Annotated in this window: 53 protein-coding genes (1 of these 53 only partly in view); 26 read left to right on the top strand and 27 right to left on the bottom strand. The window is 42.7% G+C overall.

The annotated features are described in order from the left end of the window. A protein-coding gene (locus PCAR9_RS09880; protein ID WP_179983452.1) for a fumarate hydratase crosses the window boundary here: on the bottom strand, positions 1–1,093 show its 5' portion. The gene continues 437 nt to the left of window position 1, outside the view; 1,093 of the gene's 1,530 nt are visible here — the first part of the coding sequence; the start codon lies at positions 1,091–1,093; its stop codon lies off the left edge, out of view. Between the two features lie 267 nt (positions 1,094–1,360). Between PCAR9_RS09880 and pabB the strand changes: the two genes are divergently transcribed. The 3 genes from pabB to PCAR9_RS09865 all read left to right on the top strand — a co-directional run bounded on the left by pabB (position 1,361) and on the right by PCAR9_RS09865 (position 5,000). Beyond that, on the top strand, positions 1,361–2,797 hold the full coding sequence (gene pabB / locus PCAR9_RS09875) for an aminodeoxychorismate synthase component I (protein ID WP_179985201.1): 1,437 nt from the start codon (positions 1,361–1,363) through the stop codon (positions 2,795–2,797). Between the two features lie 103 nt (positions 2,798–2,900). Then, entirely contained in the window at positions 2,901–3,473 is a 573-nt protein-coding gene (locus PCAR9_RS09870; protein WP_179983451.1) for a CoA pyrophosphatase, read from the top strand. A gap of 153 nt (positions 3,474–3,626) precedes the next feature. After that, positions 3,627–5,000: an L-serine ammonia-lyase gene (locus PCAR9_RS09865; RefSeq protein WP_179983450.1), complete on the top strand. Its 1,374-nt coding sequence runs from the start codon at positions 3,627–3,629 to the stop codon at positions 4,998–5,000. A gap of 55 nt (positions 5,001–5,055) precedes the next feature. On the opposite strand, the gene PCAR9_RS09860 is transcribed toward PCAR9_RS09865, so the two are convergent. Together PCAR9_RS09860 and cysB are read right to left on the bottom strand one after the other, a co-directional pair. Then, positions 5,056–6,260, bottom strand: a protein-coding gene (locus tag PCAR9_RS09860; RefSeq protein WP_179982363.1) for an IS3 family transposase whose coding sequence is annotated in 2 segments (ribosomal slippage) — positions 5,056–5,888 and positions 5,888–6,260 — 1,206 coding nt in all. Because the reading frame shifts where the segments join, the coding sequence is not laid out codon by codon here. 110 nt (positions 6,261–6,370) lie between these two features. Beyond that, on the bottom strand, positions 6,371–7,345 hold the full coding sequence (cysB, locus tag PCAR9_RS09855) for an HTH-type transcriptional regulator CysB (protein ID WP_118494818.1): 975 nt from the start codon (positions 7,343–7,345) through the stop codon (positions 6,371–6,373). 210 nt (positions 7,346–7,555) lie between these two features. Here cysB and PCAR9_RS09850 point away from each other — a divergent pair, with 210 nt between their 5' ends. Both PCAR9_RS09850 and PCAR9_RS09845 read left to right on the top strand, forming a co-directional pair. Next, positions 7,556–8,260, top strand: a complete 705-nt coding sequence (locus tag PCAR9_RS09850; protein ID WP_179983449.1) for a sensor histidine kinase — start codon at positions 7,556–7,558, stop codon at positions 8,258–8,260. 94 nt (positions 8,261–8,354) lie between these two features. Continuing rightward, a complete protein-coding gene (locus tag PCAR9_RS09845) occupies positions 8,355–9,113 on the top strand; it encodes a hypothetical protein (protein ID WP_179983448.1) in 759 nt (252 codons plus the stop codon). 28 nt (positions 9,114–9,141) lie between these two features. Here PCAR9_RS09845 and PCAR9_RS09840 read toward each other — a convergent pair whose 3' ends face one another. Continuing rightward, on the bottom strand, positions 9,142–10,035 hold the full coding sequence (locus PCAR9_RS09840) for a LysR family transcriptional regulator (protein ID WP_179983447.1): 894 nt from the start codon (positions 10,033–10,035) through the stop codon (positions 9,142–9,144). Between the two features lie 120 nt (positions 10,036–10,155). Here PCAR9_RS09840 and PCAR9_RS09835 point away from each other — a divergent pair, with 120 nt between their 5' ends. The 9 genes from PCAR9_RS09835 to PCAR9_RS09795 all read left to right on the top strand — a co-directional run bounded on the left by PCAR9_RS09835 (position 10,156) and on the right by PCAR9_RS09795 (position 17,537). After that, positions 10,156–10,863 (top strand): CoA transferase subunit A, encoded by a 708-nt coding sequence (locus tag PCAR9_RS09835; protein WP_179983446.1) that lies wholly within the window; start codon positions 10,156–10,158, stop codon positions 10,861–10,863. Continuing rightward, complete coding sequence (locus tag PCAR9_RS09830; protein WP_179983445.1) at positions 10,863–11,516, top strand: CoA transferase subunit B; 654 nt, start codon at positions 10,863–10,865, stop codon at positions 11,514–11,516. Before PCAR9_RS09835 ends, PCAR9_RS09830 begins: the two co-directional genes overlap by 1 nt. A gap of 284 nt (positions 11,517–11,800) precedes the next feature. Further along, the gene (locus PCAR9_RS09825; protein ID WP_179983444.1) at positions 11,801–13,126 is read left to right on the top strand and encodes a DEAD/DEAH box helicase; all 1,326 of its coding nucleotides are present in this window, start codon (positions 11,801–11,803) and stop codon (positions 13,124–13,126) included. A 348-nt stretch (positions 13,127–13,474) separates the two neighbouring features. Further along, on the top strand, positions 13,475–13,657 hold the full coding sequence (locus PCAR9_RS09820) for a hypothetical protein (protein ID WP_197964236.1): 183 nt from the start codon (positions 13,475–13,477) through the stop codon (positions 13,655–13,657). Positions 13,658–13,747: 90 nt separating this feature from the next. Beyond that, positions 13,748–14,734, top strand: coding sequence for a coiled-coil domain-containing protein (locus PCAR9_RS09815; protein WP_179983443.1), 987 nt, complete (start codon positions 13,748–13,750; stop codon positions 14,732–14,734). A gap of 512 nt (positions 14,735–15,246) precedes the next feature. Further along, positions 15,247–15,594: a DUF6864 domain-containing function gene (locus tag PCAR9_RS09810; RefSeq protein ID WP_179983442.1), complete on the top strand. Its 348-nt coding sequence runs from the start codon at positions 15,247–15,249 to the stop codon at positions 15,592–15,594. 2 nt (positions 15,595–15,596) lie between these two features. Then, positions 15,597–15,917, top strand: a complete 321-nt coding sequence (locus tag PCAR9_RS09805; RefSeq protein WP_179983441.1) for a hypothetical protein — start codon at positions 15,597–15,599, stop codon at positions 15,915–15,917. Positions 15,918–16,053: 136 nt separating this feature from the next. Further along, complete coding sequence (locus tag PCAR9_RS09800) at positions 16,054–17,001, top strand: adenylate/guanylate cyclase domain-containing protein (RefSeq protein WP_179983440.1); 948 nt, start codon at positions 16,054–16,056, stop codon at positions 16,999–17,001. A gap of 2 nt (positions 17,002–17,003) precedes the next feature. After that, positions 17,004–17,537, top strand: coding sequence for a Pycsar system effector family protein (locus PCAR9_RS09795; RefSeq protein ID WP_179983439.1), 534 nt, complete (start codon positions 17,004–17,006; stop codon positions 17,535–17,537). Between the two features lie 328 nt (positions 17,538–17,865). On the opposite strand, the gene PCAR9_RS09790 is transcribed toward PCAR9_RS09795, so the two are convergent. The 3 genes from PCAR9_RS09790 to PCAR9_RS09780 all read right to left on the bottom strand — a co-directional run bounded on the left by PCAR9_RS09790 (position 17,866) and on the right by PCAR9_RS09780 (position 19,813). Continuing rightward, complete coding sequence (locus tag PCAR9_RS09790) at positions 17,866–18,114, bottom strand: EF-hand domain-containing protein (RefSeq protein WP_039220280.1); 249 nt, start codon at positions 18,112–18,114, stop codon at positions 17,866–17,868. Between the two features lie 52 nt (positions 18,115–18,166). Continuing rightward, a complete protein-coding gene (gene trhO, locus PCAR9_RS09785) occupies positions 18,167–19,162 on the bottom strand; it encodes an oxygen-dependent tRNA uridine(34) hydroxylase TrhO (RefSeq protein WP_179983438.1) in 996 nt (331 codons plus the stop codon). Between the two features lie 78 nt (positions 19,163–19,240). Beyond that, positions 19,241–19,813 carry a VC2046/SO_2500 family protein gene (locus PCAR9_RS09780; RefSeq protein WP_179983437.1) on the bottom strand — a complete coding sequence of 191 codons (573 nt, stop codon included), beginning with the start codon at positions 19,811–19,813 and terminating at the stop codon, positions 19,241–19,243. Between the two features lie 121 nt (positions 19,814–19,934). Here PCAR9_RS09780 and PCAR9_RS09775 point away from each other — a divergent pair, with 121 nt between their 5' ends. The 3 genes from PCAR9_RS09775 to PCAR9_RS09765 all read left to right on the top strand — a co-directional run bounded on the left by PCAR9_RS09775 (position 19,935) and on the right by PCAR9_RS09765 (position 23,933). After that, positions 19,935–21,575 (top strand): response regulator, encoded by a 1,641-nt coding sequence (locus PCAR9_RS09775; RefSeq protein ID WP_179983436.1) that lies wholly within the window; start codon positions 19,935–19,937, stop codon positions 21,573–21,575. A 270-nt stretch (positions 21,576–21,845) separates the two neighbouring features. Then, positions 21,846–23,087 carry a putative DNA modification/repair radical SAM protein gene (locus PCAR9_RS09770; RefSeq protein WP_179983435.1) on the top strand — a complete coding sequence of 414 codons (1,242 nt, stop codon included), beginning with the start codon at positions 21,846–21,848 and terminating at the stop codon, positions 23,085–23,087. A 51-nt stretch (positions 23,088–23,138) separates the two neighbouring features. Beyond that, complete coding sequence (locus PCAR9_RS09765) at positions 23,139–23,933, top strand: TIGR03915 family putative DNA repair protein (RefSeq protein ID WP_179983434.1); 795 nt, start codon at positions 23,139–23,141, stop codon at positions 23,931–23,933. Between the two features lie 157 nt (positions 23,934–24,090). Here the strand turns inward: PCAR9_RS09765 and PCAR9_RS09760 are convergent, their stop codons facing one another. Continuing rightward, positions 24,091–24,933, bottom strand: coding sequence for a DUF6279 family lipoprotein (locus PCAR9_RS09760; RefSeq protein WP_179983433.1), 843 nt, complete (start codon positions 24,931–24,933; stop codon positions 24,091–24,093). Positions 24,934–25,144: 211 nt separating this feature from the next. Here PCAR9_RS09760 and PCAR9_RS09755 point away from each other — a divergent pair, with 211 nt between their 5' ends. Continuing rightward, entirely contained in the window at positions 25,145–26,149 is a 1,005-nt protein-coding gene (locus PCAR9_RS09755; RefSeq protein ID WP_179983432.1) for an ATP-dependent 6-phosphofructokinase, read from the top strand. Between the two features lie 135 nt (positions 26,150–26,284). Here the strand turns inward: PCAR9_RS09755 and PCAR9_RS09750 are convergent, their stop codons facing one another. The 4 genes from PCAR9_RS09750 to PCAR9_RS09735 all read right to left on the bottom strand — a co-directional run bounded on the left by PCAR9_RS09750 (position 26,285) and on the right by PCAR9_RS09735 (position 29,537). Then, positions 26,285–27,112 (bottom strand): LytR/AlgR family response regulator transcription factor, encoded by an 828-nt coding sequence (locus PCAR9_RS09750; RefSeq protein WP_179983431.1) that lies wholly within the window; start codon positions 27,110–27,112, stop codon positions 26,285–26,287. A gap of 1 nt (position 27,113) precedes the next feature. After that, positions 27,114–28,187 (bottom strand): sensor histidine kinase, encoded by a 1,074-nt coding sequence (locus tag PCAR9_RS09745; RefSeq protein WP_179983430.1) that lies wholly within the window; start codon positions 28,185–28,187, stop codon positions 27,114–27,116. Positions 28,188–28,327: 140 nt separating this feature from the next. Then, on the bottom strand, positions 28,328–28,789 hold the full coding sequence (locus PCAR9_RS09740) for an Mpo1 family 2-hydroxy fatty acid dioxygenase (RefSeq protein WP_179983429.1): 462 nt from the start codon (positions 28,787–28,789) through the stop codon (positions 28,328–28,330). A 64-nt stretch (positions 28,790–28,853) separates the two neighbouring features. After that, positions 28,854–29,537 carry a PilZ domain-containing protein gene (locus PCAR9_RS09735; protein WP_179983428.1) on the bottom strand — a complete coding sequence of 228 codons (684 nt, stop codon included), beginning with the start codon at positions 29,535–29,537 and terminating at the stop codon, positions 28,854–28,856. A 189-nt stretch (positions 29,538–29,726) separates the two neighbouring features. On the opposite strand from PCAR9_RS09735, the gene PCAR9_RS09730 reads away from it, so the two are divergent. Next, positions 29,727–31,550 carry a M61 family metallopeptidase gene (locus PCAR9_RS09730; RefSeq protein ID WP_179983427.1) on the top strand — a complete coding sequence of 608 codons (1,824 nt, stop codon included), beginning with the start codon at positions 29,727–29,729 and terminating at the stop codon, positions 31,548–31,550. Positions 31,551–31,677: 127 nt separating this feature from the next. On the opposite strand, the gene PCAR9_RS09725 is transcribed toward PCAR9_RS09730, so the two are convergent. The 3 genes from PCAR9_RS09725 to yejK all read right to left on the bottom strand — a co-directional run bounded on the left by PCAR9_RS09725 (position 31,678) and on the right by yejK (position 34,717). Next, positions 31,678–32,529, bottom strand: coding sequence for a M23 family metallopeptidase (locus PCAR9_RS09725; protein ID WP_420000791.1), 852 nt, complete (start codon positions 32,527–32,529; stop codon positions 31,678–31,680). A gap of 139 nt (positions 32,530–32,668) precedes the next feature. Then, on the bottom strand, positions 32,669–33,544 hold the full coding sequence (locus PCAR9_RS09720) for a 6-carboxytetrahydropterin synthase (protein ID WP_179983425.1): 876 nt from the start codon (positions 33,542–33,544) through the stop codon (positions 32,669–32,671). Positions 33,545–33,610: 66 nt separating this feature from the next. After that, complete coding sequence (gene yejK / locus PCAR9_RS09715) at positions 33,611–34,717, bottom strand: nucleoid-associated protein YejK (RefSeq protein ID WP_179983424.1); 1,107 nt, start codon at positions 34,715–34,717, stop codon at positions 33,611–33,613. Positions 34,718–34,877: 160 nt separating this feature from the next. On the opposite strand from yejK, the gene PCAR9_RS09710 reads away from it, so the two are divergent. Both PCAR9_RS09710 and PCAR9_RS09705 read left to right on the top strand, forming a co-directional pair. Beyond that, on the top strand, positions 34,878–35,096 hold the full coding sequence (locus PCAR9_RS09710) for a YejL family protein (RefSeq protein WP_179983423.1): 219 nt from the start codon (positions 34,878–34,880) through the stop codon (positions 35,094–35,096). A gap of 8 nt (positions 35,097–35,104) precedes the next feature. After that, positions 35,105–36,631, top strand: coding sequence for a DUF3413 domain-containing protein (locus PCAR9_RS09705; protein WP_179983422.1), 1,527 nt, complete (start codon positions 35,105–35,107; stop codon positions 36,629–36,631). A gap of 73 nt (positions 36,632–36,704) precedes the next feature. Here PCAR9_RS09705 and gmhB read toward each other — a convergent pair whose 3' ends face one another. From gmhB to PCAR9_RS09685, 4 genes are all read right to left on the bottom strand, one after another. Beyond that, entirely contained in the window at positions 36,705–37,283 is a 579-nt protein-coding gene (gmhB, locus tag PCAR9_RS09700; protein WP_179983421.1) for a D-glycero-beta-D-manno-heptose 1,7-bisphosphate 7-phosphatase, read from the bottom strand. 4 nt (positions 37,284–37,287) lie between these two features. Next, positions 37,288–38,160, bottom strand: coding sequence for a putative RNA methyltransferase (locus PCAR9_RS09695; RefSeq protein WP_179983420.1), 873 nt, complete (start codon positions 38,158–38,160; stop codon positions 37,288–37,290). 229 nt (positions 38,161–38,389) lie between these two features. Further along, positions 38,390–39,520 (bottom strand): enoyl-CoA hydratase/isomerase family protein, encoded by a 1,131-nt coding sequence (locus tag PCAR9_RS09690; RefSeq protein WP_179985200.1) that lies wholly within the window; start codon positions 39,518–39,520, stop codon positions 38,390–38,392. A gap of 61 nt (positions 39,521–39,581) precedes the next feature. Further along, positions 39,582–40,736, bottom strand: a complete 1,155-nt coding sequence (locus tag PCAR9_RS09685) for an acyl-CoA dehydrogenase family protein (RefSeq protein WP_179983419.1) — start codon at positions 40,734–40,736, stop codon at positions 39,582–39,584. 229 nt (positions 40,737–40,965) lie between these two features. Here PCAR9_RS09685 and PCAR9_RS09680 point away from each other — a divergent pair, with 229 nt between their 5' ends. After that, the gene (locus tag PCAR9_RS09680; RefSeq protein ID WP_232091169.1) at positions 40,966–42,576 is read left to right on the top strand and encodes a response regulator; all 1,611 of its coding nucleotides are present in this window, start codon (positions 40,966–40,968) and stop codon (positions 42,574–42,576) included. A 56-nt stretch (positions 42,577–42,632) separates the two neighbouring features. Here PCAR9_RS09680 and PCAR9_RS09675 read toward each other — a convergent pair whose 3' ends face one another. Continuing rightward, positions 42,633–43,502, bottom strand: a complete 870-nt coding sequence (locus PCAR9_RS09675) for an NAD(P)-dependent oxidoreductase (protein ID WP_179983418.1) — start codon at positions 43,500–43,502, stop codon at positions 42,633–42,635. A gap of 88 nt (positions 43,503–43,590) precedes the next feature. Here PCAR9_RS09675 and PCAR9_RS09670 point away from each other — a divergent pair, with 88 nt between their 5' ends. Both PCAR9_RS09670 and PCAR9_RS09665 read left to right on the top strand, forming a co-directional pair. After that, complete coding sequence (locus tag PCAR9_RS09670) at positions 43,591–44,073, top strand: glutathione peroxidase (RefSeq protein ID WP_179983417.1); 483 nt, start codon at positions 43,591–43,593, stop codon at positions 44,071–44,073. A gap of 199 nt (positions 44,074–44,272) precedes the next feature. Next, complete coding sequence (locus PCAR9_RS09665) at positions 44,273–45,280, top strand: 2-hydroxyacid dehydrogenase (protein ID WP_179983416.1); 1,008 nt, start codon at positions 44,273–44,275, stop codon at positions 45,278–45,280. Between the two features lie 28 nt (positions 45,281–45,308). Here PCAR9_RS09665 and PCAR9_RS09660 read toward each other — a convergent pair whose 3' ends face one another. Together PCAR9_RS09660 and PCAR9_RS09655 are read right to left on the bottom strand one after the other, a co-directional pair. Next, positions 45,309–46,061, bottom strand: coding sequence for a methyltransferase (locus PCAR9_RS09660; protein WP_179983415.1), 753 nt, complete (start codon positions 46,059–46,061; stop codon positions 45,309–45,311). Between the two features lie 15 nt (positions 46,062–46,076). Continuing rightward, positions 46,077–46,838 carry a Nif3-like dinuclear metal center hexameric protein gene (locus PCAR9_RS09655; protein WP_269475061.1) on the bottom strand — a complete coding sequence of 254 codons (762 nt, stop codon included), beginning with the start codon at positions 46,836–46,838 and terminating at the stop codon, positions 46,077–46,079. Between the two features lie 249 nt (positions 46,839–47,087). On the opposite strand from PCAR9_RS09655, the gene PCAR9_RS09650 reads away from it, so the two are divergent. After that, complete coding sequence (locus PCAR9_RS09650) at positions 47,088–47,423, top strand: hypothetical protein (protein WP_179983414.1); 336 nt, start codon at positions 47,088–47,090, stop codon at positions 47,421–47,423. Positions 47,424–47,520: 97 nt separating this feature from the next. On the opposite strand, the gene PCAR9_RS09645 is transcribed toward PCAR9_RS09650, so the two are convergent. The 4 genes from PCAR9_RS09645 to PCAR9_RS09630 form a co-directional block, all read right to left on the bottom strand. Further along, entirely contained in the window at positions 47,521–48,144 is a 624-nt protein-coding gene (locus PCAR9_RS09645) for a TetR/AcrR family transcriptional regulator (protein WP_179983413.1), read from the bottom strand. Between the two features lie 101 nt (positions 48,145–48,245). Further along, complete coding sequence (gene sohB, locus PCAR9_RS09640; protein ID WP_179983412.1) at positions 48,246–49,286, bottom strand: protease SohB; 1,041 nt, start codon at positions 49,284–49,286, stop codon at positions 48,246–48,248. A gap of 119 nt (positions 49,287–49,405) precedes the next feature. After that, on the bottom strand, positions 49,406–51,931 hold the full coding sequence (locus tag PCAR9_RS09635) for an acylase (protein WP_179983411.1): 2,526 nt from the start codon (positions 51,929–51,931) through the stop codon (positions 49,406–49,408). Positions 51,932–52,171: 240 nt separating this feature from the next. Then, entirely contained in the window at positions 52,172–54,769 is a 2,598-nt protein-coding gene (locus tag PCAR9_RS09630; protein WP_179983410.1) for a VolA/Pla-1 family phospholipase, read from the bottom strand. A 320-nt stretch (positions 54,770–55,089) separates the two neighbouring features. On the opposite strand from PCAR9_RS09630, the gene PCAR9_RS09625 reads away from it, so the two are divergent. Further along, complete coding sequence (locus tag PCAR9_RS09625; RefSeq protein ID WP_179983409.1) at positions 55,090–55,833, top strand: YciK family oxidoreductase; 744 nt, start codon at positions 55,090–55,092, stop codon at positions 55,831–55,833. A gap of 95 nt (positions 55,834–55,928) precedes the next feature. On the opposite strand, the gene glnS is transcribed toward PCAR9_RS09625, so the two are convergent. Then, entirely contained in the window at positions 55,929–57,596 is a 1,668-nt protein-coding gene (gene glnS / locus PCAR9_RS09620; protein ID WP_179983408.1) for a glutamine--tRNA ligase, read from the bottom strand. Positions 57,597–57,671: the final 75 nt, after the last annotated feature.

Below are 57,671 nucleotides of genomic sequence, written 5' to 3'. Positions count from 1 at the left end.
CTGGAAGGCCCTCACCATTTTCCATCATAGTTTGGATGCGTTTATGTGCGGCATCACGGCCAGTTAGCATTTTACCTGATAGTAATACCGTTTCGCCTACTTTCCACTCTTGAATGTCTTCTTTGGTCACTTCATCAAGGTTCACGCGGCGGGTGTTTTCACTCACTTCCCACGTTACTTCTGGCCAATCTTCAAGCTTAGGCGGCGTAAGTTCTGCTGGACCTGACCCATCTAGATAAAAGTGTGCGTGACGTGTAGCTGCACAGTTAGGGATCATTGCTACTGGCTTAGATGCAGCATGAGTAGGCAGAGACTTAATTTTAACGTCAACAACGGTCGTCAAACCGCCTAAGCCCTGTGCGCCAATACCCAGTTTGTTAACGCGGTCAAAAATTTCTAAGCGAAGTTTTTCGTCAGTAGTTTGTGGGCCACGTTCAATAAGCTCTTGAATATCTACTGGGTCCATAAGGCTTTCTTTAGCAAGTACTGCAGCTTTTTCAGCAGTACCGCCAATGCCTATTCCCAGCATACCAGGAGGACACCAGCCCGCTCCCATTGTAGGCAAGGTTTTAACAACCCAATCAGCAATATCATCGCTAGGGTTTAGCATAACCATTTTAGATTTATTCTCTGAACCGCCACCTTTTGCTGCGATCATTACTTCAATCTTTTCACCCGCAACCATGTCGATGTGAACGACAGATGGCGTGTTATCTTTCGTGTTTTTACGCGCACCAGCTGGGTCAGCTACGATAGATGCACGAAGCGGGTTGTCAGGATTAAGATAAGCGCGGCGTGTACCTTCATCAACCATTTCTTGAACGGTCATGTCAGTTTTGTCCCATGTAACGCCCATACCCACTTTAACGAAGCAGGTTACAATCCCGGTGTCTTGACACAATGGGCGCTTTCCTTCGGCCGACATACGCGAGTTGATAAGAATTTGGGCCATTGCATCTTTCGCGGCTCGGCTCTTCTCTTTGTTGTACGCCTCTTCAACGGCCTTTACATAATCGAGTGGGTGATAGTAAGAAATAAACTGCAGGGCATCTTCAATGCTGTCAATGAAGTCTTGTTGACGGATAACGGTCATGACATCCTCTTTTTATTTGGCTTTCGTGGTCTTAGCTAGCTAAAAAAGCGTATACTAGCGCATCTAAAGACATCGCACCATGCAAAACCATGTGCTTGGGGCTAATTCCAAATATTTTTACGCGCTATATTAGTTATACGCATTAGAAAGCGTTGTAATAGCGACAATAAAAACACTTGTTCGCAAGTGTCAGTTACAAATTGGCGGTCGTTCTTTTTTGCTTTTAAGCACTCGACGGCCTAGATGAAAAGAAGTACAGAAAAACCTATGCCACACGCAGATACTATCAATGTTCATGTCACCCGTTTTACCCAACAGGAGTTAGCCAACGAATTTGCGCTAGACTGCGATAACACTATAGTTTTCAATAGATTATTTGAACAAATATCTGCACAGCCCTACGCTATTTTATTCGACACTTCAGGCTCTTCTAAGAGCGATGGCCGGTTTAATATAATGGCCTTTTCACCTACCGCTGTTATTGAGGCGAAAGGTGAACAAACAGAACTAATCGATTTACACACCTCTTCACGGCAGCGTCTTAACATGCTGCCTTTTGAAGCGGTTCAAGCGCATTTGCATGCCAAAGTCGAATCTATCGTAGTAAAGGCTACTTTTGACACTACCCATTTACCTTTCATTGTTGGTGTAGCAGGAATGGCTGGATATGACACCGGTCGATTCTATGAAACATTACCCAGTATGGCTCAAAACGACTACAGTACACCTGACTTCACCGTTGGCTTGTATCTGTATTCTCTTATTGAAGACACACAAACCGGATATATCTATTTTTGCAGCGCAGATAATCGTTCGTTGTCACAAGTATTTAAGTCGTTAAAGCAAGTACCAACACCTGAGGGTTTTAAGCTCACATCGCCCTTTGAGTCTAATCTGTCGAAAGACGCCTACGAAACATGTTTAGCTAAAATTAGCGCTTATCTTCGCGCAGGCGACTGCTATCAAGTAAATATGGCACAGCGATTTAGTGCGGCGTTTGAAGGAAGCATGTGGCAGGCTTATTGCGAGTTACGTAATCAGAATCAAGCGCCCTTTTCTGCTTATTACAACCTTCCACAAGGCTGTATAGCGTCTATCTCACCCGAGCGTTTTTTACGTGTAAAAAACAAGGTTGTAGAAACTAAGCCCATTAAGGGCACTCGCCCTCGCTTTAACGATGTAGAAAAAGATGAAGCCAGTGCACAGAGTTTGCTTAACGCCGAAAAGGATCGTGCCGAAAACCTAATGATTGTGGATTTGCTTCGTAACGATGTTTCAAAACACTGCAAGCCCCACACAGTAAAAGTACCCGCACTCTTTGCACTTGAAAGTTATGAAGCCGTGCACCACCTAGTTAGTACCGTAACAGGCGAATTAAACGACGCGTCGTCGCCTTTGGCGCTTTTAGCATCTGCCTTCCCAGGCGGTTCAATTACCGGTGCACCTAAGATACGCGCTATGGAAGTGATTGATGAACTAGAACCTCACCGTCGCCATATATATTGTGGTAGCGTGTTTTATATGGGGTACCGAGAAGATATGGATTCAAGTATCTGTATACGCACGGTGTTAGCTGAGAATAATAGATTACATTGCTGGGCAGGCGGTGGTATCGTGCTAGATTCCGTACCAAGCGAAGAATATCAAGAAACACTTGATAAGGTATCAAAAATACTGCCCGTGCTAGCAATGATGAACCAGTAACAGAACAGTTTTATGCGCTCTAACGACAAGCTAATTATCTGGCTTTTGACCTGGCCTGATTTGTAACTTGCGTTGGATTGTGATTTATAAATAAATAGTATCTATGAAGAAAAGCGAATTTCTATCACAATTTCATCATTTAAGGCTGACTCACACTGAGCCTGACTTTCCTTTAAAGAAAACAGGACGGCCCGCGGCGGTGCTAATACCTTTGATAGACTATGGCAACTCGCTTCAGCTTCTGCTAACAGAACGTGCTCACCACCTAAAACATCACCCCGGCCAAATAAGCTTTCCGGGTGGAGCGGTGGATGAAACCGACAATTCTTTTTTTGCCGCAGCGCTTCGCGAAGCAGAAGAAGAAGTTGGCCTTCCGTCTACTCACGTAGATGTTATTGGCATGCTGCCAAAATATAGAACAATCAGTGGTTATGAAATAGCCCCTGTTGTGGGCTTTGTAAACCCAGACTTCACACCGGTTATCGATAAGAATGAAGTAGAGAGCGCTTTCGAAGTCCCGCTTGCTCATGTGTTAGATAGAAAGAACCACCTAGTCCATAATACTCACCGCAATAACAAAACTTTTCCTATATACTTTATTCCTTGGCAGCACCGTATGATTTGGGGTGCAACAGCAGCTATGCTGCGAAACCTGTCGCACCATATTCACCCCTAATAACAAAAGTTAGACGCCTTTGTCTAAAGCGCTATAAATTAAACTTTACAGCCTATTAGCAAAACTAATCTCTCTATTAGCATTTCTGTATTGAGCTTTTTACGTAGCGCATGCATGATCTTAATATTACTTAGTTTTAATTTATGAATGTTTATGATCAGTGTATTCGATATGTTCAGTGTGGGTATTGGCCCATCAAGTTCGCACACAGTAGGACCGATGAAAGCCGGTGCCGAGTTCGTTTCTGAACTTGCGCAGGATACTGCGCTTTTCGATTCAGTTGATAGCGTAAAAGTTGAGCTGTTTGGGTCACTAGGTCAAACAGGCATCGGACACGGTACCGGTAAAGCTGTCATTCTAGGTTTGTTAGGCGAAATTCCCGACGTAGTGGATGTTGACACTATTGATAGCAAACTCGAGGAAATTCGTAATTCCGAACTACTGTGCCTCAACGGTCAGAAGCAAGTCCATTTCCCCAATAAAAATGCGATTGTATTTCATCGCCGTAAGACACTGCCTAAACATGCTAATGCACTGACGTTTTACGCCTACTCGAAAACTGAATTGGTTAGAGAGCAAACCTATTACAGCATAGGTGGCGGCTTTATTATCAAAGACGAAGATTTTGACGCAACTAAAGCTCATGCCGCCAGCCTTCAAGCTTCGGTGCCCTTCCCTTTTAAAACCGCTGAAGAATTACTTGCTCTGTGTAAGAACAACGGTTTAAGTATTAGCTCTTTGATGCTGCGTAACGAAACGACTTTTAGGCCGAAACATGAAGTAAAACAGCAGTTACATCATATTTGGCTGGTAATGAAAGCATGTATTCAACGCGGTATTGAGAGCGAAGGCATACTGCCTGGTGGCCTAAAGGTAGTGCGTCGCGCACCTGGGCTTTATCGTCGCCTTCAAACCGAGCATACCAATGATCCTATGCAAACTATGGATTGGGTGAACCTTTTTGCTTTGGCAGTAAACGAAGAAAATGCTGCGGGAGGGCGTGTTGTCACCGCGCCTACAAACGGTGCCGCAGGTATTATCCCCGCCGTACTTCAATACGTAGATAAATTTATTCGACCCGTTGATGAAGAAGTAGCAAGCCGCTTTCTTCTTACCGCTGGTGCTATTGGCATACTTTACAAAGAGAACGCATCTATTTCCGGCGCTGAAGTGGGTTGCCAAGGAGAAGTGGGTGTTGCATGCTCTATGGCTGCAGGCGCCCTTGCAGAAATAATGGGCGGGACAGCGGCATCCGTAGAAAATGCTGCTGAAATCGGCATGGAGCACAACCTTGGATTAACCTGTGACCCTGTAGGTGGCCTGGTGCAAGTTCCATGTATTGAGCGTAATGCTATGGGTGCAATAAAAGCAATAAATGCTTCTCGACTTGCGCTACGCGGTACGGGTGAACAAAAAGTGTCGTTAGATAAAGTTATTAAGACGATGCGAGATACGGGTAACGATATGAAAACAAAATATAAAGAAACAGCACGAGGCGGTCTCGCGGTAAATATCATCGAGTGTTAACTGTATGCGCACTATAAACATGACTAGTCCTGAAATAGGTTGACACTTATTTCGGTTAAAACGCCCGATGTATTTCATCGGGCGTTTTGTATTTAAGGGCCAGATGTGGCCGCCTACCATTATAGATTGCTACTGACTCTGCAACCATTTTTCTCGCTTCTTCTAAATCTCTTGGCTTATGGAGTAAGTATTCATTTTTAAGGATACCGTTTATCCGTTCTGCAAGGGCGTTTTGATAGCAGTCGTAGCCATCTGTCATTGAGCACTGTACATCATGTTTTCTATGGAGTTTTTGATACTCTTCTGAGCAATACTGTATACCTCTGTCAGAATGATGTACGAGCTTTTCGTTCGTACTTTTTTGTTTAAGCGCTTGAGTAAATGCTTGCTTTACTGACTGCGTTCGCATGTTATCGTCAACCTGATAGCCCACAATCTTCCTTGAGTAAGCATCTGTAATGAGACTCACATAACTCTCTCCACTTCGCGTCGGTAAGTACGTGATATCCGCTACCCATAGCTGATTGGGTTTATCGGCTTTTAACCCCGCTTTAATGAGGTTGGGATGACAGCGGAACCGATGATGACTATTCGTTGTTTTGTGATAGGCACGCTTTGTCGGGACCAGTAGACGCCTTTCTCTTAGTAAATTAAAGAGATGATCCCTACCAATATCTATTTTTACGAGCGCAAGAAGATACTGTAGTTTCCTAGTACCGATACGAGGCTGAATCATTCGCTCCTGACGTACGAATTGAATGACCCTAGCCTCATGCGCTTCGCGCTTGAGTGAGCGAGCGCAGTGTTGGTAGTAAGCCTGACGAGAAATCTTCAGATAACGACAAGCTTTGGCTACGGAAACCCCGTCTATCACTTTTTCCTGGATGACTTTCTTTTGCGCTTTTTTACAACGCTTACTCCATAATCAGTTTCAAGAACATTCACGACGGCTTCAAAGAAATCAGCTTTCATTTTCGTATCAGCAAGCTCTTTCTCCAGAGCTTTAATACGCTGTTCTGGAGTGAGCTCTATTTTGGACTTATCCACGCAGTTACCTCGTTTAAGAAGCTTAGGTGTACCATCCGTCCAATTTAGACGACCATGCTTACGAAGCCAAACTAAAACCGTTGAACACCCCTGAATTCCGTAGTGGTCTTGTGCTTGTTTATATGTGAATTCGCCTTTTTCAACTTGGTCTACAACGGCCAGTTTAAAAGCGAGGGAATAATCGCGTTGCGTTCTTTTGCTATTTGATTTCATTACACTCTCCAAATTAAGTTTGAAAAGTGTCAACGTTATTTAGGATGGGTCAACAAAAACTAAAAAAGGGGCGACAGCCCCTTTTTTATTCGTATTGGTTTTTCACAACGTTACTTAACTGGTAAGGTCACGCCCTTGAACATTTTTTCAACTTCTTCATTATTTTTCAGCATCATAGCTTTTTCCACCTTGTCTTTGGTAAGGTGAGGCGCAAATCGCTCAATGAAGTCGTACATGTAACTTCTAAGGAATGATCCTTTCCTAAAGCCAATCTTTGTCGTGCTGTAATCAAACAAGTGACTCGCGTCTATTTTAACCAAGTCATCGTCTAACTCTTCGCTAACGGCCATCGACGCGATTACACCAATACCTACACCCAAGCGTACATAAGTTTTAATTACATCAGCATCGGTGGCAGTGAAAACGATTTTTGGTGTCAGCCCTGCTCTTTCAAAAGCTTGGTCTAATTCTGAGCGCCCTGTAAACCCGAACACATAAGTCACTAACGGATACTTTGCAATATCTGAAATATCTATAGTGCCCTTTTTAGAAAGCGGGTGATCTTTGTTTACAATTACGCTGCGATTCCAGTGATAACACGGCAGCATAACTAAATCGTTGTACAAGTGAAGCGCTTCAGTCGCGATAGCAAAATCAGCTTCACCTTTAGCAGCTAAGTCGCTAATTTGAGAAGGCGTACCTTGATGCATATGTAACGACACCTTGGGGTACTTTGTCATAAAACCTTGGATCACGTCTGGTAACGCATAGCGTGCCTGAGTGTGGGTGGTCGCGATATTCAGCTTGCCTTGGTCGGGAAGTGTATGTTCTCTTGCAACGGCTTTGATGCTTTCTACTTTCGCAAGAATCTCGCGAGCAATGTTAATTACATCATTACCCGCGTCGGTTACGTGAGTAAGGTGCTTTCCGCTACGGCCAAAAATTTGAACGCCTAATTCGTCCTCTAGCATACGTACTTGCTTGCTGATACCTGGCTGTGAGGTATACAAACTTTCTGCCGTTGCAGACACATTCAAATTATTATTGAGAACTTCTACGATATACCGTAGTTGCTGTAGCTTCATATTTTACACCGTATTATGGGATCAACTGACACTTTACTCCCTCCGTTATAACCAAAACTACGGTTTTTTACTAGTTGCTATTACAAAATTAGCATTATAAAGTTGAATTTAATTCATTTTTTTACAAATTTACGCGTAATTTGCCCTTCATTTTCTAATCTCTTCTACAGTATGTTTAGGGTTAAAGAGTCGCACGGCGTTTAATAGATAATGAGCAGTAGTAAACAAGTTACATCTTCAATCGATTTTTCATCTGTATTAGCTGCTGCTGTACACGATATGAAGAATTCATTATTTCTTTTAATTCAATCTATTGAAACATTGAGCGATTCGCTTTCTCCGCAAAACACTGAAGCAAGAGAACAAGTAGCAAGTGTCCATTATGAAGCATCAAGGCTAAACACGAATCTTGTTCAGATACTCTCTTTATATCGAGCAGAATTAGAAAGCCTGCCTATTACTGTTGATGAAAGTTTTGTCAAAGATTTAGTTGAGGATGTTGTCGGCTCCAACGCACTCTACGTATCTCAAAAAAATATAGAAATTACTGTCGATGCTGAAGAAGACCTAAGTTGGTATTTAGACAGCGAGTTAATTTATTTGCTTTTAAACGATGTGATTATAAATGCAATGCGCTATGGCACATCAAAGATACTTGTTTCAGCCCATACTGATGAAGATGAGTTTATGACTTTAAGGGTTGAAGATGACGGTAGTGGATACCCCGAAGCAATGTTGTCTAAAAGCCACGACGCGCTATGTGACTTTGAATTAAGCCAAGGTAGAACAGGCCTTGGGCTGTTCTTTGCTAAACTCATTGCAAATGCGCATTCGCAAGGCGACAGAATAGGATCAATTACCCTTTATAATGGTGGAAGCCTAGGCGGGAGTGTATTTGAAGTAAAAATACCGTAAGATTGTCCGATAACAATAGATAATTCAAAAAGTAACGCTCATGGTTGATAAAAAACTGACGTTATAAGATGTAAAAACAGACGGAAACACACGCATGTACGTGATTATTATTATTTTGATTGTTGTTTTGCTAATCGCAGCTATTTTCATTAATGCAATCCAACAACATCGTCAAAAACAAGAAGCAGAGCGTCGAACTGAGTTGGCGAAACAGCGCACTATTGTTGATGAAACCGAGAATATTATAGCGGCAAGTGTAAATATGCCGGTTTCTTCACGAATCATGGGTATTCTTCACAACCGAATTCTTAATGCGCTCAAAACCATGAATGAATTATCGAGCACCGCAGAATTAAAACAACGGATAGCGAGTAGCGAGCAAGCCACAGCAGCGGCGCTCTCTGACAAGTCGACGAGGGCCTCTGAGTTTTCGCTGCCAGATAACGATAAAATGATAATTCAGTACATCCAAGCAGTTAAGAAACTGCGCATAGTGCTTCGCTCTGAACATAGCAAAGGGCAAATTGATTCAAAAGTATTTATGGATGAAGATAAACAATTGGAACGTTTGCAGGTCAAAGTAAACGTAGAGACGCTTATTAAGCGCGGCCGCGCAGCACTGCAAACCAATATGTTGGGTTCAGCAAGACAATATTTTGAAAAAGCCAAAACGGCGCTGGAAAATCAGAACCCACAGGATGAATACTCTGCATCTAAACTTTCCACACTCAACGAGTGGCTTAACGAAATTCAAAGCAATCTTAAGAGCGTTAACGAAAAAGATCGCGCTAAAAAGCAAGAAGAGGAAAGAGACGAACTGGACGAGCTATTCGCTCCTAAAAAGAAGTGGTAGTCCCTACTCTCGTCAAATACATTGCGTATTATGCTGTTTGAGCATAATGCGCAATAGCCAAGTCCCATATTGACTGAGCGGGTAACGACAACCCCTTTCTTGCGTTTTTGATTATACCAATGCTTTTCACTAAAGGCTCATCAGCAATGCTTTGGGCCACAAGACCAAGCCCCTCCATTTGATCTTTACAAATTGCAGGCATAATAGATATGCCCAAACCATTTTGTATAAGTTTTCCAAGTGTAGATAGTTGCCCTGTTTCTGCGATAATATTTAACTCGCCGTACTGCTGAAGCTTAGACTGTGTCCAGTGACGTACCGCTGATCCCCGGTTCATCATTACTAGAGGGAACTGGAGGCAATCCCTCCAATTGAGTGCTTTGCCCAAGTTAGGCAACAACGTTTTATTTCCTACTACAACAAACTCATCGGTAAAAAGGCTGTTGAACACCAGCCCATCTTTGCGTTCTGGCTCGAAAGAAAAGCCTATTTCACTGCGCCCGGTAGTTACTTCGTGAATAACTTGCTCCATAACAACATCCACTATTCTTAGGTTTACGTTAGGAGTACGTTGATGAAACATCGATAATATATTGGGCAGATGTGACTCGGCAAAAGAAGGCATAGCACATACAGTGAGTTGACCCTTCGCCATAGCGAATAGGTTTTGCATGTCTGAAAAAGTGTTGTCCCAGTCATGAAGTAAACGTAACGCGTTCGGGAATAACACCTCTCCTTCAGGCGTTAAGCTTACGTTGCGTGTATTACGCTGAAACAATTTACCGCCTAATTGCTCTTCCATTTTTTTTATCGCAGAAGACAAAGCGGGTTGGGTTAGGTGCAGGTTCACCGCAGCTTCCGCAAAGGTTGAAGACTTAGCCACTTCAACAAACGCCTTTACTTGACGGTAAGAGACATCCATAAGTGTCATCCTTTATGGCTAATTAATAAATTATATTTATCAATTGAAAGATTAATTCGATTTTACATATCTTGCAACAATGCTGATACTTATTTTTAACAAAAGCATTGGAGATAAAAAATGGCAGGGTTTAACAAAGTTGTATCCTCGTACGATGAAGCCATGGCAGGCCTTGAAGATGGTATGACGGTCATTGCTGGAGGCTTCGGCCTTTGCGGAATTCCAGAAGGCCTAATTAGTCAAATTAAGATGATGGGAGTGTCAGGCCTTACCGTAGTGTCTAACAACTGTGGTGTTGATGGTTTTGGATTAGGTCTATTGTTAGAAGATAAACAAATATCAAAAATGGTATCTTCCTATGTCGGTGAAAATGCGTTGTTTGAAAAGCAATTACTCAACGGTGAGTTGGAAGTTGAACTCACCCCACAAGGCACGTTAGCTGAAAAAATGCGAGCTGGTGGTGCAGGAATACCCGCATTCTACACTGCCACAGGTTATGGCACGCCGGTTGGTGAAGGGAAAGAAGTTAAAGAGTTTGATGGGCGCCCTTATATTCTTGAGCATGCCATCACTGGCGACTTTGCAATTGTAAAAGCCTGGAAAGCAGACACTTACGGTAACTGTGTTTATCGCCACACGGCACAAAACTTTAACCCTATGGCAGCAACCGCCGGCAAGATCACTGTTGTAGAAGCAGAAGAAATTGTAGAGCCTGGCGAGCTTAACCCTAGCGAAATCCATACGCCAGGGATTTATGTAAATCGCGTGATTAAAGGTTCATTTGAGAAACGCATAGAGCGCCGTGTAGTTAGTAAGGAGACCGTATAATGCTTAGCAGAGAACAGATTGCAATGCGCGTAGCCCAAGAGTTCAAAGATGGAGATTACGTGAATTTAGGCATTGGTATCCCTACCCTTGCGGCTAATTATGTCCCCGATGATATTAGCGTTATGCTGCAGTCGGAAAACGGCCTTTTGGGTATGGGGCGTTACCCGACTGAAAGTGAAGTTGATGCCGACATGATAAACGCAGGTAAAGAGACGGTGACAGCTATAACCGGCGCATCAATATTCAACAGTGCCGAGAGCTTCGCCATGATCCGTGGCGGACATGTAGATTTTACTGTGCTAGGTGCTTTTGAAGTTGATGTATCGGGCAATATTGCCTCGTGGATGATACCGGGCAAACTGGTTAAAGGTATGGGCGGCGCCATGGACCTTGTTGCTGGCGCGAAAAACATAATTGTTACCATGACCCATACCGATAAACGCGGTAATCCTAAGTTACTAAGCGAATGTACATTACCGTTAACCGGCGTGAACTGTATCACACGCATAATTACTGACTTAGCAGTTCTGAGCGTTGAAGACGGCTCCTTTGTTCTTCAGGAGCGCGCACCAGGCGTGAGCGTAGATGAAATCAGAGAGAAAACCGGAGGAAACCTTGTTGTACCTGAAAACGTACCAGAGATGCAGTTTTAGTAAGTTCAATAGGTAAACACGATACGCTTACATACAACTTTATACATTTACGTTTAATTAGGCCGCGCTTACTAAGTAGCACATAATGTGTTCAAGGTAAGCGCGACTCGTAAGGCAACACGCTAATTCGTTTATATTAATATCCTGCCCCACTACAGGCATTGATTGTTCGTTATCAGTGCCATACACCCGAGTTTAAAGCGGGTAACGCAATAAGCCTTTTAATACACTGTGCATTAAGGGATAATGCGCACGAACGTTATTTTTAAAAAGGCTCACCTTTCTTGCTAGTTACTGATTTACCTGTCCATCATAAAATTATTTCAAAGCTCGAAACGAAAAACATTTCGACGCTAACCGAAATTCAAGAACGTACTATGCTTCCTGCCATACAGGGTAAGGATATTATCGCGTCTTCAAAAACAGGGTCAGGTAAAACCTTCGCCTTTTTAGTACCTGCTTTAAACCGGCTAATGTCGCAAAAAGCGTTAAGCAGACAAGACCCGCGTGCACTTATCCTTGCTCCTACCCGTGAACTCGCTAAACAGGTTTTCATTGAAGCCAAGTCAATGTGCACGGGCTTAAATCTTACGTGTTCGCTTATTGTGGGCGGCGAAAACTACAACGACCAAGTTAAAGCGCTTCGACGCAACCCTCATATCATCGTGGGTACAGCGGGTCGGGTTGCCGATCACCTTTTAGACAAAAGCGTGTATCTAAACGGTCTAGAGTTGCTGATTTTTGATGAAGCCGATCGAATGTTAGATTTAGGCTTCTCTGCTCAGCTTAAAATGATTAACGACTATGCTGATCACAGAAAACGTCAAACTATGCTGTTTTCTGCCACGCTCGATAATATTGAGCTTAAGCATATGACAACGCAGTTGACCAAAGGTGCTGTACGCGTAGCGGTAGGAGACTCAACGGCAGAGCATGGCGACATTGAGCAGAAGTGCTTCTTTGCAGACAACGTTGATAACAAAGATCAAATCTTACAGTTTGAACTGGCCAATCGTACCTACAACCAAGCTATCGTATTTACTGCTACCCGTGAAGATACCGATAGAATTGCAGCATTGCTTAACGAAGAGAATTTAGAAGCTATTGCTCTTCGTGGTGATATGCTACAAAGCCAACGCGCAGCAGTAATGAGTGCATTTGCTCGTGGGCAGCACAGTATTTTGGTTACCACTGACCTCGCTTCTCGTGGTCTGGATTTGTCAAAGGTTGGCTTGGTAGTTAACTTCGACCTACCCAAAAACGCCGATGAGTATATTCACCGTATTGGCCGCACAGGTCGTGCTGGGCAAAAAGGCGAAGCTTTCTCGTTAATTGGCCCGCGCGATTGGAACAGTTTTGAAGGGCTTAAGAGTCACCTTCAATATGCTTTAGAGTGCTCACCGCACGACGAATTCGCAGCCTCGTTCAAGGGTTTCAAACCAAAGAAAAAAGTGTCGAAAAAAGCCAGCGCGCAAAATGGTAAAAAGCGTGTGGCTAAACCTGTTAAAACAAATGTGAAAAAGCGCGTTGACACCATGCTGGGTGAAGATATCGGAATGGTTCCTGTGAAACGCAAACCAAGAAATACACAGCAGGATGACGACGAGTAAAACCCGTTTATTAGTTAATACTAATCCGCCGCTAATATAGCTCGCGTTAATAGCGGCGGTCATCGCTTCATTTAATCCTAACAACTATTCTCTTACATACTTTCTCTATCATAGCTTCGTCCAATAAGTAGGTTCATCTGTTGAGGCTTAAAGTTTTGCTAAGGATAGGGAACAGAATTTTAGAGGTTAGGCTATAAATTCCGATTTGTGCCATGAGCTGCCGTTCAATCATTTGTTATTAAACAGCAGGAGAGTACGTATTGCAGACATCGGTTATTTAGTTTTAAGGGCTTCAATTTTTTCATAAACCATCACGGTCAAAACTGTGCCTGCTCTGAAGACCAGTTCATGAGCTATGGTCGAGCGTCGTATCCAAAGACAGTTCACTGCAATAGAACGTCATTAAGAAAAGGTATTAATAACTTCAAATCGTCTTATGGTGTATTAAAGAAATGGTACAGCGGAGAGGTGTGGTTAAAAGAAAACTCTATAGTTGTTGCGGCTAATGGTTCTAATGATGGTGTGTGGTAGAAGAGTCAGTACTTAAATAAGTACAACTGCTAGCTATTTAAATCTATTTATGCGAACTTAAGCGAGTGTTGGTATTTAAAAGGATGTTATATGACACGCCTCCTCTCATTTTTAGCTTTGACTTTCTTTGCAAGCGTCAGCAGCGCAAATCCAAAATGTGACTATCAGGAGCTAGGTTTCAGCTTCGGTGGCTCAGAAACCATACCCTATCTCAAGCTTGCTTTGAAATATCAAGATTTTGATTTCTCAACAATAGAGAATGTGTTTGATATGCAGCAGGTACTCAAGGAAAAAAATATTATCGAGGATATATACAAAGCTTATAAAAAGTCGCCATTCATCTGGGGCGAAACCTATAAGGAAATGTATCCTTTTTGCAGTGAGTCTAAAAAAGACACTCTTTTTGCAAAAGCTTTTACCGTTTATGAAAGTCGTTGGAAGCAGATAAACAGCTTTAACATTGATGAGCAAATGGAAATGGTGGAGTACATTAATACTTTTGACTCATTAAATCGAAAAGAAAGCAAAGTTTTTGGAATTAAGAGTTACGAGCACTTTATGTCTATTTTCTCAAGTGCTATCCAGAACATCGAAGATAACCGAATCAATATGAGTAATACCGTAAAGGGTGAAAGAGAAAATACAAAACGTGAGATTGCGGAACTTAATGAGAAAAAAAGAGAGATAGAACGGCAAGTTGCAGCTCAAAAAGCTGCCAATGAAGAAAAAAGAAGATTACAAGCCAGTATCAAAGAGCAACAACAGTTGCTTACAGACTTGAATGCTGAAAATGCCAGTATAGGTGCTCGGAAAAACGACACCACCTCTAACAGAAGCCAAAATATTGGTAATCGTACTATTAAGCGTAACAGTATCGTATGTTACAGCGAAGCTGCGTTTGACCGGCAAATGGGTGCATTAGCGCAAGAAGATAATCGACTGTTCGCAGGCTGCACAATAACTGAACGCGCTACCAAGGCTTGGTTCGATGACATCAGTATGTTTTCTGGGACATGCACATTGTTGAATTCTGATAGAAGCAGAAAAATATGGGTTAACTGTGAAAACGTGGATTAGTAAATTCTTTTAGACTGTATCTAATTTGGGTTGGTCAGCACTTTTTCTGACATTTTTGATGACTTAGTTTTTCAAGTCTTAAAGTCTTTTGTGTGCCAAAAGCTGCCGTTCAATTATTTGTAATTAAACGGCAGAAGAGCACGTATTCCGGACCTTTACGACTTTCATATCCGGCTTCATCTATCAGCGATTATCTACTCGTCATTCTGATGAAAATCAGAATCTGCTAATGGCGCTATAGCTGATCAAAGTATTTTCATTATTTAGAGTCAGACAATTGTTTAGGTAAATATTGACAGTTGCTTTTCCCCTTTATTCAGGAAAACGACCCAATGGGTCGTTTATTACCTAAGACCACTTGTTATACAGTAAAAAAAGAACATAACTAGTAACAACTTAGCTAATTTGTTACTAATATAAGAAAAATTAAAATAAGACGGTTGTTGATAGAAAAATGATTCAATCGCTTACTATAAAATTACTAGCACTGGAATCAGCAAAGGAGAATTTTTTTGATTCAAAACAGTCAAATTCCAATCAAGGTAACAACCTCTGGGTGTGAAGTTATTGCATCTGGCGTTGTGCATTTAACCGAACCAGAGGTCAAATTTGAAATAGCAAACCTTACGATTCGGTATAAATTTATCAAAGACTCTGAAGGTCCTAGGTTTACAGGTGAAGTAGTCAATAAGGAAATGGTAATAAGATTACATAATTTTACTAGTGCACTAGGTGAAGGAATATTAAAACCACTAGAAATTGGGAAAATATCAGGAAAATCTCTTTTGGCAACTTGTTATGTAACAACCAGTGAAGGAGATTTACGAGAATTCCATTACACATTCATGTTAAGAGAATAGTCATGGCTGATACTGAATTAAATTTCCCAGAGCAAGAGAGTACAAGCCCTACATCATCTGGTGGCTCATACGCTAACACAGAGATTGCTGGCAAAATAGCTGACCATATTGGCACGGGAAAGAACGCAAAGGACTCTTTCATTTGGATGACAATTACATGGAGTTTCTATATAGCAACAGGGCTTAGCGTTTTAGTTTTTATCAGAGTTTTTTTCTCGACAACAAATACTACTGATGTCCTTAGTTCTGTCGGCGAAATATGGGGTATTTTTGTACCAATTATAACCCTTGCATTAGGATATGCTTTCGGTAAAGGAGAATAGTGCTAACTAACGCACTTAATCGCTCGCTAGCTTATATCGCTGGGACGCTAACACATGGGCTGCGTCACTTCGTTTCTAATTTTAGCCCATGTGTTATTGCCCTTTATACGGGTGCTATGGGGCTTGAGGAAGTTTTGTGTCGTTAGTAGATTTTTTAAGAGAGCTAGATGGAGAAGTGCAAGCTGTAAACTCATCTGATTTTGAAGTTGAGATTATAGAAACTAACTTTGTTCCATCATTCTCAGACGCCAACATAACTTATGATAATCTTGATACGCAAAAGAAGAAGTGTAAACGCCTTGAGAGCTGTGTTTTATACGTCGATATTCGAGGATCAGCAAAAATTAGCGCAGAGAGAAAGCCTAAAACACTCGCTAAGATTTATTCCAGCTTCGTAAGAACAATGCTGGCATCCGCTCGGTATTATGGTGGTCACGTCAGGAATATTATTGGCGACAGGGTAATGGTTGTATTTGATAAGCAAGACTGTTTTACAAAAGCTGTAGATACAGCAGTTCTAATGAATAGTGTTTGTAAGCACATTCTGAATAAAAGAATAAAGTCATTTGAGTTTAGTGCTGGGATAGGAATTGATTACGGTAAGATGCTCATAACTAAGTCTGGTGCTATTAGGCAAGGTGATGAAAAAGAATTTTACCGCAGCCTAGTCTGGCTTGGAAAGCCAGCCAATACAGCGTCACGGCTTACAGATCTAGCAAATAAAACTGAAAACTATTCAATCCCTGCGATTCATCAAGGTAATTACTATCCAAATATAAAGGATTGGCATTGGCAATCTAAGCCCTATGAAAAGTTTATTGATGACCTTGAAGAAACAAGCTCGAGAATGTTAAGGCATAAAGATGAACATTTTTATGCCTTTTTTAAAACCACTATCTCTCACAGTGAATCTCACTGTCCAATATTAATGACTAAAGCTGTTTATGATGGTTATAAGTCAGCTAACCCAAATGCGGATTCCATAAAGAATGGGTGGTTTTCAAAACAATTCATTAGCGTAAGGGATTATAGTGGTGAGGTTTACGGTGGTGATGTGATTAAAACAGCGGTGGAAAATATTTAGCTATGGATAAAGAAAGAATAATTGTGCTTGAGAGTACCTTAAAACAAATGGTTGAATGGCTTAAGTTCGCAGAAGCCAAAAATGGAGCTTTAGTCGCCGTGGGGTGTGCAACAATTTTTGGAGTGCTTAGGCTTTATTCGTCCTATTCAGTAGAAAGTGGCTTAGTTACATTATATGTAGCGTCCTTCACCATATTTGTTGCTGCTGCGATAGTAATATCACTTACTTCTTTTATACCAAGGATAGCACCACCTTTTTGGATAAAAATGCCAAATAAAGAAGAGGGCGATAACCCCCTGTTTTTCGGCCATGCATGCAAGTACAGCAAAAGAACGTACCTTGAGTTATTTAATCGATATGATGAATTGGATGGGTATAAAGAATGCCAATTAGAGTTGGCTTTTTGTGACCAAATTGTAAATAACTCTAAAATATCATTTATTAAGTACCGAGTGTTTAGTGGTGCTGTATTATTGTTCTTAGCAGGTGTGCTGACCCCACTAGGCGCACTTGTTTTGTACTGGGTACGAGAATGAGCCATAACAAAGCTCTGCTACGAAAAATATACTCGATGGCGCTCATAAATTTCCGCAGAGCGCGGCGTTGAACGACCGCTTAATGTCTGAAGCGGTCTCGAGAGGTAGAAATATCCAAGGGCCGCTTTACGCTCAAAGCAGCCGTCCAACAATAAACATGTAAACCTAAATTAGCCAACTCATATCAGCGCAACTCAAGCATAAAAAAACGGGTGCTTTACAAAGCACCCGTTTTAGCGTTTTCTTTTTGCGGTAACTATAAGCTTTTAAGACACGCTCAACAGAGCGTACACGAAGCTTTAGCGATGGTTTGCGTTACTAAGTAAACTTAGTACTCCCACCACCCTTCTTGCCACCACTCCAAAAACTCTTCGAAGTCGATGTAACCATCGTCGTTACTATCGATAAGCTTAAAGCCTTCTTGTACGTGGCTAGCTTTAGTCTTTGGCGAAATTACGGTTAGAAGCTCGATGAACTCAGGTAAATCGATTTGGCCATTGCCATCACGATCGAAAAAGCTGAAGTCCTTTCTAATTTCTTCAATTTTAGATTCTGAAAGTTGAGTGCTCACTCGCATTCCTTATTTCAACTGCAATAAACACGAGTGTAACGCCCTTCTTTCTGACTGTCTACGCCTGATTTTCTTTTGCTTTAAGTGCGCGTAAACGTTGAGCTTCTGCTTTTTCCTTACGCTTTTGTTCCATGGTCAAACGCGCTTCGGTACCCACGTGTTCCTGCTGACGCTCTTTCGCTAGCTGAACCTGCTTTTCGCGCTCTCTAAAGCGAGCAATTTGATCGTCGGTATGCGTGCCGTAACAGTGAGGGCAGCTTACGCCAGGCTCATACTTATCGCTTTGCGTATCTTCTTCAGTAATAGGGAGTCGACACGCGTAACACTGTTCGTAATGACTCTTTTCAAGGTCGTGGTTTACCGCAACGCGGTTATCGAAAACAAAGCAGTCGCCTTCCCACATAGACTCTTCTTTCGGCACATCTTCAAGATACTGTAAAATGCCGCCTTCTAAGTGGTAAACCTCTTCAAACCCCTGCTCTTTCAAATACGCTGTCGACTTTTCACAGCGTATGCCGCCAGTACAGAACATGGCTACTTTTTTGTTTTTTGACGGGTCGAGTTCTTTTTCTACGTATTCTGGGAATTCGCGAAACGTGTCGGTTTTAGGATCAATGGCGTTTTTGAAAGTGCCAATTTCTATTTCATAACCGTTTCGCGTGTCAATTACGGTTACATCTGGGTCGCTTATTAGCGCATTCCAGTCTTTAGGCTTGACGTAAGTGCCTACAGTTTGGCGAGGGTCGATACCTTCAACGCCCATGGTCACGATTTCTTTTTTAAGTTTCACCTTAGTGCGATAGAACGGCTGTTCGTCGTGAAGTGATTCTTTGTAAGAGATAGGATTGATACGTTCATCGCTATTCAGATAAGCGAGCAATGCGTCGATACCTTCACGGGTACCTGAAACTGTACCGTTAATGCCTTCGTGAGCAAGTAGAAGCGTACCTTTTATACCATTTGCTTCCATAGTTTCTAGAAGCGGCTGGCGGATTTCTTTAAAGTTTTCAAGCGCAACAAATTTATACATTGCGCATACAATATATTTAGACATATTTTAACCTTTGCTGATTGGAGCGTAAGACCAGTGCAAAAATGCGGCGCGGAATATAACAAAACTGACCGTTAAAAACTAGGCGATATTTTCAAATGAAGAAAAGTCTGGCGTTTTAGCTTGGTGCTTATCTTTCCCATATTTCCCGTCATCGGCGTCGCCTTGCGAAGATATAACATCGTAAAGTAACGTATTATCTTCTTTTATAGCGTTGTCATATTGCTTTTTCAGTCGTTTCTGGGTAGCTAGACTGCAGTTGTCTACAACGTCATCCGGGATGCGCTTCGCGTCATCAGTTTGAGCTAACGGCGCAGGCTTCATACTAAGAAAAAGGCGTGCACCTTCGTAGTCTGTAGCGAGTAAATTTGAGTGTACTTGCATGTCTGTCCATTCATTTTCACTGACGGACAGTGAAGGACGTCTATAGTGATTTAACGCCGCAAGTTGCGCTTCTATACTATTCGCTGTGTCAGCGTCTGACGTTGCCGCTTCAATTTCAAACGGTTCAGCTACGCTATGTTGCTGCATTGCAAGGTATAACGAGAACAATGCCCCCTGCGATGACGCCCGAGCAAGTACACCACTTCGCTCCCAGTAAATACTGGGGTCTATTGATGTTTGTTCATTTGCTGAGGCTAAATCTGGCGACATACGTACACAATGCTGTTGTTGTATACGTATGTTGTCGGCAAGATAATGTTTTTCTTAAGCTTATTTTCTAAAGTTAGATATACTTCTACTAATTGATAGTGTGTTTATTCACGGATTCGAAATGCAATTTAGCAACAAACAAGTACTGATTGTTGAGGACCAACGTCCTTTCCTTCTTCTTTTGAAAGGGCTAATGCATTCAATGGGGGCGTCTGATGTCGTCACTAAGTCTTCTGCTGAACAGGCGGTATCGCTGTGTAAAAAGCACAAATTTGATATTGTAATTTGCGACTTACACTTGGGTGCTGATACCAAAAATGGCTATGAACTTATAGAAGAGTTGCGCACGCGAAGGCTTATCAATCCAACCTCAGTATTTATTCTTATCAGTGCAGATAGTGCTCGACCGGTTGTGCTTGGCAGTATTGAACGTCGCCCAGACGATTTTCTAATAAAACCCTTTTCACAAGTACAGTTAAAATCTCGCATCGTTCGTGCGTGGCAAAAACGACAATTTCTTCAACAAGCGTTCAACCTTATAGAGCAAGGTGAATACAACAGTGCCATAGATCATATTGAGACACTTTTAGAAAACCCTCGCCACTACAAAGGACACTGCGAACAACTGCTAGTTGAACTCTATTGGCGTATTTCTCAACCCCAAAAAGCTCTAGATGTACTAAAAGAATATATCGAAGGTAGGCCTGTGCTATGGGCACAAATAGCAATTGGTAGAACCTATCTGCTGTTGAATGAATATGAAAAAGCGATATCCATTGCCAAGAAAACGTTAAAACGCAACCGTTTCAATGCTGATGCTCATGATATTCTTGCGCAAGCGCATCACGCCTTGGACGCAGGTGAAAAAGCCCTAGATGCGATTAGGGAAGCTATCAAGCTTTCCCCGTTTTCATTACCTCGTCATTATAAGGCTTGTGAAATTGGCCGGGAAAATGACGATTTAGTACTAGCAGCCAACTCTAGCCAAGCAATTTGGAACCTATCAAAACGCACTGTACATAAAGCAAGTTTACATTGGTGCACAATGATACGTAGTTTACTTGATGTCGCTGAATCTGCTGATGACAAAAGCCAGCGCAATAAATATCAGCAAGAAGCCTTACTCACATTACAGCGTGGTAAGTTTGATGAGCACCTATATAAAATCGACAGGGAGTTCGACGTAGAAATTTTTGGCAATATTGTAAATGCAAGGATAAGCGCGATTGATGGGAAGCTCATTGATGCAAAGCGTCATCTCAATACATCGCAAATACAGCTTGATGATAAATACGCAGAAGTACCTACAGCGTTCATTCCAGATAGCATTAACGTTATGTATAAGCTGGGAGAGTTCGACGACGCGCTGCAGTTAAGTTCTCTACTTTCATCGAGGGGTGAAGAACTCGACCAAAACAGTTCTTACATGTTAAAGACACAAGCGCAAAACGCACAAAAAAGCCTCGCTAGCTATCAGCAATTTAACCGTGAGGGCATTCAACACTACCAGCAACAAGACTTTGAACGCGCTAAAGCCTCGTTTGCCCTTGCTCAAGGTTTTGCACCTGTTAATACAGGTGTTGCACTTAACCTGCTTCAATGCCTTCTTCAAATAGCCATAAAAGAAGATAAAGCGGAAATGAAGTTAATAAACGAATGTAAGCGTTTGTTTAAGCTGATTGATGATATGACACTCAAAGCGCCATACAAAGAAAAGTACGAAAATATTCGAGATGAACTTTCTAAGTATATTGGCTTTTGATACCCAGTGACATATTAGTTCTTTTCAAAGCAACCCTACCTTTTTCTATCGCTGGTAATTCATTGCTATTAGCCTATACATCTGTGTTGTAAGCCGCGTTGGTTAACATTAAAACTTTCCCCTCTACTGCCGTAATCAATTGTGCTGTATATATATACATGATATAACGCAGTGCCATGCAGCTTATGCCAAAAAACGCTCATATCGATACTTTGGTTAAAAACACTAGGCTGTTTAACTGAGACTGGTTAAAGGAAGTAAACATCGGCGATGCATGACAGACTGATACAAAAACTTGAAATTCTTTCCGATGCGGCCAAGTACGACGCGTCTTGCGCGAGTGGTTCAGCAGGTAAACGACAAGCTGGAAAAACCGAAAAGACCGGTATAGGTTCGCTTACCGGTGGCTCGGGGATATGCCATAGCTTCACACCAGATGGAAGGTGTGTTTCGCTGCTTAAGATCCTTATGACAAACTACTGTATTTATGATTGCCATTATTGCATTAATAGAGTTTCAAGCAATGTTCAACGGGCGCGTTTTACAGTTAAAGAAACGGTAGATTTAACCCTAAATTTTTATAAGCGCAATTACATTGAGGGTTTGTTTTTAAGTTCTGGAATTGTGGGTTCGCCCGATATCACTATGGAAAGCATGGTGCGTATTGCAAAATCGCTACGTCTTGATCACGGGTTTAAAGGATATATTCACCTTAAAACTATCCCGAATGCGTCGCCAGAACTACAAGCAGAAGCGGGTCTTTATGCTGATAGACTTAGTATTAATGTGGAAATGCCTACACAGTCTTCGCTAAACAAGTATGCCCCAGAAAAAGATCTTGGCGATATTCACGGTTCGATGAATACGTTAAAAGAAAAAATTGCAGAGCATAAAGTAGACAAAACATATTCGGGCAAACGCCCTCCCCGGTTCGCACCTGGGGGGCAGTCTACGCAAATGATTATAGGTGCCGATGGGTCAAACGATAAAACCATTTTAGGCACAAGCGTTAAGCTCTACAGCGATCAGAAACTTCGACGTGTGTATTACTCAGCATTTTCCCCTATCCCTGATGCTTCGGAAGTTTTACCGCTAAAACCGGCGCCATTGATACGAGAACACCGCTTGTATCAAGCGGATTGGCTTTTACGCTTTTACGGTTTTGGCCTAGATGAAATCTTGCAAGACGACATGTTAGATATGGACTACGACCCGAAACTTTCATGGGCATTACGTAACCGTCATCTATTTCCCATTGATTTGAACAAAGCTGACAAACAAATGCTGCTACGCGTTCCCGGTCTTGGTGCGCGAACGGTACAAAAGATTTTATCTATAAGGCGTAATACAAAGCTCAACTGGATTGACCTTACTAAAATGCGGCTACCTCTTAAAAAATTGAAGCCTTTTATCAGCGTTGGAGATTACTTCCCTGATATCCATTTACTCGACAGTAATAATTTCGAGCTTCAGTTTAAACAGCCTAAACAGTTTGAGTTGTTTAACGCTTGAGTGTGTTGTTAATGCAGCTAAATTCAGCCGTAGTCTAAAAGGTAGCGTTACATGAAGACCATTACCATTACTTCAATACCTGGCTTTGATGAATGGCGGGAAGCTTCGCGAGAATGCATTGCTGAGCGCATTCCCCCTGAACATATTATTTGGCAGAGCGCACATTCTGTACAAGACGATCTGTTCGGTAGTGGTGATGAGCAATGCGAAAGAAAAAGGCCGCGAAGCAAGCTTAGTATTCCTAAACCTACACTGATGCTTTTAAAGTACGCCCTATGTCATAACGATGATAAACGATTTGCGCTTTGTTACCGGGTGTTATGGCGTGTCGTTTATGAAAATAAGCAACTTTTACAAATGAAAACTGACGACGATGTCATTCAGCTTTTCGCCATGGCGAAAGCGGTAAAACGTGATGCTTACAAAATGAGTGCTTTCCTGAGGTTCAGAGAAATAGACCTAGAGGGGCAAGAGCATTTTGTCGCCTGGTATGAACCAGAGCATTTCAGTTTAGAGATAAAGCTCAACTTCTTCCAAACCCGTTTTAAGAATATGCGGTGGTCTATATTAACGCCCTATCGTGCAGCTCATTGGGATACCGAAACCCTAGTACTAGAAGATAATCCCGATCCAAGCGTTGTACCCGATGATGACCGCATTGAAAAATACTGGTTGACCTATTACGCCAATATATTTAATCCAGCGCGTATCAAAACAGGTGCGATGTTAAATCAGATGCCTAAAAAGTATTGGAAAAATATGCCAGAGACGTCGCTGATAGACGATATGATTAAGCAATCGGACGCTCGGGCCAGAAAAATGATAAACGATGGCAATAAGCACTGAGTCAATACAAATGAGCTTGTATTAACGAGCTAACCCAAACGAATAACCATAAACGAGCTTGGCCCATAAACTCTGAGCTAGTACATCTGAGCCAAGCTTTGTTTAGCGCTGATTTGTGTAATTCTACTTTGGATTAGTATCTATTTGTAATACCAACTTAGTCTCTAAAATTTTCTATAGTGTCAATTAGGTCATCAATACTTTCTATAAGGGTTTCTCGCTGCTCGTCAGTTAGCGTGGTGAAAAGCTCAGATATTAACGCAGCGCTAACGGTCATGTTATGTGCGCTGCTTTGCTTGTAAACATCGCTTTTATAGCTATCTGAGTTTTGCATTAGAACAACCAGTTCCGTTTCAAATTTATCGTTAAATTTACGGGTTACAAATAATTTTCGCGCCGCATTTTGTATATTTCTGCGATAGGTTAACCACTCTCCTCCCGTGGGAATGAACTGAGTCGCGTAAGAGTCAACAATTTGCTTTTGTTCGCTAGTTAGCTTGCCTATGCGTTCACTGATGGTCTCCTCAATGCGCTCGACACGCTCTTTTAACCGTTCTTCTTCAGACTTTTCCAGCGCCTCTTTTCGCTCTTCTTCCTCCTCTTTGTTATCTTTTTCGAGGGCGGCAAAAAGCGTAACAACTTGTTCATCATCGAGCGTTTTGGCTATTTCTGCTAATTCAGGGCTAACTTCATTACGCACTCTTTCCCAATGCGCTCTTGCGTTTGCAAGGTGTTCATGGACAGAGTTTGAATCTAAGGTCCCTTCTTTTATTTGACGTTTAATATCGGTAAGTTGAGCTTGGTAACGTTTAAGTTCAGAGGTTTTGTGCCAGCGTAGCCAGTTTTGAAGATAGTCATCAAATTTTTCTTCTTGCTCATCTTTAAGTTCAATATAGTCGTCCATGTACCAGTAAACCCACCAATCCAGGTTGTTGTAGGCCAATTTGGAACTACATGATGCAAGAAACACAACAGAAATAAATACTAACAGTACACGCATAACTCATCCTTTTTTGTTAACTACGTCATTTGCTGCAAATTCGCTTATATAAACTCAATTAAAAAACAGACGTGGGTGGTGAAGCGTTCGCTACTCGGTCTGCTTTATTATTTTAAATTATTTAAATTCTCTACAATACAGATGTTCACTTTACGTCTTGTTACCTTAACGTTACCTTAACTGTAATACTGGTAAAAAGAAGGACTTTAATGTGTCAAAACGTGTCGCAATTTTAACCTCTGGTGGCGACGCACCAGGTATGAATGCATGTATACGTGCTGCAATTATCGCATGCCAGAAAGCTAACTATACGCTGCTTGGCTATAAGCATGGTTACAATGGACTGTTGCAACAAGAGTACATTCCCCTATCGCTTGACACTACCCACAACTTGATCCAACAAGGCGGTACCATTTTGCACAGTGCAAGGTGCAAAGAGCTTAAGCGCCAAGAAGGAATTAAAAAAGCAGCTAACAATTTGATGAAAGCAGAAATTGATACGCTTATTGTGATTGGCGGCGACGGCTCATTTCGAGGTGCAGCGGAATTAGGGAAAGAATGGGACGGCCAAATTTTAGGAATTCCCGGCACGATAGATAACGACATTAGCGGCACAGATTCAACCATCGGCTATTTTACCGCTATAGACACTGCGATGAGTTCTATCGATAAAGTTCGAGATACTGCAGATGCATTTGAGCGTATATTTCTTATAGAAGTCATGGGCAGGAACGCGGGCTTTTTAGCATTGAATGCTGCACTCTCTTCTGCAGCCGACTACGTGGTTGTACCGGAATTTTTTGAATCTGCTGAAAAAGAAATAGAGAAACTTGTTGCCCAAATAAAAGCCCAGCGCGCGTTAAAAGGACCAGTTAGTTTCATCGTCGTCGTTGCTGAAAACGTATGGCCAAATGGCTTAGCTGGCCTTACTGAGGCATTACAGAGCCACGATATCAGTGACGTCAGGCCGGTAACCTTAGGCCATGTTCAGCGTGGTGGCTCACCTGTTGCCCAAGACAGGTTGCTCGCAACGACACTTGGAGAATTCGCAATAAGTCTAGTCGGCAGTGACATTACTAACATTATGGTAGGTGAAGTAAATCAACGCCCTGTTACTGTCCCCCTTAACAAAACGTGGGAAGATACCAAACCTCTTAACGAGGCACGTGTTGACGCTATGCTTACGCTTATGAATGAGCGATACAGCAGCAACTGAATTGACGGTTAGAGGCTATAATTAGAAAACAAGAAGCGTTTACCAATCCGCATAGTTAGTTACTGAAAACCACAAACAAAAAAGGCGTTGTCTATTTCTAAACAACGCCTTAAACATTTTACTACTTGAGCTAGGTTACATTTTCATAGCCGCTTTGACTTTATCGCGGTGACTGCGGCTTACCTTAAGTTCTGTATCGTTTTGGAGTATTAAGTGGTACTCGCCACTGATGTGACTGACTAGCTTTTTAACAAAACGAATATTAGCTATGGCAGAACGGTGCACGCGAACGAAAAATTGTGGGTTTAGTTCTTGCTCAAGCTCTTTCATGGTTTTACGCATTATGTGCATGCCATCAAGCGCATGTACGCACATATAATCGCCTGCTGCATCAATCCATTGAATGTCTTGTACGTTTACACGGGTTACTTCTGAACCATCTTTGATAGCTAAAACATCAGGGTAAGGGTTCGTCTCAACCGGCTCTCCGCTAGCTAATTTACGTAGAATTTCCTCGCAATCATCACCGGTTAGTTCAGCCACTAGGCTCACCAACTTTTGAGACTGCTCATCTTGATGTTGTGTTGAGAAGTATTCACGAACCTTATCTAACGCGGCGCCAAGACGCTCATCGTCCGCTGGCTTTAACAGATAGTCTAGCGCGTGTATGTCAAAAGCTTTAATCGCATAGTTATCGTAGGCAGTTACGAAAACAATCATTGGAATTGGCTGCTTTAATTCACGAAGCTTGTGAATTACTTGAAAGCCATTCAAACCCGGCATTTGAATGTCTAAAAACACTAAGTCTGGACGATGTTGAGAAATACTGCTCACAGCTTCAAGACCGTTCTGACATTCTGCAAGAACCTGTACATCATCATGACGTTCCAACCTTGCACGAAGGCCTCTGCGCGCTAAAGGTTCGTCGTCCACTACAATGGTTTTAATCACTTGCTTTGTCATGTTATACGTCCTTAACTTCATACGGTATGCGAATTCTAACCCGCACACCGGAAGGCTGATTGTGTTCTATAGAGAATGCAAAATTACGATGATAAAGGGATTGCAAACGCTCTTTTATGTTGGCTAAGCCCACACCATTTTCACGGCTAAGGTTGCCATCTTTGATATCTGCGCCTGGGCCGTTATCAGCCACGTCCATCAATAAATCATTACCAAACGTACGTGCCGTTATGGAAATACGACCACCATTTTCCATCTTAGATATGGCATGCTTTATTGAATTTTCAATAATTGGCTGCAAGATCATACTGGGTACAAGCGCACTTTCGCACTCTTCGTCGATATCCCACTGTACATCTAACCTATCATCAAAACGCACCTTTTCTATTTCAAGATAAAGTCTTAACGCCTTTATCTCTTGACCTAACGGGACGCGTTTTATCGGGTCATTGTCTAGCGAGTAGCGCAAGAAATCACTTAAGCGCGAGACCATAGCCTCCGCCGTATCATTTTCTTTCAAAAGGATAAGGGTAGAAATAGCATTCAGCGTATTAAAAAGAAAATGCGGGTTAAGCTGATAGCGAAGCATTTTGATGTGCGCCTGGTGAGCCATGGTGCTGGCTTTAAGCGCATTTTGCTTTTCTTTTTGCAGCATCTGAAAGTTTTTGATGCCGAAGTACACACCACTCCAGCAGCCGACCATTATCAATGAGTTAATGGTGTTGGTGAAATACATATACCATTCGTCTGGGCGATACCCGTGTTTATATATTTCCCAGTAGTTAATGTTTTTCACTACTGCCCACAATAACGCTATTAGATAACACGACACTATCACTATTATGATCATGTTTAGCGGCGATTGTTTCCTTGCCCAACGATAAATGTAGCGCAGTGGAATGGTTAACAACCACCCTGCATAGGCGTTTAGCATGATTATAAAAACCCAAATGGGCCTTACATCATGAAGAAACGAACCGATGTAATAAATTATCGCAAACCCTGCCCAGCCTGCGCTGTGCAACGTCCAAAATAACCGTTCATTACTTTCTATTACACGCTGAAAGCGACTCACATTATTACCAATTTAAAAACTAATATGAAGATTATACGCCAGCCTTGCTGTGACCCAAGCGGCTTGGTCGTACACCTTATGCCTCTGGTCGCAGGGCAAATTCTTGAAATTAAGCATTTTTCAAAAGAACGTCGCTTATATTAATAGCTTATGTTCATTCTCTTAAGCCAGTGAACCCACCACCAAGCAGGACCAACTAAAAGGAAGCGTAGATCTTCGAAGAACGATGGTTTTTTGCCTTCTATATGGTGTCCAATAAACTGCAATACCCACATGACGACAAACAAAACTAAGGAGAATAACCATACTGAGATATTAAAGTGCTCTAACGTATTAACAGCGCCAAAGCATAATATGGTGAGCAGTGTCATTGCTGCACCTATTGGCCCAGACAACATGAAGTAATAATAGAGCACGGGGACTGCAATAATGTGTGCCCAGGTTATATCAAACTGGGCTATAAAATCCGGTACCGGCAAACTCCACAGCAAGCCAATAGAAACGAAGTAAATACTTGGTACGGCGATAGCGTGAATGATAACGTTCGTTTTGTTTTGATGGCTTTCGCCATACTGCATTAAAAGCCGCTCAATGCTTCTCATACCTGCCCCTTTGCCTGTTTTTAATAATTATCTAAATCGCCCCGAAAACATGTTTAACGAACCACTAGGTCAACAATGTATGTCGGGACAACAGCGTTTTTATCAGTTTTTCATCACAGGTAAAGGCGAGCCCATAATAAACCATATCGCTTTCATGCTTATGGTTTTTAACCCTTGCTGTGAGGGCTACTTCTTTACCGTCTAACGAATAGTTTAGCCGAACTTCGGCTTCATCAAGCATTACAGGCCAATTTGGCTTGACCTGAAGTGCAACTTTGCATCCTTTTTCACTCAAATCAATGATTATACCTGTCACATTTTCATCTTCTGGATACACTTCAGACTCCAATGTTACAGATACGCCCAATTGCGCGCGCTTAACCGCGCGAAGCCCTATACTTTCGATGCGTTTAGGAAACGTTGTTATAAGTAAACCTGAAGGCTTAGCGAGCAACTTTAAAACTTTTACTTTGAAGGCAATTACTTGGCCAGTATCGCCTTCAAGTATAGAACGAACGACAACCTCATTACCTACAGTGAGTGCATCGCGAACGGTTATCCACTTGGCCGAGGTGGGGATATGAAAAAGCAAGCACTCATCTGTAAGCATGCCTACGTATTCTGTCTTTACACGCTTCGGCGCAGCAGGCATCGCAATTTGCAAGTCGACGATATCGCCAGGGACTAGCGTTCGCAACGATTCCAAATTATCTTCGTTCAATAAGTCGCTTTGTATTTTGTCAGCCATTTGTATTTGTTATTGCTGGGTTTAATGTAAGTTCATCCAATTTACGCATCAAATCAAAACTTATCAACACTATGATGGTAAACCGACTTCTATAAACGTAAAGATCTACAGGCTGCTTGCCTATCTATTGGGATTAACCTAATAGGTTGATATAGTTAAGGTATCGTTTTTTTACCCTATTGGACGTCTATGCCTTCTGCTCTTCACTATACGTTAACTATTTCAAATTGGCGTGCACACCAATTTACTGTTGCGCTACACATTCCTGAACATAAAGATTCATCGCTAACACTTACTCTTCCAAGCTGGATCCCAGGAAGCTACATGGTTCGCGACTTCGCGAAAAGCATAATTAGATTGAGTGCTACGTTAAGTACCAGCCACATAGAGAATTCTAGCGACGAAAACTCCGATAGCGTTCCGGTAACTAAGCTCGATAAACAAACGTGGCGTGTTGAAACTGACGGTAAACCTTGCACCGTTAACTACACGGTTTATGCCAATGACTTGTCAATTCGCTCCGCCTTTATGAACGATCAGTACGCATTTATAAATGGTACGAGTGCGTTTTTACGCGTTTCGGGTTTTGAGCAATCAGCCTGCAAACTAGACATTGAACTCGATGATAGTGACCCATCTACCGCAAATTGGACGGCCTACACCTCTATGCCAATTCGCAGCGAAAGTACGAGTTCGAAGCGCTGGCATTACGCCGAAAAAAATTATGATGAACTCATAGACCACCCTATTTACGTTGGTATTGCAGACACCCACAGCTTCGACGTAGACGGTATTACTTTTACGTTGCTTTTCTCAGGCAACAACAATATCGATTACCCGCGCATAGCTAGAGACCTCACACCTATTTGCAAGCACCACTTGGATTTGTTTGGTGCTCCACAACCCATAAATAATTATCTGTTTATGACTCTGCTTGCCGATAACGGCTTTGGTGGTTTAGAGCATAAGCACTCAACCGCCCTTCTTTATCCGCGTTTTGATTTGCCACAGATAGGTGAAGGCGAAAACAAAACCGACAGCTACATAACCTTCTTAAGCTTGTGTAGTCATGAATTCTTTCATACATGGCATGTGAAGCGCATCAAGCCTGAGGTTATGGTTAAGCCTGATTTATCTCAGGAAACCTACACCAACCAGCTTTGGATTTATGAAGGTTTTACAAGCTTTTACGATGACGTAACCCTAGCAAGAGCTGGTGTTATTGAGCCTCAAAAATACCTCGATATTGTGGCTCAAAATGTCAGTCGTCTGTTACAAAACGCTGGGCGCTTTAAACAAAGTGCAGCTGAAAGTAGCTTTGACGCTTGGACAAAATTTTACAAACAAGATGCGAGCGCTACTAATAATATTGTTAGTTATTATACCAAAGGCGGCATTATTGCCCTTGGGCTAGATTTACTGCTTCGCAAAAGGTCAAACAACCAAGTAACCTTAGACAACTTAATGCAACTGCTCTGGAAGCATTATGGCGTTGACGAGTGTGGCACACCCGATAACGTGATTCAGTCGCTGTGCAGTTCCCATTTTGGCATTGATGTTTCAGACTATTTAGACCGTGTAGTTTATGGTACTGACGATGTTGAATTGGCTGCACTGGTTTCTGACATGGGCGTTAATTACAACACCCGTACACGTGTCTCAGCTGACGATAAAGGGGGTTTTTCACAGCTACCTTCAATTAAAAATCAGCTTGGCGCCACGTTAAAAGCCGCATCGTTTGGACTAACGGTAGTTCAGGTATTTGAAGGTCTTGCTGCGATGAAGGCAGGTATTCTTTTAAACGATGTCATTATTGCTCTAGACGGCCATATTGTTACCGCTCAAAAGCTACAGCGCTTATTGGATAACCCGCAGACATCGACGGTAGACATAACGCTTATTCGCGATGGGCGACTTTTAACGCTGCCTCTTGAAATCACTCGGGCTAGACAAGAAATGGCATACTTTGAAATTACTGATGAAGAGAAACTTAATAAGTGGTTAGGTAAATAAAGTAACGCATTATTACTAATAAAAAATACAAAAAAGAATACTTAAAAAGATTACTAAAAATGCGCCTTCGGATTTTACCTGAAAGCGCCTTTTCTTTACTGCTTTAAGCACTGAGATCTATAGGGATTTACTGTTCGGGGGAACCAGAAATTATGGTCTGCGGATCTAATCGAGTTTTCCCTAAGTTAATACGCCAGTCCAAGTGCGGACCGGTGGAGCGGCCAGTGGACCCAATCGTTCCAATCTGTTCACCTTGCTTGACGGTATCGCCTACCTCAACTGTGAAGCTATCCATATGCAAAAACGTTGAAAAAACACGCATACCGTGGTCTAGAATCAGGGTGTTACCTGAGTAATAGAGATCGTCGGCCATGGTAACCACACCATCCACAGGCGCATATACGGGGGTGCCTGTTTTGTTAGCGATATCTACGCCGTAATGCGGCCATTTCGGCACACCATTTAATATGCGTTGACTACCATACACGCCAGATATTCTACCTTTAGCTGGCCACTCAAAACGGGTGAATAAAGCGTCTAAATCGCTATTTCCGCTGCGCGCTTTGCCAACGTTGACGTTATCTCGTTTTATCCGTGCAGTTACCTCAGCAGGCGGCGTAACCATTTTCTGCTCTAAACCATCAATGCGCTGAATATTGTACTCGCGCTTTTCAAGGGTGATGTCGCGTTTCCACGTTTTACCATTATCTAGCTTCACTATTAAACGTTGCTGAAGAGGTGCTTCTCTTTCAAAACCCACAACAAATTTGCCGTCCTTGTTTGTCTGCACTGGCTCGCCATTAAGAGTGACCGTAGCGCCTGCTGGTGCCTGACCACGTAACAAGGCGCCTTGGGTAAATTTACCATTTAGCGAAACTTCAATCGGGTTTTTATCTTGGGCTGGGTCAGACGATATTTCAGTATCATTATTCGTAGCAATTGCCGCAGTCGCAACAGGGCTTACGGTAATTACACCCATTGCAAAAATACACGTTAATGCACTTGGAATTTTCTTACCCAACGCTCTTGTTATTACGCTGATTATTGGGTTAGTTAACGTGCCTTTAGTATGTGTGGTAGCCATATTGTGCCCTGTCCTTTACTGCTTTCTGCTAACGCTAGCCTTTAACCGTAGCGCCTTTACCCACGCCTTCATAGGCGATTACTTGGCAAACTCCATCAGGCGTGCGCTTCTTTTGTTCTTCAAGAAGATACTGAGCTAAACACTCAACCGTTGAGTCGGTTTCGATGACTTCACAATCTGACTTAGGAATTAATAGTTCAAAATAGCCCTGAGACGACTCGTAAGCAAAACAGTAGTAATCCGCTTCATTTGAAACTTGACCTTTAAGCTTTCTATCGCTGTAGGCAATTTCATCTTCTCGAGTTGCAATATAAATGTCTGCCCAACGGTCTGCCCAATATTGCTGACTTTCCGTGCTCACTTTACCGTCCAAGATAATATCAATGCGAGAACGGTGCCCGTGAGCTATGCGCTGACAGTTACCATCGTGCTTCTTAAGTCCGTGAGTGTAGTGATAGAACGGTGAGTTGATAATTTCTGCGCGCAAATGCAGCGTTATGTTTTCAACGTTTTCAGGAAGGTGCGTTGCTAGCACTTCTTTTAAGTAAACGCCGACAGACTCCATGTTTATTTCATCTGAATAAACGAATGCATAGGCTTCCGCTGGGCAATGTAACATGATGCTACGCCCATCGGTGCAGGTAAAGCGGGTCTCTACCTGTTCAGTAACGTCATCGTGAATAACCTCTGAACCGCTGTATTCCGCGGGTACTAAAAGCTTATGATCGACATATTCGTCAATAAGTCGCTTTAAGTTCTTTTTCACGTGACCGAAGTCTTGAACCATGCTCTCTTCATTAAGCTCACCGTCCAAAATCACATCGACAATCCAGCTTTCACCCACCATGCCGCGCTTTGGGCAAAGGTAAGAGAAGTCCATCACTGTCAAATCATTTACAAATAATTGCATAACACCCTTGAATCGAGTTGATATTCTATTAACTAGTATACGTTTTTTATCTACGTTTCGCAGCGACTAGTCCATTGAAGATTGGCGATTAAGCTGATCTTTTAAATTAGGTGGAATTCCACGAATAGTTAGTGTATCGGTAGCCGGATCATAAAACACTCTGTCGCCCATTAGCTTACGTTCAAAACTAAGCGATACCCCGCCACCCTGACCGGTAAACTTTGCAAGCTGTTTCAACGCTGCTGGATCGGGCTGAATTTCTTTCTCAAGTGGTGCTTCCATAGACTGAGTAAAGGCAGAAAAGTTGCTGCTGGTTTCCTCGTTTTGAGGAAGTCGGTTTGCCAGTTCATCCACCGACAAGCTTTCGCCTGCATCAATCTTTTCTTTGAAGTACGATTTAACTTCTTCTCTATGCTGATGCTGCTCTTGTGGGTCTAACGACTCACTGGCAAGATATGCATCGACAGTAGAAATTAGCTGCTTGTTTTGTTGCTTAACATCAACCAGTTCTTCACAGCCCACAAACTGCATAAAGAAATCAGATACTTTGCGACCCATTCTACCTTTTATAAAGCTTACGTAACGCTGTTGCTCTGGCTGGATATCCCACTGAGTTAAATCGAAACGTACGGCCAGCTGCATTTTAGCTAAATCTAAATGTTCCCGGGCAGACAGGTCTAATGAATTGGTAACCTCTACATGAGAACGGGTATTGAGTAACGCTATCATTAAATACTGGGTGGCTAGATATTCATATTGGCAGAATATAAGAAAGCCAGTTTCTACCGTACCTGTATCAGCTAAAGTACGTACTAAGCGATTAGTCGCCGATACTGAAAACGCGTGAAATGCATCTTCTACGTTGTCTCCCGCTTCTTTTTGAACATCCATGTATTGCCTGAGGCCTTCGGCGAACTCAGCCACATTCTCAGTGCTTGTTTGCGTGATTGCTTCGCCTTCTTCACCTTCCACTTTCGCTTCGCGGGTTACTTCAGTGACAAAATGCCCCACGCCTTTTCCGGGTTTAGCATTGAAGCTATGGTTAATTTGATGGGCTAAAAGCTCAATTTCCGGGGTTACTGCCAAGCAGTTATCACGGGGAATTGCTTCAATTTTCTCTTCTTTGTTTACAATCAAGCGATGTACAACAAAGTGATGAATCAGTGCACTCATAGAGTATCTGGTGTCCTGTTGCTTAAAAAGTGTCAGAAATATTCAAAGAATTGCGGGATTTTAGAATGAATGATTGTACTCACTCAAACAACGATTATAATCATTTTACGTTTAAAACCATTCTTTTTATCAAAGATAATCATAAAAAAGAGGCGTAGCAATGCCCCAACAGAGCCGCTATAGCAACGACGAATTCGAAACGCTAATGAATAACGTTATTCTAACCCTAGAAGAAGGCGGTGCAAACCGCGATCTTTCACTTATGGTGTTAGGCAACGTTATTACACATATTTTAAATACTCAGGTTGCTCCTGAAAATCGCGAAGCCATGGCAGCACAGTTTGCCGATGTACTTAAGAAAAGCGTAACAAAAAGCTAAGGGATTGCATGATACTTGCCGAATCACCTCGTCGCCAGCGCGTTACTAAACTGGTAAATTGGGGGCACTGGTTTGCCTTGGCGAATATTATCATCGCCATTGTTATTGCCTCGATTTTTGTTTTCTCATCACCTATGCCAGGCACAGGTGTCGGCACCGTGTACCTTTTAGCCAATTGGTTTGGCCATATTGGGTTTATGACCTTTTTTGGCTTTGTCATTTTTGTTCTCCCACTTTGTTATTTGGTTAATAACCCGAGAGTGATAAAAGCTAGCGCATCCATTATTGCTGCGGTGGGCCTAGCACTTTTAGCGTTTGATGCTTTATTGTTCAACCGTACAGGGTTTCATATTAGCTTTCATGCTGCAGACTTACTGCGCAGCGAAGCACAATCTACAATGGCTATAGAGAGCTGGCAGCAGTGGGCCTTCTTGTTCCTTCTGTTCATTGTTTGGCTTGGTTTCCAGCTAGTTTTAGCTAATGCGATATGGAAGCGTGTTGAGCGCTTCACGCGCTATAAAGTGGGCATACCTGTTACAACATTTTTCGTGAGTTGTTTTGTAACCAGTCATGCTATTCATGTGTGGGCTGATGCCAAGCTTTATCAACCTATTATTGCCCAAGACAACATGTTTCCGCTTTCCTACCCTGCGACAGCTAAAACCACCATGTCGCGCTACGGTTTGCTTGACTTAGCGGCCTATGAGGAGCGAAAGCAGCTGCAATTTAACCCTGATATTCACAATATCACCTATCCTGCTGAACCAGTTTATTGCTCTATTGAGACCAATAAAAATCTTACCGTAGTCGTTCAAGTAGATAATGATAACGCTGTTGACTTAAGTGGTATTGAAGGTGTGTCGTTAAATACCCTTGCCAATTATTATTCAACAGCCAGCAGTGTTGAAGGTTTAATGACGGCAACCTTATTTGGTGTACCGGAAATTTATCAGGATGCCTTGTCTCAAAAGCGCCCTGTACTATTGGCCTTACCTTTAGGTTCGGGTATGCCGGTATCAATACATAGCGATGTCGCACTACCTCTCCCTCAATTATCTGGCTATGTACAGCCTTTGAGTAATAACCATGAAGGGCTGCACATTACCTTTATGAAAGGTTCAGATATCAAAGACTATGTTGAAAATACTATTGATAGAAAACATGAAGTATTAATAGCGACAGGCTTTGGCAGTGAAAATGGTAAGGGTGCACTTTACAGCACGCTAGATATCAAAGGTAAATTAGCAAGTACTGAAGATTTGGCACCAACTATATTGAATGCCTTGGGTTGTAACGCACCATCAACCTTCTATTCGACTGGCCAAAACTTATTGGCACCATCGCGCCCTTGGTTAGTAAGTACCTCAGGCGAGCGAATCGTAGTATTTCATGGAAATAAACGGACAGATGTTCTAAGTAACGGTAGCTATGAAATCAGCGATTTGACTTCCGGCAAACGCAGTAAAGATGCTTTGAACATTGACTTGCTCAGTCAGGCCATAAAGCACTTATCCCGCTTTTCCACACAGAACTAGAGCTTCTCTCTCGCAGCGGTAGGCCAACCTATCGCTGCAACACATTTTGCTTTTTTCTATTAGTAACAAAAACTTAAAGCGTTACGCGTAACCATTTCATTATTTCAGATAGGCTAGTAACGTTAGATACACGGTGAGAAGAATTAAGCTTACTCAGCTGCTCATCAGTTATACGTTTATGTGACAAATAAAAGCTTTCCGTTAGACCGGCAGCATTAGCAGCCTCTATATCTCGCCAACTATCACCAATGAGTATGCTGTTGGACAAGTCGATATCAAGTTCTTTAGCAGCTTGGAGCAGCATGCCTGGCAATGGTTTTCTGCACTGGCACTCGATAGTAAATTTTTTTACGCTACCCTGGGTGTGGTGAGGGCAATAATAAACAGGGATATGTTTTACATCGTGGAAAGCGAAATCTTTTTGCACTCGCGCCATTAACCTATGAAAATCTTTTTCAGTGTAATAGCCTCGCGCTATTCCACTTTGATTAGTGACAATTACAGGCAGGTAACCCTCATTTTGAAACTTGCGCACGACGTCGAAGATACCTTCTACATATTCAAAATTTTCATATTTACCAACGTAACCGTGGTCAACGTTAATAACACCGTCTCGGTCTAAAAACAGCGCTTTTTGATTATGGCTGGACATCTATTTACTCATCACCAACAGTCGCGCCCTTTCTCCAAATTTGGATGTGAAAGTCTGCGGTTACTTTTTCTAACGACGCTACAATAGACTCGATTTTACCGTGTGGTAACTTCCAATAAAAAGGGGTCATCTTTATAAGCGCTATCTTGTGATCTTCACTTTCAAAATTGATGGGAAATGAAAAACACTCGTCATGGATGCGAGTAAATCCACTTCTAGGCCCATTATCAATTTGATGTTTTCTTGGTGTGTCGTAGACTTGCTGTTTAAGCTCAAACAGATGGTTAGGCGCAGGGTCGACGGTTAAAAGTAGCCCCTCACTGTTCAATACCCGTTCATACTCGTCGTTGCTTCCAGGCGCAAAGACCTGTATCACTAAATCTTGAGTAGAATTTTCAAGGGGTAGTTCAAAGCTGCTTGCTACAACAAACTGAGCATGTTTATAAGCCTTAGCGGCCAACTCCACGGCTATTTTAGATATATCACTGCCCGCAGCCTCAATAGAAAAACCTTTAAGCGCAAGGCCCTGAACCATTGCGTCTAAATAACTTCCTTCTCCGCAACCAGCATCATAAATAGAGATACTTTGTTTAGAACCGTCTTCTGCCAACCCTTTTTCTTTGCACGACTCAACAATTAGGTCCCCTACCACCTCGATTAACCTATCTTTCAGCGGTTGATAGGTGTTTAATTGATGAAACTCTCTACGAGCTTTCACCATATCCTTATCGTCACCCGGAAGTTTCGACTTCTTAAACTGAACCGGTAATAAGTTAACGTAGCCAGATTTTGCTTTATCGAAGCTATGATTGTTTTCACACCGGATTGGCGTTGAATTTAATGAAATAGGTGATTTACAAAGTGGGCAATGCCACATGACGAGATCTTTGTTATTGTGAATTTACTAAAGGATATCAAAATCGACACCTTTACGGCAATAACAGCGCAAAATAACGGTAAGGGTACAAAGGTATAAAGGTACGAAGGTAGGAAGATGCAAAGGTTATAAAGCCAAACGTTATCAGTGATGTCTACGCTTGGCTCGCTAATTTAAATTATGCCTATTTTTTACAAATGTCTTTTCCACATTCTGTCAAAAAAGTAATTTATAAACCTGATAAGGGGTGTTTATCTTCGGGCCATGGAGAGGTAAAAAAATGCTCTACCACATCTTGCGGCACGTCTTCTACACTTTCATATTTCCATTTAGGCGACATATCTTTATCTATCAATAGAGCTCTAACACCCTCCTGAAACTCACCACTTTCACCGCAGCGACAAGACATATTAGCTTCCATTCTAAAGCAATCAGCGAGGGTCATATCCGCCCCTCTTTTACACTGCTCATAAACTAAATGCATAGTTATCGGAGAGCCTTTTGCCAATGTGCTTTGTGCTCGAGACAACCATTTATCTTGGCTCATATCGGCGCCAAGAATTGAATTAACTACGTCAGTGACATTACCAGCTGCACACAAGTCATTAATGAGTGCCATGTTAGGCTCTACATTGCTGCTAGGCGCAGAATCCGGTGCCTTTAAAGATTCAAGAATAGAGGTTACAGAATCATTTAAACGATTACTTTCTATCTCATCCCATGAATAGTTCGAAAGCTTTTGTATCAAAGTCTCTTTTTCTGAGCTAGCTACTAGCGCATCCGCTAGGCCTACAAAACGGGCGTCTGCACCATTCATCTGCCCGCCTGTTAAGCCTAAAAACAAACCTGATTTTCCAGGTAGACGGGGAAGGAAATAACTCCCTCCTACGTCAGGGTATAATCCGATAGTAATTTCGGGCATAGCTAATCGCGACGTTTCGGTTACTACGCGATGGCTAGCACCACATAGCAGACCCATACCGCCGCCCATTACAATGCCGCTGCCCCACACTACAATGGGTTTGCTGTAGTTGTGAATGGTGTAATCTAAGGTATATTCGGTTTCAAAAAACGTTTCCAAGAACGATGGAATTTGGCCTTGTGCCTCCACCATCGACTTGTACATAGATACGATGTCGCCACCAGCGCAAAACGCTTTATCACCTGCAGCATCAATGACCACAGCTACAACATCACTACGCGTCTGCCACTGTTGAAGTGCTTTTAGCATGATTTCTGCCATCGCTAGGTCCAGCGCATTCAGTGCTTTTGGCTTATTAAGCGTTAAACGTCCTATTGTAAAGTCGCCGTTCGATGTTTTTAACTCATCTACAATGACTACTGACTCCGCATCTGTCATATTCACTTTCTCCATTGATTGTGCCTAGAAACGCATTTTTTCTGACTGAGCTGCAAGCGCATTAAAGAACGCTTCGCTCATCGGAAAGTAGGCGCCGCCCAATAATCACACGCATAATTTCGTTGGTACCTTCAAGTATCTGATGAACACGAACATCTCTAAAGTGACGCTCTAATGGGTACTCTTTAATATAACCGTATCCGCCGTGTAATTGGAGCGCATCGTTACACACATTAAAACCTACGTCTGTTGCAAAGCGTTTAGCCATAGCGCAGTACGTCGTTTTATCTGCGTCATTATTGTCTAACTTACACGCTGCCATACGTACCATCTGTCTAGCCGCAACTAACTCAGTCGCCATATCAGCTAATTTAAATTGAAGAGCTTGGAACCCTGCAATAGGTTTACCAAACTGCTCACGCTCATTCATATAATCACGGGCTACGTTTAGCGCTTGCTGTGCTGTGCCTACTGAACAGGTAGCAATATTAATTCGGCCGCCATCAAGCCCTTGCATGGCCATTTTAAAGCCTTGACCTTCCTCACCTAACAACCAGCTATCATCAAGCTTTACATTGTCAAATGTGATCATACGAGTGGGCTGGGCATTCCACCCCATTTTCTCTTCTGCTTTTCCGTATTCAATACCATCTGCATTAGCAGGGACTGCAAATGCAGATACGCCTTTAGGACCATCCTCGCCGGTACGCGCCATGACAACGAGAACATCTGTACTCCCTGCTCCAGAGATAAATACTTTAGCGCCATTTAGTACATATCCACCGTCAGCTTTAGCTGCTCTAGTTTTAAGTGAAGCAGCATCAGATCCAGCGCCAGGCTCTGTTAAGCAATAAGAGGCAAGCTTGTCACCTGTGACTAATTGTTCGCACCACATATCTTTAACTTTACTGGTGCCCCATGTTGCTATCATCCACGTAGCCATGTTGTGAATAGTTAACATGGCTGTAGTTGTAGTACACCCCATTGAAAGCTGCTCAAAGATTATTGAAGAGTCGAGTCTTGACAGGCCTAGGCCACCCGCACTTTCAGGTGCATACAATCCGCAAAAACCTAATTCGCCGGCTTTTTTAATCGCCTCTACGGGGAAATGGTGCTCTCTATCCCACATTGCGGCATTTGGCGCTAATTCTTGTTGAGCAAATTGGCGAGCTGTTTCTTCAAAGGCTAATTGGTCATCGGTTAATTCAAAGTTCATTAGACATACCTTCAACTGAGTTGCTTTTTAAACACAATAACCAATACCTACCCCTTACGTAAACGTAAAGGTAAATATTTATTTAAATTTATGGGTGTATAACGTAAATATTTTGTGACGAGAGAATGATTTTGATTCTGAGAGTAATGCTGGTAGTCAAAACTTATCCTTTTTAATAATGCACTTTTTCCCAGCCGCTGATAAGCTAGCTTTAATTAAAAGTATTCATATGATTGCCGTGGAATTTAGAATAGCCATAGTAGAAGACAATGCTACCGCTCGAACCGCGCTGCGGGGCCACCTCATGTCTATTGCAAATTTATCGGTGAGTAGCTTTGCATCTGGCGTTGAATTGAAAGCGGCGCTTAGAAAACAGAACTTTGAACTGTTATTAATGGACTACCACCTTGGTCAGGGCAAAACTGGTGTCGAATGGGTTCAAAATTTGAGAGAAGCCGGGTTTATTAGGCCGAGTACAGGAATCATCTTTCTTACTTCGGACCGCTCTCCTCAAATAATCGGTCGGATCATGGATCTTCAACCCGACGTTTTACTCATCAAACCCTACACTATTGCCTCACTGACCCGCCAAATTAATCACTATTTAAAATACCGTGATTTTGTTAAAAACGTTTTGCATTCGTTAGACAATAAACAATTAGAAAGAGCTATCAGTGTAGTACGCGCCAAAATCTCAGAAGGCATCCCCCCTCGCCTTGTAGCGGATATACGAAAACTTTATGCAAGGCTTCTTTATGAAAACGGCGATATCCAAAGGGCTTTGAGTATTTATGATGATGTGCTGACCCGCAGCGATAAAGTGTTGTGGGCGCAATGGGGCAAAGTTAAATGCCAGTACGCATCTGGGCAATGGCCACACTGCAAAAGCCATCTAAGCCAAATGGTAAATTCGAGCCTGGCACGGGATAAGGCATTTGAATGGCTAGCTTCTATTTCCTTTGAGCAGAATTCTTATGAACAGGTAGAAAAATACCTTAACGAGATAAAGTTCAGTGAATTGAGTTTGCCCGCCGCTAAACTAAAAACTTTAGCGTATCAAAAACAGGACAAAGTCGTTGAAGCTATAGACCTTTTGCAAAAAAAGCGTGCGATGCACCGCAGTGCTAAAGACAGGTTTAACGACTTTACCTTTGAATTGGCAGAGTTTTATTTGTTCTTGGCAGAAGAGTCACCTGAAACCAACAGAAAAGAAAGCTTGTCTCAAGCGAGAAAACTAGTTGGTATTGCGGGTAGAAGCCAAGGCGACCCACAAACACTGCAAAAAAGGGATTACCTTCTGGCGTTTTCAGCAGTGTTAGATGGCGATATAGAGAAAGCCAGCCTTCTGCTTGAAAGTGACCACATTGATAATTACCTGCGTACCGAACCGTCTGTCTTAGTGATTGCTGCCAAGGTTCATCACGGGCTGGGCGATGAACGCAAAGCAGGTGAGTTATTGTTAATGGCTAAGCAAAAAAATGCTGAACTACAGGCCATATCAGAACAAGTGATGAACGACGAGTTAATTTTCACTGGTGGTGAACGATTGGGACTAAACCACGAACAGGCTATTTCTATTAATGAATCTGGCACCCAACTGTTTATAGAAGGAATGTTTGATAAAGCAATGAAGCATTTTTACGATGCATTTCAGCTCTCGCCAGAAACTGCAGCTTTCGGGTTAAACCTGCTTCAATGCATGATTGAAGCAGATACAGGCGTTTACCGTAAATTTAACATCAATGTTTTACTTGAAAAAATCACTTCATTGCCGCTGAACGAGACAAATAGGACCCGTTTAGAACAGCTTACTTTGTCCGCACAAGAGCAAGCACTTTAGTTTATTTAAAGTGCTAGTGCTTTTTTACATTACAGCAACCTACGCTCAAAAAGAGACTATTTTAAACGAGTAAGTAAGCTGGAAGTGTCCCAACGGCCACCACCAAGCTTTTGTACATCAGAATAATATTGGTCAACAAGGGCGGTGAGCGCCAAGGTAGACCCGTTTTTACGCGCTTCATCAAGCGCAATGTTTAGGTCTTTGCGCATCCAATCTACAGCGAAACCAAAATCAAAACTGTTGTTCAACATGGTGCTGGCTCTGTTTTCCATCTGCCAAGACTGCGCAGCGCCTTTGCTTATAACATCGATGACTGCGTTACAATCTAGTCCAGCGCGTTGGCCGAAGTGAAGCGCCTCGGCTAAGCCCTGCACAATACCGGCAATACAAATCTGATTCATCATCTTTGCAAGCTGACCGCTGCCGCTTTTACCCAGCAACTGACTATGGCGAGCATAATGTGCCATTACTGGCTCTACTTGAGCGAAAACCGCTTCATCACCGCCAACCATGATAGTCAGTTGACCATTTTCAGCCCCAGCCTGCCCTCCAGAAACTGGCGCATCTAAAAATCCAATTTGTTTATCGTTACAGCTTGCGTAAAGCTCTCTCGCTACATCAGCTGATGCGGTTGTGTGATCGACCAGCACGCTACCTGCTTTCATTATCTCTAGTGCTTGCGTACCAACATCTCTCACATCATTGTCATTACCTACGCACATAAAAACGATATCTGCGTCTTTAACCGCTTCAGCCACAGAATTACACGCACTAGCGTCAGCGTTGCAATAGGCGGCTAGCCAATCTTGTGCCTTTTTCGCCGTACGGTTATACACAGTAACAGAATAACCCGCTTTGCTAAGGTGCCCTGCCATAGGAAATCCCATTACACCCAAGCCCAAAAAACTCACTTTCAAATTACTCATACAGAATATACTCTAGATGCCAATTAAATAGGTTTGCATTACGTAAGAGTAACAGACTTAACAAAAACAAAAACATAGGAATATAAATTTGGAACTCTATACTCACCCAATTACATTGAATAACGGCGAGCAAACTACACTTGAGCAATACAAAGGGAAAGTACTGCTTATTGTTAATACCGCCAGTAAATGTGGCTTTACACCTCAGTATGAAGGGCTTGAAGCGCTTTATAAAAAATATAAAGACCGGGGGTTTGAGGTACTAGGGTTTCCATGCGACCAATTTGGCCACCAAGAACCCGGAAGTGATAGCGATATAGCACAATTTTGCAGCCTAAATTTTGGCGTGTCATTTCCGCTTTTTAAAAAGACAAATGTTAATGGGCCAAATGCAAACCCACTTTTTGAAGCGCTAAAACAAGATGCCCCCGGGCTATTGGGAACTAAACGTATAAAGTGGAATTTCACTAAGTTCTTGGTCAATGCTGAAGGTAAAGTCCTAAAACGCTACGCGCCTACCGTAAAGCCAGAGTCTATTGAAAAAGATATTGTTAAACTTTTAGGGGCATAGATCCTACGCCCTAACTTGAGTGCAAATGAAGTGCTCTGGGTCGACTGACGCTACTATTATTTTGTTGATCTGTGTCTACACAGTTCAAATAGTAGCGTGCTAATTTATTACGCATTGTTGGCACTATATAGTGCATTAGCAGTTGGGTAGTAAAGTGAAAACTACGCCAAATGAAAATACGTACACGTGTGGAAATACTATGCAAAATAATCATATTGCCTTTTTTAGTACTCGCCCTTATGAGCAAGTGGTATTTTCACAGCTATTAGAAAACCACAATAGCGCCAATAACCAAAGCATTAAGGGCACTTTTTTCGAGCACCCACTTAATCCATCAACTGCTATAAGCTGTAAGGGATATAGTGATGTGGTTGTCTTTGTGAACGACGATGTAAATGCCGCAACCATCAAAGTGCTAAAAGACTGTGGTGTTAAACATATCGCGCTTCGCTGCGCAGGTTACAATAATGTAGATGTTAGCGCTGCTGCTGAAGCTAACATAGCAGTAAGTCGCGTGCCTGCTTATAGCCCTGAAACGGTAGCTGAACACACGCTAGCACTCATTCTGACCTTAAACCGAAAAACCCATAAAGCCTATAATCGTGTTAGAGAAAGTAACTTTAGCCTAAACGGCTTAATGGGCTTCACCCTACACGGCAAAACGGTGGGCGTTGTAGGTACAGGAAAGATTGGTAAAGCCGTCATCCGCATACTGTTAGGGTTTGGATGTAAAGTTCTTTGTTTTGACCCAAGCCAGGATGATGATGTGATCGCTTTGGGAGCCCAATATGTTCCGCTAAACGAACTGTTGGAACAAAGCGTCATTGTTACGTTGCACTGCCCGCTCAATGAAAAGAGTTATCACATTATCAATGCTGACAGCATAGCGAAAATGCCGGCGGGCGTAATGCTAATCAATACATCACGCGGCGGGCTTGTTGATGATACTGCCATTATAAAAGGGCTTAAGTCGAAACAGATTGGCTATTTAGGGTTAGATGTTTACGAAAGAGAGTCTGAACTCTTTTTCAGTGACCATTCACAGGAAATCATACAAGACGACACCTTTCAGCGTTTAACAACCTTTCCCAATGTATTGATAACGGGGCACCAGGGCTTTTTCACTTATGAGGCATTGAATGAAATTGCGGTAACGACGCTAACATCCTTACCGGTGACAATACACTGTAAGCAGTTTTTAGGATAAACCCAATGCATCAAAGCTGCCTGTAAACTCAACCGTCTTGTGGCTTTTCAAGAATGAGTTGAAAGTATTTTCCTAGCCACAAATAGGGCTCCTGCTGGTGATACTGTCGTTCAAGAGCAAGTAGATCGCTAAATTTGCTACTTTGATGCGTAATATCCCGCATATAATCGTGAAAACAGCGAATGCCAGCTTTTTCTAGTATGTTAAAGCCTAACGACTCACAATACTCAACTACTCGCATTGCGCTTAGCGGCTGGTTGGGATTAAGTCTCACCTGCTTTTTCGCCTTCATTCCTTTGGCGATATAATCAAAATTACCGTAAATGGCATTGGCAAATAAATTCGCATCTTGATTAAAGAAACTCAAGCTTAAGCGCGCTCCGGGTTTCATATTGCTATACATAAAATCTATAGCATCAAAGGGCGCATCTAGCCATTCTAGAACCGCATGACAAACCACAAAATCAAAATCACTTAGGTCTTCTATTTGTTGTAAATATTGATGCCGTATTTGTATATTTGGCGCATCAGAAAGTAAAGATTCCGCTTGATTAAGCACATCTTTTGACGCATCGGTGAGCACAACAGCATGTCCTTTCGCGGCTATATGAGCCGTCATTACTCCTGTGCCCCCACCTATTTCGATGGCTCGAAGCGGCGCTTTTAAATAAGGTTCAAGAACGTCACATAGTAATGTGTGCCGCAATTTGCCCTTGGTTGTCCCGTAAATGTTGTTTGAGAACTTTTCAGCAATACCGTCGAAGATACGATCGTTATTCATATACTACAAACTTCGCTATGCAGGGTTATCGATATCAATAAACTCAACAGGTACGTCGAATTGCTGCTCAATATGTTCACCTAAAGACTTCACGCCGTAGCGTTCGGTAGCATGGTGGCCAGCCGCGAAAAAGGTAATACCCATTTCTCTTGCTGTATGCACCGTTTGCTCAGATACTTCACCGGTAATAAATGCATCTACACCTAACTCAACCGCTTGTTCTATGAATCCCTGACCTCCGCCAGTGCACCAAGCAAGTGTCGTAATTGGTTTTGAAACAGGCCCTTCTATTAGCACATCTCGTCCTAACAGCTGCTGCAATTTATCTTGTAACGCCGCACCTTCAATTGCTTCCTCAAAATTTCCTTGCATAACAACACCCACAGGTTTTACACCGCTGACTGCACTTACATTTTGAACATCGAGAAGAGACGCAAGCTGACGATTGTTACCAAATTCTGGGTGAACATCTAAAGGAAGGTGGTAAGCAAACAAATTTAGATCGTTGGCTAGTAAAGCAGAAAGACGGCGCTTTTTCATGCCAGTCACAGCCTGCGACTCACCTTTCCAAAAGTAACCATGGTGCACAATAAGTGCATCGGCGTTAGCTTCTATCGCCGCATCTACTAAAGCCTGAGATGCAGTTACGCCTGTCACAATTTTCTCTATTTTGCTTGTGCCCTCTACCTGTAAGCCATTTGGGCAATAATCGCTGATTTCGCTAACCCTTAACATTCCATCAAGATAATTTTGTAGTTCTAGGCGGGTAATAGACACAAGTCCTCCGGTTGAAAGTTAGACAAATTGTTAAAAAAACGCTATAAAATACGCGAACGTTTCGTATAACACCTATAAGTCGACAAACGCTTATCGCAGGAAAACGGGAAAAAGTGGATTGTTTAAATCACTGCCTACTTTTAATTCGTTTTATCGGTAACGTGTTGCGCTTTAATCAATCAGCTGTCACTTATTGGTATTACAGGACAAAAACGTTCGTCATCTTAACAAAATAAAGAGCAAAAAAGCATGGCAAACTTAGACAAAGATGCAGTTATCGCGGCTTTTACTGAAGCCTATAAAAAAGCTAATGGCAAAGCGCCGACTATTGAAAGTAAGAGCGGTTGGTACAGCGTAGATGGCGGAAAAAATATGCGCTTAGCACAGCTTCAGGAAATGGCAGAATCGCTAGCATCGAATTCGTCTGAAACAATAGAAGCAAAGAAAGAGAAAAGCGAACCCAAAGCAAAAGCCAAACCTGCTAAGAAAAAAGCACCGGCTTCCAACAAATCAGGTTTTTCGGTTAAGGATTTTTGGGCTGAGAAGCTAAACGCTGAAGCTCCTGGCGCGACCCTTCCTCGCTAGCTTCAACAAGCATTTTTCATAACGCTTATTTCACACTATGCCTAGTCTCCATTTGAGGGGACTAGCGCTTTGTTCTTACGTTAGCTGTAGAAGTGGTTTATTTACCGGCAAGTCCCTGCGCGACAAATGGCACAAGATGCTGGATGACTTCTTTTATATCTACGTGCTTATGAAAATCGGATTCAGCGATTTCTGTTAATGCCTGACTCGATGCCATCGAAAAGACAAAACTTCCCATAGCAAAATGCAGTCGCCAGAATAGCTCTTCTTCTGGAAGTTCAGGTAAACAGCGCCTGATAGCATCTACGAGAGCGCGTATACAGTCACCATAATCATGCATTAGGAACTTACGCAAGTGCCCTTGTGTTTCGTTGTATCCCCGGCCGAGCAATTTTACAAAGGTGGCCGTGCCCTGCTCAGATATAGCATTAAGATTTAACATAGGGGGAATAAGCGAATATAAAAGCTGCTCAACGCCTTTAGCGCCTTCAATAGGCGGGAGAGCGTCTAAGCAAGTCTTAACTTGTGGCATAAGCTCATCAAAGTATCGCTTAAACACCGCTTGTATTAAGTTTTTCTTACTACCAAAATGGTAATTAACCGACGCTAAATTTACTTCTGCTCTGGCAGTAATTTCCCGCATCGAGGTTTGGGTAAACCCACTTTGAGAAAACAAGTATTCCGCCGCATCTAATATATCGTTTTTAGTATGCCGTGCCATATTCTTTTTATTATCTTTTGTCGGTTAAAAATTTTACGCCCATCTGTGCTTATTAACGGTGTTATGTTCATGCCGCAACAAACACAGATGGTTTATAGCTATTAAAACCAATGACGCGCTTTGTTCATGCTTTTCATAAACACACGCTCAACAACATTAGCTGCCGACATACCCAGCTTTTCCGCAACATTTTTCTTAACAGCATACTTAACACTGAAAATTTCGCGTGCTGGGTAATGCGAAAGAATGTAGTCATCGGAAGTGGTGATGTCGTCAACCAAGCCAAGTGCTTTTGCTTTAACTCCTGGCCAATACTCACCAGTAGCTACTTTATCTATATCCATTTCAGGACGCTGACTTTGCACAAAATCTTTAAAGAGCACATGAATCTCTTCAATTTCCTCTCTGAACTTGGCGCGGCCTTCATCGTTATTTTCGCCAAAAATCGTTAGCGTACGCTTAAACTCTCCGGCAGTATGCTGCTCAAATTCTATATCGTTTTTCTTCAACAATTTATTGAAATTAGGTAGCTGAGCTAGAACACCAATACTACCGATATACGCAAACTGTGACGCCAACAATGTATCGGCAACACACGCCATCATATAGCCACCGCTTGCCGCAACTTTATCTACGGCAATGGTCAATTTCAGACCCTTTTCTTTGATGCGCTGTAATTGCGACGCAGCAAGTCCATAACCATGTACTACGCCACCGCCACTCTCAAGGCGTACTAAAACTTCGTCTTCTTTATTTGCCACACATAAAATAGCGGTGATCTCTTCACGCAGGTGCTCGACCTCATTGGCATCCATAGACCCTTTAAAGTCTATAACATATAAACGAGACTTCTTTGACTCGTCCTCCTGATCTGTCGCTTTGTTTTTAGCCTTGCTCTTCGCTTTGGCCTCTTTCTTCTGTTCTTTAGCTAACTTTTTTAATGCGTTTTTATCTAAAAGGACTTCTTTAGCGTAGTTTGTAATGTCCTTTAATTGCTCAGAAATAGACACGATTTCGAGTTGCCCTTTCCCCTGCTTCTGTTTACTTGCTACACCAACAATGGTTGATACAACAACAACGAAGGCGATAACTAACGTTACTGCTTTGGCAACAAACAAACCGTATTCGTACAAAAACTCCAAACTTTACTCCTAGTAAAATAAACGGGTAAGCAACGTTGTTTACCCACAACGTAAAGAGCGGCCTTACCCAATTTAAGGCAAAGCCGCTGATGTAATTGCGTTATAATACCAGTCTCATCTTATTCTGACGATAGGTTAACCTGCTCAATCTTATTCGCTTCAATCTCTTCATCAGTGAAATAGATATCCCGAAGTGTAGGCTGTGTAGAATAAAGCTGGGTCTGGTCTAAGAAATGGTCACTGCCAAACTTACGAGACTGTGAGTAAGTTAATATACCTCGACCCCTTGGCCCTTCATCAGTGAAGTTGATAACCATTGCCCAACTTGTGCCATAGTTAATGTGATAGCCCTCAGCTTCAGCACTCATCGCCGTATTACTGTTAATTGTTTCGTAGCTATGTCTTGGTAACTGTGTACCATTACTGTTGCTTCTTACATCAAATACGTTAAAGCCACCTTCAATATTATGAGCACCCGCCCACGGTAGTTTAACACCTGAGGCAGAGCCGTCTGGCAAGCTACGCTCGACAAATTGCACTTCACCGAGTGGGGCATCAAATGCTACCCCAGCCTGTTCGATGACCTGCGTAGCTCGCGCCAATTGCTCTAAAGTAGTATCATTTTTTACTAAACCCGATGGCGTAGTCACGGGGGCATCAAGAGAAAACGGTACTTCCCACTGCGGAGCTTGGTTAAACTGAAAGGCAAATTCTCTGAAAACATGTGCACCAGTACTCGTAAGGTTCATTGTACCGTCCCAGTCCTCTAAGGCTGCACAGGCTTGTGCTACATCAACACTTACTCCGTCTACGTTTACTGGCGTATCACCTTGCTCGGCGCATAGTTCAAGCAAAGATGGCAATATATTCTCAGCTAGATAGCTTCGGTTATTAAGTAATAGCCCTTCAACTTCCTCGGGTGTGAAAGTACCATCACTCCCAGCCTCATTTTCAATAAACTGCTGCCCCATACGTGAGCGCAATGACTGTTGATTCTCCACATTACCAAATAGCGGATTACTCACAACAATGGGTGAGTTTAGGTTAGTTAACCAGTAGCTATTGTTTGAATTTTGTACCGAGTCAGAGCCCTCGTACTTTGGTGCTTCTTCATAAGGAACTGGGCCTTCGAAGTCGAACTGAGAAATATTTCCCGGTAGTACGGTAAAACCAGCAGCGGCTTTCGTTTGAATAAGTAGCGGGTTCGTTGTTAATTGTTCAATAGCCGTTTCAGTTAAATTCGGTACCGTAGAGTCGTCGATATAAAATACTTGGCCGTCAGCCGACGCAGCCATGGTGTTATTAAAAATAACCCCGTCATAGTCTTTGAACGCCTGCTTAAACTCATCCATTGATGTGGCCATATTCATAGCCAGCCAATGATCAACAATATCAAAGTTAGGCAGGTTAGCGTCTTTAATAGCAAACGCATTGTTAGCATTCCAATCAAAATTACCTGGAACTTCAATCATTGGACCGTAGTTCGTGTAATAGGCAGTCTTATTCAGTTTAATGGTTTGCCCGCCACCTACTGCAACGTCAATTTGAAGGTTTTTTTCATAGATAGTGCGTTTGCTTCCATCAACTAAATGGGTAAGGCCTGATGAATCATCTTCATCAAGGGTTAGCTGATACACAACGAAATGCTCAGCAGTGGAGAATGTGTGGGTCCAGGCTACGTTTTCATTGAAACCAATGTTTACTGCACCTGGTAAACCCGTAAGCGAGCTACCGGTTACGTTTAGATGGCCAGGAACTTGAGCGTGGAAGTTCCAAAAACGCAAGTTTCCGGTGTGAGGAAAATGGGGGTTACCTAATACCATTCCCTTCCCATTTGTCGTTTTATCGCTTCCTAACCCCCACCCGTTAGACCCCATTTCCTGAGGATTTCTATCTGGCAACCCTACTGTCGGCGATATTCTTATTGAAGAGGCAACTTCACTTGATGACTCGGCTGGAGTTGGTAAATAGCTCTCACCTTGTGGCGCAGCAATAAACATTGGGCCTAAAAAGTTAGCAGCGCCGGGTAAAAGCGCCACGCCTAAGGAGTATGTTAAAAGGTCAACGCTATCAATTTCTGTTACCCAAGGCTGTCCCGCACAGCTTTGATCTTGCTCTTCTAAAGGTGTTTCATTTAAGTATCTGTTATACCCTGCCGTATAACCCTTAAACATTGCGCGAGAATTTGTAGACAGACGTGGTAAATTCTCTTCAGCGAGATCCCTAATACCAAGTGTTAAAAAGCCAAAGTCGTTGATAAGGTGCTCAGAGTCGCCGCTACCAGGCACTTGGTCTGGGCCGAAAAACTTGGCACGCTCTGAGTTGTATTTAACAATCTGGTCAGCCAGTACGCAAAGGTTGTCTCTTGCAAATGCGTACCCCACACCATAGGCCATGCTCTCAAGATTATCAGCTTTTACATGCGGAACACCGTAGGTCGTCCATGTTATGTCAGCCGACAAAGTACCGTCCGGTGCAAAAGCAGGAATAGGTGAAGGCGCTGGTTCAGGTGTAGTGGCCGTGGGTGGCGCTGGTTGCTCTATATTTGAAAAATCGTTGTCGTTATCGCCACATGCGGTTAATAGCCCGGCAAGTGTAAACGCAATAAGCGTTCGTTTAGTATTAAATGTGCCTTGATTGGTCATCGCAAATATTCCCTAATGATGAATGAAATAGTCCGTTTTTTCGCAAGTTATGTTTATTCAACACGTTGACTTCTATTGTCAATAAGACTGATCGGACCTTTTATTTACACTACATTAACATGCAGCTACATACAAATAACATTTAAGTCGTAAAGACAAAAAAGCCGGCATTGAAGCCGGCTTTAACTCATTAAAATGTAAGCTGGTGTAACACTGCTTTGTCTAACAAACTATAGGTGTCTAGTTCGCAACAACACTCTCATCTGAAATTGGAAGCGCTAGTGCGTCAGACGCAATATACCCTGCTACTTCTTTTTGCATTTCTGTGGTTACCGCTGCGCTTGCTGCAGGGCTCAAGCTAGAAGCATGTGCACCGCTATTAAACAGAACAACGCCGCTAATTGGGTCTGTACCTGGACCTTGAGTAGTAGTGACTTGCTCTAAACCGATTGTCGCTGCTAGTGGAAGTTGACCTGACAGAGGCAATGCTGTTGAAACTGGAATTACCTGATCAGGTAGGTTTTCTTCGCTACCATCACCTACAACCGTCATCATGTGAACAGGTGTATTACTTCCTAGCGTTTGTGCATAGTTAGTTGGGTCACCCGCATCCATTACTGTTTGCGCAGCGAATGCGAATTCTGCAAATACTGCATTTACTTCAGCAGCTTGCTCTGCAGTTAGATTATCTTCAAAAATAGTAACCGCCGCGCTAAGCTGCTCTTCAGTGACATCAGTTGTTTCATACAGTTGGTTTAGCAATGCAACAAAGTCTTCTGACGCCTGTGAAAGCAACAAGCCTTTAATTAGAGGTCCGAATGATGGAGACTCTAATAAGAATTGCGCTACGCCACCTCCTGGAGATTCAAGGGAAGCTTGTCTAACAGCGAACATACCATCAAGCGCTGCTAAATCGCCACCCATTGATGTGTTTGCAACCGCAGCAAAATTACCACCCGTCATTGCACCTAGCGACACACCCATAACAGACACACGTGACATATCAAATTTGACATTTTGTGCAGCGGTTGTATCTACAACAGCATTAAGCCCTAAACGCAGGCCTAGCAAGTCAGATACACTTTGACGCAAGTTATCACGTGCAGTTGGTAGGCTAGCAAGGTTCATATAGTGCGTAGCGCTTACGCTTGTAGCGTTTAAGTCATCAGTACCGTCACCATCAAGGTCGAAGCCTCGGCTCCCGTGTAAAGGCTGATCAATAGCCACTGAAGCAATACCTGCTAGAGATAAAGTACCGGTAATCGCAAGCATGTCTTCTTTTTTACTGGTGATACCGTGGGCTAAAATAACCACCGGCCAGCCAGCTTCAGGCATGCTAATTGGGAAGCCTAGAGCGCCCGCAATTGCAGGATCTGGAATAGTTACCTGCACGTCTAACGTTTCCATGCCCATATTTCCGCCCGTTGGCTGTGGATACGGGTTAAATTTAGTAATGTTTCTCGCGCTGTCTAGCATTTCTCCATCAATGCGAACGTCAGCAAGACCAAGGGAATTACACATTTCGGCATTCGGACCTGGCTGAGCATCAGCTAGCAACTCTTGCGGTGCGCCAGCTAACACAATGCCGCTGTCGCACGCTGCTTTCCAAAATTCATTCACTGGCGCAAGCGGATTCTCTGCACTTGGAACACCCAAGAAGTAAGGCAACGCTATATTACCTTCATACCGTTGAGCTGCACAGAATGGTCCTACTTGCCTTAAGATTGCTGTAGAAACACCTATCGCAAAATCATTTAACCCACCCCACTGGGCAGCTAACTGACCAGAGGCTGTGCCTGCAAGACCTGCACAAGTTTCTAACGCGCTGAAATCAGTTGCATCAATTGCAGCTATATCCGAACGACCTTGTTTACTTTGATCTATAACTGTAGTGACTAAGCTAGATAATCCAATTTCCGGTGCTATAGCTTCTAAAACATTAGGCGCTGCAGCAACATCGCGTACTGTAATAGCAGGTAAGGCTGTTGGTGCAGATGGGTCACCGCCAGCAGCCAGTTGTGCAAAACGGCTAATCATGACTTTCTTAATCGTATCAAGCGAGTTGGCAATAGATTGAGTCGTAAACGCCGATACGTAGGTGACGTCTTCACGTTCGAACCCCGCATTCAACAAAGGGTTAACTAATGAATTAACTAACCCCTGTATTTGAATCTGTGCTTCACTGGATAGCGGCTTAGTGTTAATGTCCTGTCTTACCGAGTCCCACGTAGTTGAGCCCTGTACTGATTTGCCAGACGAATCTTTTAAATCTGTGGTCATAACCAGCATATAACCCTGAGCAGGTTTCAGTGGCTTTAAAGGAACAAAAGTTATGGTGTTACTATCGGCTAGGCTAAGTACGTAATCGACGCCAAAGGTAAGTTGATCACCAAGCTTACATCCTGCAGAGGGCGTAGTTACTTGCGCACATTCCGGGTCACTTTGATCAAGCCCTAATGTTGCCTCAAATAATAAGACGCCAGATGCTAGCGAGCTTTCGTCAAGCGATGCGCCGACAGGCGTATCTACGTTAATAACAAACGGGTGTTGAGTTGACCAACCGTCTAACACGTTAAGAGCATTCTGCGGGTCAGCAAAATCTGTAGGGTCATCGACCGGTATATTCAGTGTGTAATCAAAGAAACCATCGTCGCCCGGAAGCATTAGAAGGTCGTTAGGAATGTTTAGGTTCCCGTTAGCTGGGTCGAAAACAATTCGTGAAAATGGTGTTTGAACTTCTGTTTCGGCTTGAATGTCGGAAAGGGTTTCATCGGAGCCACCACAGCCTGCTAGACCCAGCGCAAGGGCCACACTGGAACTTAATACGAGTTTTCTCATCTCTACTCCCTACAAGCATTGTTGTTATTCTGTGTCTAAAACCTAACTTTATTAAAAGTAGCTTGGTCTACCCTGTCTTTACAGGTGTAGTTGATAGTTTTAAACATGTTAGACCAGTTGTATCTTCCTCAATCTTATTGACTTTGTTGCAACTTTGCAAAGTTTTGTTAACTACTTTTGTTAACTTTTTTTACGTTTGAAGAATTTTTCATTCATTGTTTTACTTGTACGCTAGGCTGGGTATCATCTGCAGTTATATTCTTAGCTGGGTATTAACGCCCCACGCAACGCGATACAAATTAATCTTTTAAAGGAAGACGATGAACGATTACAACGCACCAGCGAATTTATTACGCGATAAAGTTATTCTTATCACCGGGGCTGGCGATGGGATTGGTGCACAAGCTGCAAAGACTTATGCCGAGCATGGCGCTATTTGTATTTTATTAGGTCGTACCGTATCTAAACTTGAGGCCGTGTACGACGATATAATCGCAGCCGGCGGTCAGGAACCTGCCATTGTTCCTTTAGATATAAAAGGTGCAACACCCTCTCATTATCAACAGATGACGCAGACCATTATTGACCAATTTGGTCGATTAGATGGTGTCCTTCACAATGCCGGCATTTTAGGTCACCTAAGTGCATTTAAAGATATTGATGCACAAGAGTGGCAAGACGTAATGCAAGTAAACCTAAATGGTATGGTTTATATGACGCAGGCGCTTATCCCGGCATTAGAAAAAGCCGAAAACGCATCAGTTATTTTCACTACATCGAGTGTAGGAAGAAAAGGTCGCGCATTTTGGGGAACATACGCTGTATCGAAGTTCGCTACAGAAGGTGTAATGCAAACCCTCGCTGATGAATATCAGAACAAGTCGCTGCGTTTCAACTGTATTAATCCAGGCGGTACCCGCACTCATATGCGTGCACAAGCTTTTCCTGCAGAAAACCCAGAAACATTAAAAACACCAGAAGATATTATGCCTATGTATCTTTACCTAATGGGTGATGAAAGTAAGGAAGTAAATGGTCAGTCTCTTGATTGCCAGCCAAAGTAGTCAATTAATTTTCATGCTTCTTTAAACAAAAACCGCCTAAGTTTGCACTTAAGCGGTTTTTCATTTAAGCATATAGCGCGTAATCAATAGTTAAATTACTCGCCCATTTTTGCCCATGTGTCTCTTAGACCTACTGTACGGTTGAAAACTGGCTTCTCGTCTGTGCTGTCTTTGTCTACACAGAAGTAACCAGTGCGTTCAAACTGCCAGGCGCCAACTTCAGGGACATTGTTAACCAACCCTGCTTCTACCCAGCCCTGTTTGATTTCCAAAGAGTCAGGATTAATAGCATCGGTAAAGTTTTCCTCTGCCGCCGGATTAGGCACATTAAACAAACGGTCATACAGTCTAAATTCTGCTGCCTGTGCCGTAGCTGCGTCTACCCAGTGAATAACGCCTTTCACCTTACGCCCATCAGCGGGATCTTTACCCAATGTTTCTGGGTCGTAAGTACAGTAAACAGTAGTTACATTGCCGTCTTCGTCTTTTTCAACGCGATTAGCTTTAACGACATAGGCGTTACGTAATCGTACTTCTTTATCTAGTACTAAACGTTTGAACTTTTTGTTTGCCGATTCACGGAAGTCTTCTGCTTCAATATACACTTCGCGGCTAAAGCTGATGCTACGTGTACCCATGGTTTCATCATTAGGATGATTCGGTGCAGTCAGCGTTTCTGTTTGCCCTTCATCGTAATTTTCAATAACAAGCTTAATCGGGTCTAACACGGCCATCGCACGCGGTGCGTTAGCATTTAAGTCGTCGCGAATACAGGCTTCCAACATAGACATTTCAACCATATTGTCCATCTTGGTCACGCCAATTCGCTTACAGAACTCAACCACAGAGCCCGGTGTATAACCACGACGGCGTAAGCCCGCTATAGTAGGCATACGGGGGTCATCCCACCCGCTGACATGGTTTTCATCGACTAATTGAATAAGACGGCGTTTGCTTAATACCGTGTACTCAAGATTAAGACGTGAAAACTCATACTGACGAGGCGTACAGTCAATTGAGATATTTTCGATAACCCAATCGTAAAGACGACGATTGTCTTGGAATTCTAAGGTACATAATGAATGCGTGATCCCCTCGATAGCATCCGAGATGCAGTGAGTAAAATCGTACATTGGATACACACACCATTTATCACCAGTTTGGTGATGGTGTGCATGTTTGACTCGGTAAATTACCGGATCGCGCATACACATGAATGGAGACGCCATGTCGATTTTGGCGCGCAAACTACACTCACCTTCCTTGTAGTCGCCTGCCGTCATCTTGGCAAACTCGCGAAGGTTAGTTTCAACGTCGGTGTCGCGATAAGGGCTGTTTTGACCAGGTTCTTTAAGCGTTCCACGCATCTCGCGCATCACTTCTTGCGCAGAAAAATCTACGTAAGCTAAACCTTTTTCGATAAGCTCAACGGCATATGCATGAAGTTGGTCAAAATAATTCGATGAATAACGCGCTTCGCCATCCCAGGTAAATCCCAGCCATTGAACGTCTTCTTTTATAGAATTAACGAACGTAATGTCTTCTTTTGCTGGGTTAGTATCGTCAAAGCGCAAATTGCACGAACCTGTGTAATCTTGTGCAATACCAAAATTCAAGCAAATAGACTTGGCATGACCAATATGTAAAAAGCCGTTCGGCTCTGGTGGAAACCGAGTTTTAATAGCGTCATGTAGACCACTAGCCAGGTCTTTATCAATAATCTGACGGATAAAATTGGTCGGACGGTGTTCAGTCTCGGCCATTCGCTTGTTCCCCTTATGCACGTAATATTTCAAAATCTCGCTGAGTATAACACTCTCGCAATTACTTCAACCATG

The sequence above is a fragment of the Alteromonas macleodii genome (assembly GCF_903772925.1).
Lineage (GTDB): Bacteria > Pseudomonadota > Gammaproteobacteria > Enterobacterales > Alteromonadaceae > Alteromonas > Alteromonas macleodii_A.
The sequence above is the reverse complement of the archived record's forward strand: the minus strand, read 5'-3'. Positions and strand labels throughout refer to the sequence as shown.

Excerpts from the sequence above, each read along its gene's own strand:
- PCAR9_RS09690 (WP_179985200.1), bottom strand. The coding sequence starts at position 39,520 with ATGACAGATGCGGAGTCAGTAGTCATTGTAGATGAGTTAAAAACATCG.
- PCAR9_RS09705 (WP_179983422.1), top strand. The coding sequence starts at position 35,105 with ATGATACTTGCCGAATCACCTCGTCGCCAGCGCGTTACTAAACTGGTA.
- glnS (WP_179983408.1), bottom strand. The coding sequence starts at position 57,596 with ATGGCCGAGACTGAACACCGTCCGACCAATTTTATCCGTCAGATTATT.
- PCAR9_RS09735 (WP_179983428.1), bottom strand. The coding sequence starts at position 29,537 with ATGGCTGACAAAATACAAAGCGACTTATTGAACGAAGATAATTTGGAA.
- PCAR9_RS09625 (WP_179983409.1), top strand. The coding sequence starts at position 55,090 with ATGAACGATTACAACGCACCAGCGAATTTATTACGCGATAAAGTTATT.
- PCAR9_RS09840 (WP_179983447.1), bottom strand. The coding sequence starts at position 10,035 with ATGGATGTCTCTTACCGTCAAGTAAAGGCGTTTGTTGAAGTGGCTAAG.
- PCAR9_RS09685 (WP_179983419.1), bottom strand. The coding sequence starts at position 40,736 with ATGAACTTTGAATTAACCGATGACCAATTAGCCTTTGAAGAAACAGCT.
- PCAR9_RS09665 (WP_179983416.1), top strand. The coding sequence starts at position 44,273 with ATGCAAAATAATCATATTGCCTTTTTTAGTACTCGCCCTTATGAGCAA.
- cysB (WP_118494818.1), bottom strand. The coding sequence starts at position 7,345 with ATGAAGCTACAGCAACTACGGTATATCGTAGAAGTTCTCAATAATAAT.
- PCAR9_RS09830 (WP_179983445.1), top strand. The coding sequence starts at position 10,863 with ATGCTTAGCAGAGAACAGATTGCAATGCGCGTAGCCCAAGAGTTCAAA.
- PCAR9_RS09675 (WP_179983418.1), bottom strand. The coding sequence starts at position 43,502 with ATGAGTAATTTGAAAGTGAGTTTTTTGGGCTTGGGTGTAATGGGATTT.
- PCAR9_RS09770 (WP_179983435.1), top strand. The coding sequence starts at position 21,846 with ATGCATGACAGACTGATACAAAAACTTGAAATTCTTTCCGATGCGGCC.
- PCAR9_RS09635 (WP_179983411.1), bottom strand. The coding sequence starts at position 51,931 with ATGACCAATCAAGGCACATTTAATACTAAACGAACGCTTATTGCGTTT.
- yejK (WP_179983424.1), bottom strand. The coding sequence starts at position 34,717 with ATGAGTGCACTGATTCATCACTTTGTTGTACATCGCTTGATTGTAAAC.
- PCAR9_RS09820 (WP_197964236.1), top strand. The coding sequence starts at position 13,475 with ATGAGCTATGGTCGAGCGTCGTATCCAAAGACAGTTCACTGCAATAGA.
- PCAR9_RS09780 (WP_179983437.1), bottom strand. The coding sequence starts at position 19,813 with ATGTCGCCAGATTTAGCCTCAGCAAATGAACAAACATCAATAGACCCC.
- PCAR9_RS09815 (WP_179983443.1), top strand. The coding sequence starts at position 13,748 with ATGACACGCCTCCTCTCATTTTTAGCTTTGACTTTCTTTGCAAGCGTC.
- PCAR9_RS09850 (WP_179983449.1), top strand. The coding sequence starts at position 7,556 with ATGAGCAGTAGTAAACAAGTTACATCTTCAATCGATTTTTCATCTGTA.
- PCAR9_RS09870 (WP_179983451.1), top strand. The coding sequence starts at position 2,901 with ATGAAGAAAAGCGAATTTCTATCACAATTTCATCATTTAAGGCTGACT.
- PCAR9_RS09650 (WP_179983414.1), top strand. The coding sequence starts at position 47,088 with ATGGCAAACTTAGACAAAGATGCAGTTATCGCGGCTTTTACTGAAGCC.
- PCAR9_RS09845 (WP_179983448.1), top strand. The coding sequence starts at position 8,355 with ATGTACGTGATTATTATTATTTTGATTGTTGTTTTGCTAATCGCAGCT.
- pabB (WP_179985201.1), top strand. The coding sequence starts at position 1,361 with ATGCCACACGCAGATACTATCAATGTTCATGTCACCCGTTTTACCCAA.
- PCAR9_RS09775 (WP_179983436.1), top strand. The coding sequence starts at position 19,935 with ATGCAATTTAGCAACAAACAAGTACTGATTGTTGAGGACCAACGTCCT.
- PCAR9_RS09760 (WP_179983433.1), bottom strand. The coding sequence starts at position 24,933 with ATGCGTGTACTGTTAGTATTTATTTCTGTTGTGTTTCTTGCATCATGT.
- PCAR9_RS09710 (WP_179983423.1), top strand. The coding sequence starts at position 34,878 with ATGCCCCAACAGAGCCGCTATAGCAACGACGAATTCGAAACGCTAATG.
- gmhB (WP_179983421.1), bottom strand. The coding sequence starts at position 37,283 with ATGTCCAGCCATAATCAAAAAGCGCTGTTTTTAGACCGAGACGGTGTT.
- PCAR9_RS09795 (WP_179983439.1), top strand. The coding sequence starts at position 17,004 with ATGGATAAAGAAAGAATAATTGTGCTTGAGAGTACCTTAAAACAAATG.
- PCAR9_RS09630 (WP_179983410.1), bottom strand. The coding sequence starts at position 54,769 with ATGAGAAAACTCGTATTAAGTTCCAGTGTGGCCCTTGCGCTGGGTCTA.
- PCAR9_RS09865 (WP_179983450.1), top strand. The coding sequence starts at position 3,627 with ATGATCAGTGTATTCGATATGTTCAGTGTGGGTATTGGCCCATCAAGT.
- PCAR9_RS09730 (WP_179983427.1), top strand. The coding sequence starts at position 29,727 with ATGCCTTCTGCTCTTCACTATACGTTAACTATTTCAAATTGGCGTGCA.
- trhO (WP_179983438.1), bottom strand. The coding sequence starts at position 19,162 with ATGTCTAAATATATTGTATGCGCAATGTATAAATTTGTTGCGCTTGAA.
- PCAR9_RS09790 (WP_039220280.1), bottom strand. The coding sequence starts at position 18,114 with ATGCGAGTGAGCACTCAACTTTCAGAATCTAAAATTGAAGAAATTAGA.
- PCAR9_RS09805 (WP_179983441.1), top strand. The coding sequence starts at position 15,597 with ATGGCTGATACTGAATTAAATTTCCCAGAGCAAGAGAGTACAAGCCCT.
- PCAR9_RS09750 (WP_179983431.1), bottom strand. The coding sequence starts at position 27,112 with ATGACAAAGCAAGTGATTAAAACCATTGTAGTGGACGACGAACCTTTA.
- PCAR9_RS09660 (WP_179983415.1), bottom strand. The coding sequence starts at position 46,061 with ATGAATAACGATCGTATCTTCGACGGTATTGCTGAAAAGTTCTCAAAC.
- PCAR9_RS09725 (WP_420000791.1), bottom strand. The coding sequence starts at position 32,529 with ATGGGTGTAATTACCGTAAGCCCTGTTGCGACTGCGGCAATTGCTACG.
- PCAR9_RS09740 (WP_179983429.1), bottom strand. The coding sequence starts at position 28,789 with ATGAGAAGCATTGAGCGGCTTTTAATGCAGTATGGCGAAAGCCATCAA.
- PCAR9_RS09695 (WP_179983420.1), bottom strand. The coding sequence starts at position 38,160 with ATGTGGCATTGCCCACTTTGTAAATCACCTATTTCATTAAATTCAACG.
- PCAR9_RS09765 (WP_179983434.1), top strand. The coding sequence starts at position 23,139 with ATGAAGACCATTACCATTACTTCAATACCTGGCTTTGATGAATGGCGG.
- PCAR9_RS09720 (WP_179983425.1), bottom strand. The coding sequence starts at position 33,544 with ATGCAATTATTTGTAAATGATTTGACAGTGATGGACTTCTCTTACCTT.
- PCAR9_RS09645 (WP_179983413.1), bottom strand. The coding sequence starts at position 48,144 with ATGGCACGGCATACTAAAAACGATATATTAGATGCGGCGGAATACTTG.
- PCAR9_RS09835 (WP_179983446.1), top strand. The coding sequence starts at position 10,156 with ATGGCAGGGTTTAACAAAGTTGTATCCTCGTACGATGAAGCCATGGCA.
- PCAR9_RS09680 (WP_232091169.1), top strand. The coding sequence starts at position 40,966 with ATGATTGCCGTGGAATTTAGAATAGCCATAGTAGAAGACAATGCTACC.